Below are 54,048 nucleotides of genomic sequence, written 5' to 3'. Positions count from 1 at the left end.
AGAAGCTGACCAACGTCCGCGCCTCGGGGACCGACGAGGCGGTGCGGCTGACGCCCCCGGTGCGGATGTCGCTGGAAGAGGCCATCGCCTATATCGACGACGACGAGCTGGTCGAGGTTACGCCCAAGATCGTCCGGCTGCGCAAGCGCCACCTGGACCCGCACGAGCGCAAGCGGCAGGCCCGCGCCGAGGGCTGAGCCGGCGGCCGCGGCGGGGCTGCTGCCACCGCGCCGCGGCGCGGCGGTTCCCGCGTCGCGACCCGGCTATGCCGTTGTTCTTGCCCGCTCGCCGGCATTCGGGCATGTATGAGGTGTAGACATGTCGACGAGGGCGGGAAGGCATTGGGTGGCGCGGCGACCGATACGGACTCGATGATCGACCGGATGATCCTGGCGGCGATCGATCAGCTGCACGAACGCCGCGTCACCAGGATCGACATGGCGGACGTGGCGCGCCGGGTCGGCATCGACTTGGACGTGGCCCGGACGATGTTCAAGGACGAGGATGCGCTGGACGAGGCGATCGGCACCTTCGGCATCGCGCGGCTGGCGGACGAGATGACGCGGGCGCTGGTCGCGGTCCCGATCGGCGACGACCGCGCCTCTCTGATCGCCTTGGCGCGGGCGTATATCCACTTTGCCCTGGAAAATCCCAAGCTGTATTGCGTCCTGACCACCCAGGTCCTGCAGCCGCGGCAGACCGACTCGATCGCGCGCCTGTATGATGCGAGCTTCGTGCCCCTGGTCCGCCGTTTCCTGGGGGAAACCGATTGCCCGCCATCGCGCCGCGCGGTGATCGCGCGCGCATTCCTGTATGGCTTCACCGACCTGGCGCTGGAAGACCACCTGGAACTGTGGCTGCCGTCCACGGGCGACAGCGAGGCCGACCTGATGGCCACGGTCGAGGACTTCGTCGACCTGCTGCTGGCCGCCGGCCCAGGCAAACGAACCGGCGCGACCCAGGATGACGCGGCCGAGGCTCAAGCGCGGCCGGGTGCGACGGCCACACCGCCGCGGCCCGCCTGACGCCCGGGCGCCGGGGGGTCAGCCCATCTTCTCGGAGGCGTAGCCACCGGGGCTGGCCGGAAACACGACCGTGCGTTCGTCGTTCAAGAACACCCGGTGGTTGATATGGGCGTGGATCGCGCGCGACAGCACCACCGCCTCGACGTCGCGGCCGAGGCTCACGTAATCCTCGGGCGACTGGGCGTGGGTGACCCGCACGGTGTCCTGCTCGATGATCGGGCCCTCGTCCAGGTCGGCGGTGACGTAATGCGCCGTCGCGCCGATCAGCTTGACCCCGCGATCATAGGCCTGCTTGTAGGGGTTCGCGCCCTTGAAGCTGGGCAGGAAGGAATGGTGGATGTTGATGATCCGCCCCGACATGCGCTGGCAGATGGCGTCCGACAGCACCTGCATGTAGCGCGCCAGCACGACCAGCTCGGTCCCGGTTTCGTCGACGATCTCCATCAGCCGCGCCTCGGCCTCGGCCTTGCGGGCCTTGGTGACGGGGACGTGGTGGAAAGGCAGGTCGTGGTTCACCACGACCTTCTGATAGGTCAGGTGGTTCGATACCACGCCCACGATGTCGATCGGCAGCGCCCCGATCCGCCAGCGATACAGGATGTCGTTCAGGCAGTGGCCGAAGCCCGACACCATCAGCAGCACCCGCATCCGCCGGGCCGGATCGTGGATCGCCCAGTCCATGCCGAAGGGCTCGGCGATGGCGGCGAAGCCGTCGCGCAGGGTGGCCACGTCGGCGCCGGTCTCGCTGCGAAAGCTGACCCGCATGAAGAACCGGCCGTTGGCCAGATCGTCGAACTGGGCCGAGTCGGTGATGTTGCAGCCGTGCTCGGCCAGGAACCCGGCCACCGCCGCGACGATGCCGCGCCGGGACGGACAGGCGACGGTCAGGACGAGATCGGTCATCGCCCGCTCAGATCTGCTTTTCGGGCATCTGCACGACCAGCCCGTCCAGCGCGTCGCTGACCTTGAGCTGGCAGGTCAGGCGCGAGCGTTCGGGGTCGGGGTGATAGGCGAAATCCAGCATGTCCGCCTCCATCGGGTCCTTGGGCGGCAGGCGGTCGACCCATTCCGGCGCGACGTAGACGTGGCAGGTCGAACAGGCGCAGGCGCCGCCGCAATCGGCCTCGATCCCGGGGATGCCGTTGTCGCGGGCGCCTTCCATCACCGTCATGCCGGGGCGCACCTCGACCTCGTGCCGGGTGCCGTTCCATTCGATATAGGTGATCTTCGCCATGCCCTGTGTCCTGCCTCTGTGGCGGTCCGCCGCCTCGTTCCGGGCACGGGATAGGCGATCATCCCCGGGATGGAAAGATGGCGTCGTTTACCGGATGGCAACCTCGGCGTGGCACATCGTGACGGACCACGAACCGAAAGCGATTCCCATGACCCGTCGCGGCCACCGCCGTCTGATTCACCGCCAGCGCAGCCAGCGCTGGCAATTCGCCTGCACGGACGATCCGGGGGCAGACAGCGCCGCTCAGCCGGCCGTCACGGGTGCGATCGTCCCGGCCGGGTCGATACCCGCCGAAAACGCCGGCCGCGCGGCCTGACGCTCAGGCGCGGCGCAGGGCGATGACGGCGTTCAGCCCGCCAAAGGCGAAGGCGTTCGACAGCACCGCATCCACCCGCGCCTCGCGTGCCACGTTCGGCACCACGTCCAGGGCGCATTCCGGGTCGGGTTCCTCGTAGCCGATGGTCGGCGCGATGATCCCGTCGCGCAGCGCCATGATGCAGGCCAGCAGTTCGACCGCGCCGGTGCCGCCGATCAGATGCCCGTGCATCGACTTGGTAGACGAGATCATCAGCCGGTCCGCGTGGGGACCAAAGGCGTGGGCCACGGCGGCACATTCGGTCTTGTCGTTGGCCGCGGTGCCGGTGCCGTGGGCGTTGATGTAGCCGATGTCTTCGGGGTTCAGCTCGGCATCCCGCATCGCCCCGGCGATGGCGCGTTCGGCCCCCTGCGCTGAGGGCATGACGATGTCCTGCGCGTCCGACGACATCGCAAAGCCCACCACCTCGGCCAGGATGTCGGCGCCCCGCGCCCGGGCGTGGTCCCAGTCCTCGAAGACGAAGACGCCCGCGCCCTCGCCCTGCACCATGCCGTTGCGGTTGGCGGAAAACGGGCGGCAGGCGTCGCGGGACATGACCCGCAGCCCCTCCCACGCCTTGACGCCGCCAAAGCAGAGCATCGCCTCGGACCCGCCGGCCAGCATCACCCGCGCCGCCCCGGACCGGACCATCTGGAAGGCCAGCCCCATCGCGTGGTTGGAACTGGCGCAGGCGGTAGCCACAGTGAAGGCCGGTCCGCGCAACCCGAACTCCATGCTGACATGGCTGGCCGCGGCGTTGTTCATCAGCTTGGGCACGACGAAGGGATGAACGCGGTTCTTCCCCTCTTCATAGACGATGCGATAGTTTTCGTCCCAGGTGTTCAGCCCGCCGCCGGCAGTGCCCAGGATGACGCCGGAACACAGCCCCAGCTCGCCCTGGAAATCCAGCCCGGACTGACCCACGGCCTCTTTCGCGGCCAGAAGGGTGAACTGGGTGAACTTGTCATACAGCGAGATCTGCTGGCGGTTGAAATAGGCCTCGGGGTCCCAGTCGCGGACCTGCGCGCCGATGCGGACCGACAGCCGCTCGACATCCTGGAAATGCAGCTCGCCGATGCCGCAGCGGCCCTCGCGCAGCGCGGCCAGCGTATCGGCGACGTTGCGGCCCAGCGCGTTCACCGTCCCCATTCCGGTGATCGCGACCCGGCGCAGTCCCGGGACCGGCGGCGGGACGTAGCCCGCAGGCCCCGAGGCGGCAGGAGCGGCCCCGTCGCGCTGACCCGACCCGGCGGTCATGCCTTTTCGGCCACCAGCTTTTCGACCGCGGCGATGATCGCGCCCATGTTCGAGATGTCGAAGTCCGATTTCTCGGGCTCGTTGGCGTTGAACGGGATCGAGATGTCGAACGCCTCCTCGATAGCAAAGATCGATTCGACCAGGCCCAGGCTGTCGATGCCCAGATCGGCCGGCGTCGCCTCGACCGAGATCTCGGACGGGTCCAGCATCGCCTGTTCGGCGATGATCGCGACGATGCGGTCGCGGACGCTTTGCGGGTCTGTGGACATGGATACCTCCGGTCAGCCCTTCTGCATCAGGCGTATAACGGTTTTCTGAAGCTCGGCCAACTGCGCGGCCATGCGCGGCAGACGGCGGATGGCCTTGTTGATCTCGACCTGCGTCTCCATCCGCGTGGCGGGGGCGCCGAGGATGACGCGGCCGGCCGGGACGTTGGTGAAGATCTTGCTCGCCCCGCCGGCGATCACGTCGTCGCCGACCCGGATGTTGTCCGAGACGCCGCATTGGCCGGCCAGCACCACCCGGTCGCCGATCTGCGAGGACCCGGCGATGCCGACCTGCCCGCACAGCAGGCAGTCGCGGCCGACCTGCACGTTGTGGCCGACATGGACGAGGTTATCCAGCTTGGTCCCCGACCCGATCGAGGTCGCGCGGATGGTGCCGCGGTCGATGGTGGAATTGGCCCCGATCTCGACATCATCGCCCAGCTCGACCCCGCCCAGGGAATGGATGCGAACCCAGTGCTGGTCGCGGATTTCACCGCGCGTTCCAAGGGTTCGGCGGATTTCCTCGACGCCCGAAGTGTCCGGCGTGACGAAGGAGAACCCGTCCGCGCCGATCACCGCCCCGGGCTGGACGATCAGTCGGTCGCCAGCGGTCACCCCGTGCCCGATGCGGACGCCGGCGTGGATCAGCGCATCGGCGCCAATGACGCTGCCCGCACCGATGCTGACATGGGCCGCAATGCGCGCCCCCGGCCCGATCCGCACCTCGGGGCCGATCACCACGAAGGGTCCGGTCGCGGCCCCCGCGCCGATCTGCGCCGACGGGTGGATCACCGCCGTGGGATGCACCCCCGGCGCCATGTCGGCGGCCCGGTCCAGCGAGCGGGTCAGCGCCGCCATCGCCAGCCGCGGACGCGGCACGATGACCGCGCCGGCGAGATCATACGCGGCCGGGTCCATCCCCTCGGCCAGCAGCGCAGCGCCGCCGGGGGACAGCGTCTCGGCATAGGCCGGGGTCATCGCCAGGGCGACGCGCACGGTCCCGTCCGGCGCGAGCCCCGCCTCGGACGGCTCGGCCGCGCCGCTCACCCGCAGCGATCCGTCGCCCCACAGCCGGGCATCCAGAGCCTGCGCGAGTTCGGCGAGGGTGATGGTCATGACGGCCTCCGGTTCCCGGAGGACACCTAGTCGGTCAGCGCCGCGGTTTCCAGTCCGGCGGCGGCGCCCGCCTTCTGCAGCGCCGCCCATACCGCAGCGTCACGGCCATAGACGTCGCCGAAATGCCGGATGCTGCCATCCTCGTCCACGACGGTGGTGAAATAGACCAGGTGGACGGGCAGATGCGGCTTCAGCTCCAGATAGGTCTCCTTGCCTGACGCCCGGGCCCTGGCATAGCGCGCCGCCGGGTCGGCGGCGCTGCCCTGCAGCAGCACATGGGCAAGGTCCACCGGCCGCCCGATGCGGATGCAGCCATGCGAGAACGCCCGGCGGGATTCGCCGAAAAGTCCTTTCGATGGCGTGTCATGCAAGTAGATGTTCATGCTGTTCGGGAAGATGAACTTGACCTCGCCCAAGGCGTTGTCCTCGCTGGGTTTCTGCCGCATGCGATAGGGGAAGGTCGCGGCCGTGTAGCGGCCAAAGTCGATCCCGTCCCGCGCCACCACCCGCCCGCGCCCGTCCACGATATCCAGATGCGCGACGGCGTTGCGGTTCTTCTGCAGCCGCGGCAGGTATTCCTTGACGGTGATCGAGCGCGGGACGTTCCAGCGCGGGTTCACGACGACATGCTCCATCTCGTCGGAGAATTCCGGGGTCCGCATCTCGGGGTCGCTCTTGCCGATGACGGCGCGGGTCTCGAAGACGGTGTGGCCGCCCTCGCGCACCTCGGCGGTGAACTCGGGCAGGTTGACCCAGACCATGCGCGCGTCGAGATCGTGGGTCCCCATCCAGCGCATCCGCTCAAGCGCGATCAGCAGCCCGCGCAACCCTGTGCCGCGGCCGTTCAGCCGGGCGACGGTGCGCGGCCCCGCGATCCCGTCCGGGCGCAGGCCGACGCGGCGCTGGAACCCGGCGACCTGTTCGGCGAGCGGGGCGTCGAACAGGTCCGGGACCGCGCTGTCGGCGGCAAAGCCCATCGCGGCCAGCCGGGTGCGCAGCGCCGAGACGCCCCGATCCTGCATCCCCTCGCGCCAGTTCCCCTCCGGCACCAGCGGCACGTCGGCCCCGACGCCCGGCCCGATCTCGGCCGCGAGCGCCTCGCGCAGGCGGCGGTAATCGCGGGACTGCGGCGGCACCGTGTCGAGCATCGCCGCGGGATCGTTAGCCGCGGCAAACCGCGCCAGCAGTGTTTCGGTCGCAACCCGCGGCACGTCGCGGCGGATCCCCGGATCGACGCTGCGCGGGGTCAGGATCCCGCCGCCGACATCGTGGGTCCAGCGGGAAAAGCCCCGGGCAAAGGCGGCCTCGGCCGCAGGGCCGGTCTGGCCGTCCATGGCGGCCAGCGCGGCGTCGTCATAGACGTCCGGCAGGCCGTGGCTGCGCGCGGTCCCCATCGCGAGGACCAGCGCCGAGCGCAGCCGCGCGCCGTCCGGCGCCGTGAACAGCGGCGCGAGGCCCGTCTTGCCATACCAGGCCGCGAGCCCCGCATCGCCCGACACCGCCAGAGCCAGCTGCATTTCGTCAGCCGTGAAGTCGAGCCGCGGCGCGGGGGCATCGGCCAGCGCCAGCTGCGGCATCACCGTCAGCGCGACCAGGGCGGCCCAAAGCCGCGCCCGGCGGCGAATCGGAGGAAGGGGCCGTGCGGCCGGCTGTCTTTGGCACACCATCCGCCCTATGTCGGGCACCCGTAGCGACGCGCAAGCAGAGGTGCGACAAATTAACACTTTGCGTGGCATTCCCGCCTCATGTTGCGTCTTTGCGGTAACGGCGAATTGGGTGTCGGCAATTTTCCGCTTACTATGGCACGATTCCGCGCTTGAATGGAACTCACGGTTCCGCATCCATTCGCTTGGTGACATATTGTTAAGCATTCCGGGGTAAACCGGACGAGCCGTAAACGGCACAGATAAGAACGCAGGACAGGCGGATCTGAACATGACCTTCGAATTCTCGCGCCGCGGCCTTCTGGGCGTCTTCGCTGCCACGACCGTGGCGGCTGCCCCGGTGATGGCGAACGCCTTCGGGATCATCCGTGGCGCTGGCGACTATCGACGGGTCCGGATGTATTCCGGCCGGACCGGCGAAAGCATCGACACCGTCTACTGGGTCGAAGGCAAATACGTCCGGGACGCCCTGAACGAGATCAACATCTTCATGCGCGACTGGCGCACCGGACAGGTGATCGGCATCGACCCGCGCACCATCGACATCGCCGCTGCCAGCCACCGCCTGCTGCAGACCAATGAACCCTACATGATGCTGTCGGGCTACCGCTCGCCCAAGACCAACGCCATGCTGCGATCGCGCAGCGGCGCGGTGGCGCGCAACTCGCTGCACATGTCGGGCAAGGCCGCCGACCTGCGGCTGAAATCGCGCTCGGTCGGGCAGATGTACAAGGCCGCCATGTCCTGTCGCGCGGGTGGCGTCGGCAAGTACTCGCGCTCGAACTTCGTGCACATGGATTGCGGCCCGCTGCGCAACTGGGGCGGCTGACATTCCCGGCTGGATGGGCCTGCTGACGGGCCCGCACGATTCTTCCCATCGAAACCCCGCACCCGTGCGTGATTTCGCCGTCCAAAGCGGCGCGTCGGCCCGCGTCTCGCCGGCGTCCGGACTTATCCTGCGAATGCGTGCCGGCTGATGTTCTATCCGCTCGCCTCATCGACCTGGGACCAGGATGAAATCGACGCGCTCCATCGCGTCATCGCCAGCGGCCGCTTCACCATGGGCCCCGAGGTCCGCCGCTACGAGGACGCCTTTGCCGCCCATTTCGGCAGCCGCCACGCGGTGATGACCTCGTCGGGATCGACCGCCAACCTGCTGGCGCTGGCGGCCTGCCTGTGGCACCCGGACCTGGGGCTGAAACCTGGCGACGAGGTGATCGTGCCGACCGTCGGCTGGTCCACCACCTATTTCCCGGTCAGCCAGCTCGGGTTGCGCCTGCGCTTCGTCGATATCGAGGCGGGGACGCTGAACCTCGATCCGGCCCTGGCCGAGGCGGCGATCACGCCGCGCACCCGCGCGATCCTGGTCGTGAACCTGCTGGGCAACCCCGCAACGCTGGACCGGCTGCGCACGCTCTGCGACGACCGCGGCCTGATCCTGGTCGAGGACAACTGCGAATCGATGGGCGCCACGCTGGCGGGGCGGCAGGCGGGCACTTTCGGCCTGTGCGGCACGTTCTCGAGCTTTTTCTCGCACCATATCTCGACGATGGAAGGCGGGATGGTCGTCACCGACGACCGCCGGCTTTATGACACCATGCTGTCCCTGCGCGCGCATGGCTGGACCCGCGACCTGCCCGAGGACACCCACCTGCCTCGCGACCCCGACCCGTTCCTGCGCCAGTTCCGCTTCGTGCTGCCCGGCTACAACCTGCGCCCGATCGAGATGGAGGGCGCGCTGGGGCAGACCCAACTGGCCAAGCTGGACGGCTTCGTCGCCGCGCGACGCGACAACGCGGCGCTGTTCGTCAAGGCCTTCGCCGACCATCCCGACCTGGATATCCAGCAGGAAAACGGCGCCTCGTCGTGGTTCGGCTTCTCGATGCTGCTCAAGCGCCGGCTGGCCGGGCGCCGCGCGGAACTGGTCGCGGCGTTGAGTGCGGCCGGGATCGAATCGCGCCCGATCGTGACCGGCAACTTCCTCGCCAACCCGGTGATTGCCAGGCTGGACCACAGCGTCGCCGGCCCCGTCCCGGTGGCCGAGCGGGTCGATACCGACGGGCTTTTCGTCGGCAATCACCACTATCCGCTGGCGCCCCAGATCGCCCGTCTGGCAGAGGTGGTCGAAACCGTGACGCGCAATCGCTGAGCACAGATGACCAAGACTGCCCTCATCACCGGCATCACCGGCCAGGACGGCGCCTATCTGGCCGAGTTCCTGCTGGCCCGCGGCTATGCCGTCCACGGCATCAAGCGCCGCTCGTCCAGCTTCAACACCGGCCGCATCGACCACCTGCGGATCGATGAACACGCGGGCAGCGATTTCCACCTGCATCACGGTGACACCACCGACGCCACCGCGCTGATCCGCACCCTGGCCGAGGTGCGCCCGGACGAGATCTACAATCTCGCCGCGCAAAGCCACGTCCGGGTCAGCTTCGAGATGCCGGAATACACCGCCAATGCCGACGCCCTGGGCGCGCTGCGCCTGCTCGAGGCGATGCGCCTGCTGGGCCTGGCCGAGACCACCCGCTTCTACCAGGCCTCAAGCTCCGAGCTGTTCGGCACCAGCCCCGCGCCGCAGTCGGAAACGACGCCGTTCCACCCGCGCTCGCCCTATGCGGCGGCCAAGCTTTACGCCTACTGGATCACCGTGAACTACCGCGAGGCCTACGGGATGTTCGCGGCCAACGGCATCCTGTTCAACCACGAAAGCCCGATCCGCGGCGAAACCTTCGTGACCCGCAAGATCACCCGCGCCGTCGCTGCCATCGCGCTGGGGCTGCAGGACCGGCTGTATCTGGGCAATCTCGACGCGCTGCGCGACTGGGGCCACGCGCGGGATTATGTCGAGGGGATGTGGCTGATGCTGCAGCAGGACCGGCCCGACGACTACGTGCTGGCGACCGGCCGATCCCACAGCGTCCGCGATTTCTGCAACCACGCCTTCGCGCAGATCGGCATCACCCTGGACTGGCGCGGCTCCGGCGTCGAGGAAACCGCCGTCGACGCGGCGACCGGCCGGTGCCTGATCGAGATTGACCCGGTCTATTTCCGCCCCTCCGAGGTGCCCGAGCTGCGCGGCGACGCCAGCAAGGCGAGGGCGCAGCTGGGCTGGTCGCCCCGGATCGGCTTTGCCGAGCTGGTCTCCGAGATGGTCGCCGCCGACCTGCGGCTGCTGGAAACCGAACGCCTCGCGCGGCGCGCCTACGGGGTGCTGGAATGACCGCCCCCCTCTCTCCCGTGGTTCCGGTGCTGCTCTCCGGCGGGTCGGGGACGCGGCTGTGGCCGGTGTCGCGCAAGTCGTTTCCCAAGCAGTTCGCGCCGCTGGTCGGCCACGAATCGCTGTTCCAGGCCTCGGCCAGGCGGCTGTCGGGGGCGCGCTATGCCGCGCCGCTGATCCTGACCGGGGCCGATTTCCGCTTTATCGTGACCGAGCAGCTGGCCGATATCGGCGTCGCGCCGGCCGGCGTCCTGATCGAGCCTGCCGCCCGCAACACCGCCCCCGCGGTGCTGGCCGCGGCGCTGCATCTGGCGCGCAGCGATCCCGACACGCTGATCCTCGTCGCGCCGTCGGACCACGTGGTGCCGGATGACGAGGCGTTCGGCCGCGCCGTCGATCAGGGTGTGCCGCTGGCGCAGGCCGGGCGGATCGTCACCTTCGGCATCCAACCGACCCGCCCCGAGACCGGCTATGGCTGGCTCGAACTGTCGGACGACAGTGCGGGCCCCGCGCCGCTGCGCCGCTTCGTCGAAAAGCCCGACGCCGCGACCGCCGAGGCGATGCTGCGCGACGGCCGGTTCCTGTGGAACGCCGGCATCTTCCTGTTCACCGCCCGCACCATAATTCAGGCGTTCCGCACCCACGCCCCCGACTTCATCCCCCCGGTCGAGGCGGCGCTGGACGGCGCCACCCGCGATCTGGGCTTCACCCGGCTTGCGGCCGAGCCGTGGCAGGCGCTGCCCGACCTGTCGATCGACTATGCGGTGATGGAAAAGGCCGACAACCTGTCGGTCGTGCGCTTTGCCGATCACTGGTCGGACCTGGGCGGCTGGGACGCGATCTGGCGCGAGGCGCAGGTCGACAAGCCCGCCTGGCGCGGGGTGGTGGCCGATCTCCGGTCCACCGCGATCGACTGCGACAACGTGCTGCTGCGCTCGGACGACGAGGGGATGCAGGTGGTGGGCATCGGGCTGAAGGACACGATGGTCGTGGCCACCGGCGATGCCGTGCTGGTCGCCGACATGACCCGCGCCCAGGACGTCCGCCAGGCGGTCAGCGCGCTGAAGTCCCGCGGCATCCGGCAGGCGGAAAGCTTCCTGCGCGACCACCGCCCCTGGGGCTGGTTCGAGACGCTGGTCCTGGGCGAGCGGTTCCAGGTCAAGCGCATCGTCGTCCATCCCGGCGCCGCGCTGTCGCTGCAAAGCCATGTCCACCGGGCCGAACACTGGATCGTGGTCAGTGGCACGGCGCGAGTGACCGTCGACGACAAGGTGACGCTGGTGACCGAGAACCAGTCGATCTACGTGCCGCTGGGCGCCGTCCACCGGATGGAAAACCCCGGCAAGGTGCCGATGGTGCTGATCGAGGTCCAGACCGGCGTCTATCTGGGCGAGGACGACATCATCCGTTACGACGACGTCTACGCGCGGTCCTGATGCGGGTCCTGCTGACCGGAGGATCGGGGATGCTGGGCGGCGCGATCCGCCGGCTTGCTCCGGACGTCGCGCCGGGCGTCGCTCTGCTCGCCCCGTCGCGCGCCGATCTGGATCTGACCGACCGCGCCGCCGTGGCGGGCTGGTATGCGGCCAACCCGGTCGACGCGGTGATCCATGCCGCGGCGCGGGTCGGCGGCATCCAGGCCAATATCGACGACCCGGCGGGCTTCCTGCTTCACAACCTGCGGATGAACGACGCGGTGATCGCGGGGGCGGCTGCCGCCGGCGTGCCGCGGCTGGTCTTTCTCGGCTCGTCCTGCATGTATCCGCGCGATCACCGCCAGCCGCTGGTCGAGGAGGATGTCCTCGCCGCCCCGCTCGAGCCCACCAACGAGGGCTATGCGCTGGCCAAGATCACCGGCGCGCGGCTGTGCGACTACCTGTCCCGCCAGCACGGGCTGGCCTATCGCACGCTGATCCCGCCGAACCTGTTCGGCACCGGCGATCATTTCGGCTCGGCAGCCTCGCATCTGCTGGCCGCGGCCATCGCCAAGGTCGTGGCGGCGCAAGCGGCCGGCGGGGACGAAGTCGAGATCTGGGGCAGCGGCACCGCGCGGCGCGAGTTCCTGGACGCCGACCACCTCGCCCGCTTCGTGCTGACCGCCCTGCCCGGCCTCGACCGGCTGCCGCCGGTGCTGAATGTCGGCGCCGAGGTCGATCATTCGGTCAACGACTATTACCGCATGGTCGCCGAGGCCGCGGGCTGGCACGGGCGCTTCACCCACGACCTGACCCGGCCCGAGGGGATGCGCGCCAAGCTGATGTCCTCGGCCCGGGCCCGCGCTTTGGGCTATGCCCCGCCGACCGAGGCCGAGACCCGCGCCGCCATCGCCGCCGCCGTGGCCGCCTGCCGGGAGGGGGCGGAAACGCGGGTTGCACGCGGTCGCGGGGCGACTTAGGCCAAGGGGCGGCGCCGGCGGGGCGTGCAGACGCGGATCCGACATGGCCAGACCCCCTTCGATCCAGGACGGCCCGCTGTGGCGCAGCTTCCTGATGTTCCTGCTGCCGCTGATCGGCCAGAACATCCTGCAATCGCTGGGGATGACGATCAACAGCATCGTTGTCGGACGGATGCTGGGCACCGGCGCGCTGGCGGCGATGGCGACCTTCATGCCGCTCGCGTTCTTCTTCATCGCCTTCGTGATCGGCGTCACCGCCGGGTCGAGCGTGCTGGTCGGGCAGGCCTGGGGCGCGCAAAAGCTCGATCTTGTCCGCCGCATCGGCGGCACGGCGCTGGGCGCCACGCTGGGGATCGGGCTGCTGGTCGGGATCGGCGGCGCCATCGCCGCGCCTGCGCTGTTGCGGCTGATGGGCACGCCTGCCGACGTGATGGGCCCCGCGGTCAGCTATGCCCGCACCGCCTTCGTCACCATGCCGGTGCTGTTCCTGTTCATCTGCGCCGCCTCGCTGCTGCGCGGGACCGGAGATTCGGTCCGCCCGCTGGTGATCCAGGCCGTCGCCACCGGCTTTGCCGCCGCCCTGACGCTGCTGATGGTCACCCAGCTTGGCCTCGGCGTGTCCGCGGCCGCGTGGTCGACGGGCATCGCCCAGACCATCGGGCTGATCGTGCTGGGCATGTGGCTCGCCGGCCGCAACCATCCGCTGGCGCCCGGCCCGGCGCTGCTGCGGGCGATGGTGCCCGACTGGGCGCTGCTGAAACAGGTGCTGCGGCTGGGCCTGCCGACCGGGGCGCAGCTGGTCGTGGGCTCGGCCTCGGGGCTGGTGATCGTGGGACTGATCAACGGCTTCGGATCAGAGGCGACGGCGGCCTATGGCGCGGTCAGCCAGGTGCAGAACTATGCCCAGTTTCCGGCCCTCTCGATCGCCATCGCCGCCTCGATCTATGGCGCCCAGGCGATCGGCGCCGGGCGGACTGACCGGCTGGACGCCGTGCTGCGCACCGCGCAGATGATGAACCTGGTGCTGACCGGCGCGCTGGTGGCGCTGATCTACCTGTTCTCGCGCCTCGTGGTGCAGGCGTTCCTGGCCGATCCGCAGGTCGCCGAGCTGGCTCAGCACCTGCTGCACATCGTCAGCTGGTCGGCGCTGATGTTCGGGGCCGGCACGATCTTTTCGGGGATCATGCGGTCCTCGGGCACGGTGATCCCGCCGATGCTGATCGCGATGGGCTGCGTTCTGCTGGTCGAGCTGCCGCTGGCGATCCTGCTGTCGCGGACTGTCGGGCTGGAAGGCATCTGGTGGGCCTATGTCATCTCGTTCGCGGCGATGATGCTGGCGCAGGGCGCCTATTACCTGCTGGTCTGGCGGCGTCGCAAGATCACCGCCCTGGTCTGACCCCGCGCCGGTGTCGCAGGCCGCGCAGCGCGGCTTTTCAGACCCGTGCGCGCCGCCTATGCTGCGGTTCGTTCCAACCGGGGAGAATCCGAAACATGAACACGATCCTCAGGACCAGCCTTGCCGCGCTGGTCGCCGTCACGCTGGCCGTGCCTGCCCTTGCGCAGGACGTCACCATCAAGTTCAGCCATGTCGTGGCCCCGGACACGCCCAAGGGCAAGGCCGCCGAAAAGTTCAAGGAGCTGGCCGAGAAATACACCGAGGGCAAGGTCAAGGTCGAAGTCTATCCGAACTCGCAGCTCTACAAGGACAAGGAAGAGCTCGAGGCGCTGCAGTTGGGCGCGGTCCAGATGCTGGCGCCGTCTCTGGCCAAGTTCGGCCCGCTCGGAATTTCCGATTTCGAGGCGTTCGATCTGCCCTACATCTTCGACGGCTATGACCAGCTGCGCAAGGTGACCGACGGCGAGGTCGGCAAGGGGATGCTGGCCAAGCTGGAAGACAAGGGGATCAAGGGCCTGGCCTTCTGGGACAACGGCTTCAAGATCATGTCGGCCAACTCCAAGCTGCACACCCCCGACGACTTCCTCGGGCTCAAGATGCGCATCCAGTCGTCCAAGGTGCTGGAAGCGCAGATGAACGCGCTGGGCGCGGTGCCGCAGGTCATGGCCTTCTCGGAAGTCTACCAGGCGCTGCAGACCGGCGTCGTGGACGGGACCGAAAACCCGCCCTCGAACATGTACACCCAGAAGATGCACGAGGTGCAGAAACACGCCACCCTGTCGAACCACGGCTATCTGGGCTATGCGCTGATCGTGAACAAGAAGTTCTGGGACGGCCTGCCCGAGGACGTGCGCGCCAGTCTGGACAAGGCGGTGGCCGAGGCGACCGAATACGGCAACGGCATCGCCAAGGAAGAAAACGACAAGGCGCTGCAGGCGATGAAGGATGCCGGCAAGACCGAATTCCACGAGCTGACCCCCGAGGAAAAGACCGCCTGGGTCGAGGCGCTGACTCCGGTGCGCGAGGAAATGGCCGACCGCATCGGCGCCGACCTCATCAAGTCGATCGAGGCGGCCACCGCCCAGTAAGCCGCTCTCGGCGGCAGCGACGGGCCGGGCCGGACGTGCCCGGCCCTTTCGCGACGCAACGACAAGCACAAGGGACGGGGATATGCTGAGGAACGGGGCGATGCGGAGGAGACCGTCATGAGACTGCTCGACAGGCTGGAAGAAATCCTGATCGCCACGCTGATCGCCGCGGCGACGCTGCTGATCTTCGTGTCGGTGGCGCAGCGCTATTCGCTGGATTTCACCGCCAGCACGATGCGCTGGGCGCGCGGCCACGAGATGGAGGGGCTGGCCGATTTCGCCAAGTCCTCGTTCATGACGCTCAAGTCGCTGAACCTGGTCTGGGCGCAGGAGCTGTGCATCTACCTGTTCGTCTGGATGGCCAAGTTCGGTGCCGCCTACGGGGTCCGGGTCGGCATCCATGTCGGCGTCGACATCCTGGTCGAGCGGCTGGAGGGCCAGGCGCGCCGGATCATGACGATCATCGCCATGTCGGGCGGGATCATCTTCACCGCGATCCTCGTCTGGATCGGCACCGACTTCGTCTGGCACGTGCGCCAGGGTGGGCAGACCTCGCCCGACCTCGAATGGCCGATGTGGATCATCTACCTGGCCGTGCCGCTGGGGTCGGCGCTGATGTGCTTCCGCTTCATCCAGGCGCTCTACCTGTACATCACCATCGGTTTCGTCGCCCATCACGACCACGGAGCCGTCGACGGCATCGAGGACGAGGCGCAGGACCTCGCCAAGGGGGGCCACGCATGAGCGCGATCGTCATCTTCCTTATCCTGGCCGCGCTGCTGATCACCGGGATGCCTGTGTCGATCGCGCTGGGCCTGACGGTGTTCAGCTTCCTGTTCGCCTTCACCGACATCCCGATGGACAGCATCGCGCTGAAGCTGTTCACCGGCATCGAGAAGTTCGAGATCATGGCGATCCCGTTCTTCATCCTGGCGGGCAACTTCCTGACCCATGGGGGTGTGGCGCGGCGGATGATCCGCTTTGCCTCGTCGATGGTCGGGCACTGGTATGGCGGGATGGGTTTGGCCGCGGTGCTGGCCTGCGCGCTGTTCGCCGCCATCTCGGGGTCGTCGCCGGCTACGGTGATGGCGGTCGGCTCGATCCTTATCCCGGCGATGGTGCGGCAGGGCTATCCGGCGCAGTTCGGCGTCGGCTCGATCGCCACCGCGGGGGGCCTCGGCATCCTGATCCCGCCCTCGATCGTGATGGTCATGTATTCGGTCGCCACCTCTGGGATGGTCGTCTCGGGTCCGAACGGCGAGACGGTGATGTCGGCCTCGATCGGGGCGCTGTTCATGGCCGGGGTGATCCCGGGCCTGATGCTGGCCGCGATGCTGGGTTTCACGACTTTCTATCGGGCGTGGAAGAACGGCTATCCGCGGATGCAGCGCGCCAGCTTCCGCGAGCGCTGGCAGGCGCTCCGGGAATCGGTCTGGGGCCTGATGCTGATCGTCATCATCATGGGCGGTATCTACGGCGGCCTGTTCACCCCGACCGAGGCGGCGGCAGTCAGCGCCGTCTATGCCTTCGTCATTGCCGTCTGGGTCTACAAGGACATCCGTCTGCGCGACGTGCCCAGGGTGTTGCTCAGCTCGGCCGCGATGTCGGCGATGCTGCTCTACATCATCACCAACGCGGTGATGTTCGCCTTCATCCTGACGTCCGAGCAGATCCCGCAGGCGCTGTCGGCCTGGATCGTCGACCTGGGGCTGGGCAAGATCGGCTTCCTGATCATGGTCAACGTCATGCTGCTGTTCATCGGCATGGTGATGGAGCCGTCGGCGATCGTCCTCATCATGGCCCCGATCCTTTACCCGGTCGCGGTGAAGCTGGGCGTCGATCCGGTGCATTTCGGGATCATGCTGGTCGTCAACATGGAAATCGGGCTCTGCACCCCGCCGGTGGGCCTGAACCTGTATGTCGGCTCGGCGATCTCGAAGCTGGGCCTGACCGAGGTCAGCAAGGCGGCGCTGCCGTGGCTGCTGACGGCGCTCGTGTTCTTGGTGCTGGTGACCTACGTGCCGGCCATCTCGCTGTGGCTGCCGCGCGCGCTAGGGATGTAAGGCACCCGGCAGATCGGACGAGAGAGGCCCCGGAGGAAGCTCCGGGGCCTTTCTTCTTGCGGGTCAGGCGGCGCGCAGGCTGGCGGCGATCAGCGCGGGAATGTCGGGCGTGGTGCCGATCGGCGGCGCGATGGGTCCGGGGCTCCCGAGCGCCGTCCACGCCTCCGGTATATCGATTTTGGTATGCTCTCCGTTGGTGGCGAAAAAGGGCAGGCAGATCGCGGGACCATCCAGCTGGATGGCGTTGAGGTAGGGCAGCTCTTCGATGAAGCCGGTCACCACGCGCGCAAAGCCTGGCGGCAGCGCCGCGGCAAAGGCGCGGGTGCTGTCGGCCGAGGCCGAAGATTTCGACGACCCGTGCCCGGCCACCACCAGGGTCGTCCGGGCCGGGTCCAGCCCGGCCGCCCGCGCGGTATCCTCGGCGATCCGGCCCCCCAGCCGCGGCAGGGCGGGATCGAGGCCCAGCGGCGAAAGCACCTTATAACCGGTAACGCCCGCAGCGGTCAGCCGGCGCGGCATCTCGGCATTGACGAACCAGCCGCCGGCCATGAACAGCGGATAGACGGCGCCGACGCCCTTGAGCGTGGCCAGGCTGCGGGGACAGGCCAGCGTCGCGCCGAGGACGCGGCGGCCGGGCAGCAGCGCGGCGGCGGCGGCGGCCAGCGCCTCGATCTCGGGCTGCAGCGCGCCAGGATCGCCGGGCTGGCCGTGGGCGACGATCGCAAAGTCCGGAGCGCCCTGCGGCGCAGGCTCGGCGCAGTCGCAGCCAACGCAGCGCGGCATCATGGCGCCTCGGCGCGGAAGGCCGCGGCGAAGGCGTCGGGCATCGGGAACTCCTCGAGCGCCCGCGCCCGCGCTGCGGACGACATCTTGCGCGCGGTCTTCTGCACGATCCGCAGCAGCTGGTCGGGGTCCTGGGTGGTGGCGAAATCACCGAGGTAGTGGCGGATGAAGGTAAAGCAGGCCACATCCTCCAGCGCCTGCACCTGCGGGTCGCGCTTGATGCCCTCCTTGCGCAGCATCCGTCCTGCGGCATCGATGTCGGGCTCGGCATAGCCGGCGTCGCGCATCAGCGCCATCACGCGGTCGGCATGGCGGCGGCCCTGGTCGCGGCGCCAGGTCAGATACCCCTCGCGGCCCTCGGGATAGGCGCTGCGCGGCAGCATCCAGCGTTCGATGTGCTGGCCGCGGCAGGCAATGGCCAGGGGGTCGGTCGCGTCGGGGTGCAGATGCTGCTGTTCGGCGGTCATCCGCTGGCCATACAGCAGCTCGGCTGGCTGGCCGTCCTCGAGCCGCGGATCGGCGGCGTTGGCCTCGTCGATGGCGATGAAGACGCGGTCGCGTGCGGTCATTGGCGGTCCCCTGCTGGCTGCCCCCACAGGTGCCACGCGGGGGCGCCAAGGTCCACCTTACAGAAGCCCGCGCATCGCCAGGTCGCGTTCCAGCGCCGCGGGGTCGGTGAACCGGATGCCGTCGATGGCCAGATCGCGGGCAGCCACGACATTGGCGGCGTTGTCGTCGACGTAGACGCAATCCGCAGCCCGCAGCCGGTTGCGGTCCAGCAGGATGCGGAAGATCGCCGGATCGGGCTTGGCGACCCGCTCGCGCCCGGACACGACGATATCGGCGAACACGTCCAGCCGCGGATGCAGCGCCAGCGCGTCGCCGAAGGTTTCTGCCGACCAGTTGGTCAGCGCGAACAGCCGGTGCCCGCGCGCGCCCAGCCGGTCCACCAGCGCCCAGGTGTCCTCGATGGGCTCGGCGATGGTCAGCCGGTGACGGGCGGGGTAGTGGATCGCCGGCGCCGCATCGGCGCCGTGACGGCGCGACAGGTCCTCGATCAGCTCGGCCCAGGGGCGGCCGGCATCGGCCTGGTGGTTCCAGGCGGCGAAGCCCACCCGGTCGAGATAGGCCTGCAATTCCGCCTCGGTCGCGAAGTCGTCGGCGAAACCGGCATGCAGATCCCACGCGATCAGCACGTTGCCAAGGTCGAAGATGATGTCCACCGCGCGCCCTTTCCTGCCCCCATCAACCACGCCCGGCGGGACTTGCCAAGCGCGGCGCGGGCGGGGATACCCGTCGCCAGTCAGGAAAGGCCCCTCATGCTGGGTTTCGTCGCCCCCCGTCTGGTTCTGCTGTCGGTGCCCAAGACCGGCACGACGGCGCTGGAGGACGTGCTGGCCCCCCGTGCGCAGGTCGTGCTGCGCGCCCGGCCCGAGATCAAGCACCTGACGATGCGGCAGTATCAGAACTCGATCCTGCCGCTTCTGAAGACTATCCCCGGCCCGCCGTTTCGGGTCATGGCGGTGATCAGGGAACCCGTGTCGTGGCTGGGCAGCTGGTATCGCTATCGCGCCCGCCCCCAGCAGGCGGGCAAGCCCAACAGCACCATCGGCATCAGCTTCGAGGGGTTCGTCGAGGACTACCTGTCCGAGGGCAAGCGCCCGCCCTATGCCGCGCTGGGGCGGCAGTCGCTGTTCCTGCGCCCGGCCGCCGGGCATCCGGGGCCCGACCTGCTGTTTCGCTATGAGCAGCTGGACCACGCCGTGCGGTTCCTGGGACAGGCGCTGGACACACGGCTGGAGCTGCCCCGCGTCAACGTCTCGCCGCCGGGCGACCTGACGCTGCCCGCGCCGACCGCCGAGCGGCTGCGCGCGGCCCTGGCCGAGGATTACGCGCTGTGGGACTCGGCCGCGCGGCCGGACCCGTAAAGCGCCCGGGCGCGGTCCTCGAAGGCGCGGACGATCCGGTGCATCGCCTCGCCGAACACCACGCCGATCACCTTGCGCAGGATGGCGTTGCGGAACTCGAAATCGACGAAGAACCGCACCTCGCAGCCGCCCTCGGGGCGGTCGGCGAATTCCCAGCCGCTGTGCAGGTGGCTGAAGGGGCCGTCCAGATAGTCGGTCTCGATGCGCTTTTCGGCGGGGAACAGCGTCACCCGGCTGCCGAAGCGTTCGCGGAAGACCTTGAAGCTGATGACCAGATCGGCGTCGATGATCTCGGACCCGTCCGGGCCGGGGCGGCGGGCGCGGATGCGGGCGGCGGTATTCCAGGGCAGGAACTGCGGATAGCTTTCCACATCGGCCACGAGGTCATACATCTGCTGCGCCGACCAGGGCAGGTTGCGGGTCTCGGCGTGTTTGGGCACGGGCAATCCTTCGGCGTCAGGCGGCCCCGGTCTAGCAGAGGAATGAGGCGATGAACAACATGATGTGGCTGCTGCGCGCCGTCCGCTGGGTCCGGAACCCGCCCTCCGAGGGGCGGGTGTTCCTGGTCGTCGGCGTCATCGTCGCGGTGATCCTGCTGGGGACGATCGACTGGATGGGCTGGTGGCCGGACTGGGCGACGATGGATCCCCGTCGCCCGCGGTTGCCGCGGCCCTGACCGGGGCGAGCGGGCAGCGCCGGATCAGATGGAACCGCCCGTCGGCATCCTCGCCCATCAGCGCCAGCGCGGCGACCGGGTGCGGATCGGGCAGAAGCCCGTTCAGCTGCGGCTCGATCGCGGCGCGGGCGGCGGAAAGGTCGGCGGGGGGCAGGTCGCCGGTCAGGGTCATGTGATAGCGGAAATCGCCCATGACATGGGGATAGCCCCAGCGCATGAGGTTTTCGCGCCCCAACGCACTCAGCCGGTCGGGCTGGCGGCGGGCGATGTCGTCAGGGTTCAGCGGCGCGCGGAAGCGGTCGAGCGCTGCCACGACCTGCGCCGCGAGGTCGGTGACTGAAGGCGGCTGGGTCGGCGGGGTGAGGGCGAGGAACCCGTCTTGTTCCGTCAGCCGCAGGCGCGGCATCTGCACCGCCGCCAGCGCGCGGCACAGATCGTCCAGAGCGACGCCCAGATCAGCGGCGGATAGCCCGTCCGCGAGCCGGAACGGCGCCTTGATCGTCGCGTGAAACCCATAGCGCCGCGGGGTGCGGGTCCAGCCATCCGGGCCCAGCGGGTCGACATCCTGGCCCGCCACGACGTCGCGGCCCAGCCACGCCGCGCCCCACCTTGCCAGCGGCGCCGGGCCGAGGTCATAGACGGCAAAGCGTCGGAATTCGGTCATCGGAAACTCGCAACGGAAAAGGGCGCCCGCGAGGGGCGCCCTTTGTCTGGATCATGGCGTTGCCAGAGGCAATCGGCCGTGACGATCAGACGTGACGACGGAAGAAGTCGTTCATCTTCTCGTCGACTTCGGTCTTGGTCCAGCCATAGCGCTCTTGCAGCTTGCCGGACAACTTTTCGCGGTTGCCCGCGATCTGGGTGACTTCGTCGTCGGTCAGATCGCCCCAATGCTCTTTTACCGAGCCCTTGATCTGGTCCCACTTGCCCTGGATGATATCCCAGTTCATGTCGCATCCTCCTGTAGGCTGGCGCGTTGTGGCAGGGAAACGCACGGCCCCGCGCCGGGTTCCCGGCGCAGGTTCATTTCCGCTCAGGCGACGCGGTCGGGCGGGTCCCGGCCGTCGCGGACCGCGCGTAGGTTTTCCAGCGCCCGCAGGGCCATCGCGGTCCGGACCTCTTCGGCGGCAGTCCCGAGATGGGGCAGCAGCACGACGTCGTCCCGCGCACGAAGGGTGTCCGGCACCAGCGGTTCACGCTCGTAGACGACGAGCCCGGCGCCGGCGATCTGGCCCGCGTCCAAGGCGGCGATCAGCGCCGCCTCGTCCACCACGTCGCCGCGGGCGATGTTGATCAGGATCGCGTGCGGCTGCATCGCGGCCAGCTGGTCCGCCCTGATCAGATGCCGGGTCTCGGCGCCGCCGGGCACGGCCAGCACGACGATGTCGGACGATGCCAGCAGCTCGGGCAAGGGCACCTGCCGGGCCGGGAAGCCCAGCCCCGCGACCCCGCGGCGGTTGTGAAACAGCACCTGCATCGCAAAGCCGCCGTGACAGCGGCGCGCGATCGCCTGACCGATGCGGCCCATGCCGATGATGCCGACGGTGCGGCCGGTGACGTGCATTCCCAGCATCTGGGTCGGGTGCCAGCCCTTCCAGCGGCCGGCGCGGACCAGTCGCTCGCCCTCGCCGGCGCGGCGGGCGGTCATCAGGATCAGGGTCAGGGCGATGTCGGCGGTGGCGTCGGTGACGACCTCGGGCGTGTTGGTGACGACGACCCCGGCCTCGGCGGCGGCGGCCAGGTCGATGTGGTTGAAGCCGGCGCCGAAATTGCCCAGCACCCGTGCCCGAGGCGGCGCCGCGGCAAAGGCCGCGGCGGTGAAGCCATCGCCCAGGGTCGGCATGATCGCGTCATGATGGGCGAGGGCGGCGGTCGCCTCGGCCTCGGTCAGGGGGGTGGTCGAGTCGCGGAAAGTTGCGTCGAATTCTGCGCTGATGGCGGCCTCGGCGGCGGCGGTCATCCGGCGGGTGACGAGAAGGCGGGCCAGGGGCTGACGAGGCGGCGGCATCAGAACATCCTTCCTCCGTTCGGGACCGGGCTGTCGGGGCCGATCAGCACGACCTCTCCGTCGGCGTCAGGCAGGCCCAGCACCAGCACCTCGGACATGACCTTGCCGATCTGGCGCGGCGGAAAGTTGACCACCGCCAGCACCTGCCGGCCGACCAGCGCGGCGGGTTCGTAATGGCGGGTGATCTGGGCCGAACTGCGGCGTTCGCCGATCCCGGGGCCGAAATCCACCCACAGGCGGAGCGCGGGCTTGCGCGCCTCGGGGAAGGGTTCGGCGCGGGTGATGGTGCCGGCCCGGATGTCGACGCGGGCGAAATCCTCCCAGCCGATCTGCGGGGCGGGGGCGGTATGTTGCGGGGCGTCGGTCATGCGCCAAGCTCCCGCCCGCGGGCGGCAGCGGCAGCGACGGTGCGGCGGATCAGCGGCGGCAGGCCGGTCTCGGCGTCCATCAGATGGACCAGCCCCGCTGCCGTGGTCCCGTTGGGCGAGGTGACGGCCTCGCGCAGCCGGGCCGGGTCTTCGTCCTCGGCCACCGCCAGCGCGCCCGCCCCCGCGACGGTCGCCCGCGCGAGATCCAGCGCCAGCGCCGCGGGCAGCCCCTCGGCCTCGCCGGCGGCGGCGAGCGTCTCGATCAGGTGAAAGACATAGGCGGGACCCGAGCCCGAGACCGCGGTGACGGCGTCCATCTGGGCTTCGTCCTCCAGCCGCACCACGCGGCCTACCGCGCCCATAAGGGTTTCGGCGAGATCCATCTCGGCCGGGCCGGCGCGGTCGTTGCCGACGATGGCGCTGATCCCCTGCCCGATCGCCGCCGGCGTATTGGGCATCGCGCGCACGATCGCGGCACCGGGAAAGGCGCGCTGATAGGTGCCGAGCGTGACGCCGGCAGCGACCGACAGGATCAGCGTCCCGCCCTGCCCCGCCGCCACCAGCTGCGGCAGCACGTCGCCCATCATCTGCGGCTTGACCGCCAGCACCAGCACCGCCGGATCGGTCGGCATCGGGCCGTCGGTCTTTACCCCGCGTGCCGCCAGCCAGCCCGGCGCGTTGGGGTCGATCACGTGGACTGCCCCCGGTGCCAGCCCGCGCCCCAGCCAGCCGCGCAGCAGCGCGCCGCCCATGCGGCCGCAGCCGACGAGCACCAGCCCCCGATCGTTCAGATGCGCCAGATCCATGCGTCCCCCGTGTCCCCTGTCCCGTTACCGCGCAGGGGACCCGATCGCCCGGCGACTGTCCAGTCGGACCAGGGGCCAGCGGGGCAGAATGGGCAGGAAAAGGCCGCCCGAGCGGCGTCAGGCGCGGCCGTAGGCCTCGGCCATCGCGACCTCGACCGCGGCGCGCGGCTCGGCGTCGCCCCAGCAGGCCAGCTGGAACGCCGGGTAGAACCGCTCGCAGCTTTCCACCGCGGCGCGGACCATGTGGTCGATCTGTTCCGGCGCGGCGATCTGATCGCCCGCCAGCACCAGCCCATAGCGCCAGACCATCAGCCGCTGCGGCGCCCAGAAGGTGAAGCCGCCGTCCCACACCGCGTCATTGGCGAGGTTCAGCACCTCGTAGAGCGCCGGCATCCGCGCCGCGGGCGGGTCCATGTCGAAGGTGCAGATCAGCCGCAGCACCGCCTCGCGCGCGGACCAGGCGAGCGTCAGCGAGTAGCTGCGCCACTGGCCCTCGACCGTCATGGCGATCTGGTCGTCGGCGAGGCGGTCGAAGTCCCACGCATGGTGGGTGGCGACGGTCTCCGCGATGTCGATCGGATGGATTTCCTCGCTGTGGATATAGTGATCCAGCTGCGCCATTGTCCTGTGCCCTTGCCTCTGCGGCCGGGTTTATCCCCAACCTGTGGTTCGTGCCACTAGACCGCGGGGTCCGCGGACGGGCCTTCTACCACATATCGTTGGGCGGAATCGGACGGGGTGTAAAGTGAAATCTTGATGAAAATCAGGGGGCGGGTGCCGGGCATGATGGGCAGGAGGGCCGGTGCCGGGGTCCGCTGGCACGACCCTTGGCGCCACGGGCAGATCGGGTGTCCCGCCGTTCGGGATGACCTGTCGCGAAAGGGCGCTGGCCCTCATGCCCCTCGGCGCTGCGAGTGACGCTGCCGAACGCCACCGGTCAGCTGCGGGGCAGCGGATCAACCCATTGGTTTCAGAGGAAACTGGCAGCCCGTAGGGGAATCGAACCCCTCTTTTCAGGTTGAAAACCTGACGTCCTAACCGATAGACGAACGGGCCACCATTGGCGCCTGCGGCGGCTGCCGCGCGGCGTGGAGCGGTGTTTAGGCAATGCCGCGTGGACCCGCAAGGGGAAAAATCGGCGACCGCGCATCTTTCCTGCCCGGCGTCTCAGCCGGCCGGCGCGGCGTCGTCCAGACGCAGGCGGATGCGCTGGCGGCCGCCCCAGACCGACAGCTCGAGCCGGCCGGCCAGGTGGAAGCGTCGCCCCTTGAGGCCCAGCAGCGCCGGGCCCAGCTGGCCGTGCATGGCGCCCCAGCTGACCGCATCCAGCGGCGGGGCGCCGGGGCTGCGCAGGCGCAGCCGCAGATGGCTGTCACCCATCGTCTGGACCTGCTCGACGATCTGGTCGGGCAGCGCAAAGCGCGGCGCCGCCGCCCTTCTCGATCAGCCCCTCGGCGGCGAGCCGCTGGATCGCGCGGCCGATATCGACCCCGGGAACCGACCGGGCCGACCCCTTGCCGACCCCGCCCGCGACGCCGATCACGACCGAGGGCAGACCCGTCGCCTCTTTCAGCCGCGCGGCGACGATGCCGACGACGCCGGGATGCCAGTTCTCGCCCGCGGCCCAGGCCAGCGCCGGATCGCCGCGCGACTGGGCCTGGGCCAGCGCCTCGGTGCGGACCTCGGCCTCGATGCTGCGCCGGTCGCGGTTCAGCTGGTCCAGTTCCGCCGCCAGCCGCGCCGCCTCGTGCCCGTCCCCGCAGCTGAGGCAGAGCGCGCCCAGGTCGGCGCGCCCGACCCGGCCGCCGGCATTGATCCGCGGCCCCAGCAGGAAGCCCAGGTGAAAGGCCGAGGGCGCGCCGTCCAGCCGCGCGATGTCGGCCAGCGCGACCAGCCCCGGACGCTCGCGCCGGGCCATGATCGCCAGCCCCTGGCGGACGAAGGCGCGGTTGACGCCGACCAGCGGCGCCACGTCGGCCACCGTCGCGAGCGCGACCAAGTCGAGCATCGGGATCAGCGCCGGCTCGGGCCGGCCCAGGCCGCGCAGGACGCGGTTGGCGTGAACGAGGGTCAGGAACACCACCCCCGCGGCGCAGAGATGGCCCAGCGCCCCGTCCTCGTCGGCCCGGTTGGGGTTCACCACCGCGAGCGCGGGGGGCAGCGTCTCGCCGCCCTGGTGGTGGTCCAGCACGATGACGTCGGCGCGGCCGGTGGCGGCGGCCAGCGCCTCGTGGCTGAGCGTGCCGCAATCCACGCAGACGATCAGGTCGTGGTCGTCGGCCAGGGCCGAGATCGCGGGGGCGTTGGGGCCATAGCCCTCGTCGATGCGGTCGGGGACATACAGCGTCGCGTCGCGGCCTTGCGCCCGCAGCCAGCCCAGCAGCAGGGCGGCTGAGGCGCCGCCATCGACGTCGTAATCGGCGAAGATCGCGATCCGCTGGCCGGTCGTCGCGGCCGTGACCAGCCGTTCGGCCGCGGGGGCCATGTCGCGCAGGGTCAGCGGATCGGGCAGCAGGTCGCGCAGCCGCGGCTCCAGGTGCCCGGCCGATTCCTCGGCCGCCACGCCGCGCCCGGCCAGCACCCGGGCGACCGGCAGCGGCAGGCCGGATTGCTGGGCGAGGCCTTCGGCGAGCCGCTCTTCGGCGGGGTCCGGCCCGCTCCAGTAGCGGCCGGTCAGCGAGGATTGGACGTTGAGGAAGGCGCTCATGCCCGCCTTGTCGCGCCGCGCGCGGGCGGGGGCAAGCGGCTGCGTCACGGCAGGGTGCGCCGAGGCAGGGTCCGCAGGTCCGCGCATCCGGGAACCCTGCCGGACGCGCAGCGTTGGGCCCTGCAAACACCGGAGCACCCCATGTCCCATAACGACAACGTCCCCGAGCGCGCCGCCCGCCGCCACATGCCGGCCATCGTCGCGATCCTTGCGGCGCTGGCTCTGGCCGGCGTTGCGCTGATCGTCTTCGGGGGCGGCGGCCGGGACGAACCCGTGCAGGGCGAACTGGCCCCGGCGACGGGGGATGCGGGCACCAGCACGACGACCGTTCCCGCGACGACGACTGCGCCGGCCACGACTGCGCCCGCGACGGCTCCCGCCAGCAACTGAGGCCTTCGCCTGACGGCGAAACAGAAAAGGCGCGCCGCCCGGGCGCGCCTTCATGCTGTCGTCAGGCGGGCGTCAGCGCTTGGCGGCGACCAGCACGGCGACGCCGGGCAGGTCCTTGCCCTCCATCCATTCCAGGAACGCCCCGCCAGCGGTCGAGATGAAGCTGAAATCGTCGGCCACCCCGGCCTTGTTCAGCGCCGCGACCGTGTCCCCGCCGCCGGCGACCGAGACCAGCTTGCCCTCACGGGTCAACTGCGCCGCGGCCTGGGCGACGGCGTTGGTGGCGGCATCGAAGGGCTCGATCTCGAAGGCGCCCAGCGGGCCGTTCCAGATCAGCGTGCGGCAGGCGGCGAACACCTCGCGAATCGCGGCCACCGTCTGGGGCCCGGCGTCGAGGATCATTGCGTCGGCCGGGCAGGCATTCGCCGGCACCACCTCGCTGGGGGCGCCGGCCTTGAATTCGCGGGCGACGACGACATCGACCGGCAGATGGATGCTGCAGCCGGTGGACTGCGCCTTGTCCAGGATTTCGCGCGCGGTGTCGGCCATGTCGCGTTCGGCCAGCGACTTGCCGACCTCGATCCCCTTGGCGACGAGGAAGGTGTTGGCCATGCCGCCGCCGATCACCAGGTGATCGACCTTCTCGATCAGGTTCGACAGCAGGTCCAGCTTGGTCGAGACCTTGGCCCCGCCGATCACCGCCACCACCGGCCGGTCGGGATCGCCCAGCGCCGAATCGAGCGCGTTCAGTTCCGCCTCCATCAGCTTGCCGGCGCCCGAGGGCATCAGCCGGCCCAGCCCCTCGGTCGAGGCATGGGCGCGATGGGCGGCGGAAAACGCGTCGTTCACATAGGCCTGGCCCAGCGCCGCGAGCGAGGCAGCGAAGGTGGCGTCGTTCGATTCCTCGCCCGGATAGAAGCGGGCGTTTTCCAGCAGCAGCACGTCGCCCGGCTGCAGCCCCGCCACGGCGCGCTTGGCGTCGCCGCCGATCGCCTCGTCGGCGAACTGCACCTTTTGCCCCAGCGCCGATTCCAGCGCCGGCAGGATCTGGCGCAGGCTCATCGTATCGACCCGCTTGCCCTTGGGCCGGTCGAAATGGGCCAGCAGCACCGGGACGCCGCCCTTGTCCTGGATCGCCTTGACGGTGGGCACGATCTTTTCGATGCGGGTCGCGTCCGTCACCTGGCCGTTTTCGACCGGGACGTTCACATCCACGCGGGTCAGCACGACCTTGCCGGCAAGGTCCATGTCGTCGATGGTATTGAAACGGGCCAAGGCGGTTCTCCTGCGGGTCGACGTGGGTCAATGACGAGCCGCGTTGTCCGCCAAGCGGGCGGGCGCGTCAACTCTTGGTTAGGTCGCCGTGAGCGGGCTTCGGTCCGCGCCGGCCACGGACCCGGGCAGCCGGTTCGCGCGTTGCGGCTGCATCCCGGACGGCCTAGACCGTCACCCGAACCAACGGAAGGAAGCCTCATGGCCGACATCAAGGATCCCGAAAACACGATCATCATCGAGCTGAAGGACGGCCCGGTGGTCATCGAACTGCTGCCCGACGTGGCGCCGAAACACGCCGCGCGGATGAAGGAGCTGGCCCGCGCCGGCAAGTATGACGGCGTCGCCTTCCACCGCGTGATCGAGGGCTTCATGGCCCAGACCGGCGACGTGGAACACGGCCGCGAGGGCGGCGACGCGCGGCGCGCGGGCACCGGCGGATCGGACCTGCCTGACCTGCCGGCCGAGTTTTCCAAGCTGCCCCATGCCCGCGGCACGCTGGGGGCGGCGCGGTCGCAGAACCCCAACAGCGCCAACAGCCAGTTCTTCATCAACTTCAAGGACAACGATTTCCTGAACGGGCAGTACACCGTCTATGGGCGGGTGATCTCGGGCATGGAGTTCGTTGACAAGATCGCCCGCGGCGAGCCGCCGGCGAACCCCGATCGCATGATTTCCGTCAAGGTGGCCGCCGATGCGTAAGTTCCTGATCTCCTCTGCCGTCATCTTGTCGGCCGCCGCCGCGCAGGCGCAGGTCGCCGCGCCCTCGGCAACCGACGGCCCCGGCCCCAACATGGTGATCGAGGTCGCCGACGCCGCCGGCCAGCCCAAGGGCAAGATCGTGCTGGACCTGTTCGCCGACAAGGCGCCCAAGCATATCGAGCGGCTGACCGCGCTGGCCAACTCGGGCGCCTATGACGGGGTGGTGTTCCACCGCGTCATCGACGGCTTCATGGCCCAGACCGGCGACGTGCAGCACGGCAAGCATGACGGCGACACTGCGCAGGCCGGCATGGGCGGGTCGGACATGCCCGACCTCGCCGCCGAGTTGAGCGACGTCACCTTCGGCGCCGGTACGGTGGGCATGGCCCGCTCGCAAAGCCTGGACAGCGCCAACAGCCAGTTCTTCATCGACCTGGCGCCGGCGAGCTTCCTGGACGGGCAGTACACCGTCGTCGGCCAGCTGGTCGAAGGCTGGGACGTGCTGAACGCGATCAAGAAGGGCGACCAGGCCGCGAACGGCGCCGTGGACAAGCCCGATTACATGGCGAAGGTCACGATCACCCCGTGACCGGCCGCGACACAAGCGAAAGGCCCGCCATCCCGGCGGGCCTTTTGTGTTTGAAGGGGGTTCCCGGCCGTCAGTCCTTGAAGCTGCGGCTGTCCTTGATCTGGTCCCAGGCCCAGACGACCTCTTGCAGCCGGTCCTCGTCGGACCTGTCTCCGCCGTTCATGTCGGGATGCAGGTCCTTGACCAGCGACTTGTATTGCTTGCGGATCTCCACCTTGGTCCAGCTGTCCTTGGCGTCGAGGATTTCGAGCGCGCGACGCTCGGTCGGGGGCAGCTTGCGGGTGGCGCGGGCGCGCGCCTCGGGGTTGGTGCCGTTGGCGCCGAGGATTTCCAGCGGATCGCTGACCCCGTGGCGCGCCCAGGCCTGTTCCTGCGCGGCGCTGCCGAAGGGACGGGTCGGGCGTTCCCAAACCGTGGCGTTGTCGAGGAATTCCTGGAATTCCGCCTCGGACTGGCCCTGGAAATAGTTCCAGTTGGCGTTGTATTCGCGGACGTGGTCCTTGCAGAACCAGTAATACTCGTCCAGCTGCTTGGGCGACTTGGGCGCCCGGTACTGGCCCGGCTGGGTGCACCCCACCTTGTCGCAGCGACGGGTCGAGGTTTCGAAGGCGCCGGACATGCCGCGCCGCCCCTTGGCCCGGCGCTTCTTGTCCGAGGCCGCCGAGATATCGAATCCGAACGGATCGCTGTTGGTCATGAAAGGCCTGCTTTTCGACTCGGGACCGGAAGTGTAGGGCATTTCAACCGGAGCGAAAGAGGGAGCGGCCACCATGACGCAATTGATCGCCGACGAGATGCGCCACCGACTGGAAGCCCTGGCGCCGACCTGGCTGGAAGTCATCGACGAAAGCCACCTGCACGCCGGCCATGCCGGCGCCCGCCCGGAAGGCCAGACCCATTACCGCGTGAAGATGAGCGCGCAGGCCTTTGCCGACCTGTCGCGGGTCGAGCGGCACCGCCTGGTGATCCGCACCTTGGGCGACATCGTGCCCCGCATCCACGCGCTGGCGCTGGAACTGGCGTCGGACTAGGGGACCGAGGCCAGCCCGGCGGCGAGCAGCGCGAACCACGCCAGCGTCGCGCCCAAGAACAGCGGCTCGGCCAGCCCGAACCAGCGCGGCAACGCCGGCACGACGCCGGTCGCCACCACCCCGGCCAGCGACAGCGCCGCGATCCAGGCCAGCCCGCGAAAAAGCGGCGCATGGGACGGGACCAGTTCGCCCGCGCGCGGCGTGCCGCTGCTGACGGCCTGACAGGCCAGCGTGAAGGTGACCACCGCCTGCGCCAGATGCACCTGCGATTCCGCCGCTCGGGCCGCGGTGCCATCCCCGGTGCGCAAGGCGAACACCCCGGATCCGCAACGCTGCCATCGCCGCGAGGCAGCCCACTGCCAGCCGCGGAAGGCCGCGCCCCGCCATCGCCGCGGCCAACAGGCCCGCCGCGACGATCCCGACGAGGCCATAGGTCATGAACAGCCGCGCCTGCGGACCGTTGGCTTAGGCGCTGACGCGCTGGCGCAGCCATGTGTCGGCCGAGCCGCGCCGGTGCAGGCGCAGGGACAGCGCCAGCGTCGCGCCATGGGCCAGCGCCGACAGGATCGCGAGACCGTGGTTCATGGGCGCCAGCGCAGCACCCCTCACGAGCACGAGGGGCTACACCGCAGTGGTGGCCACGAGAGTATGCTCGCGACATAACCTATAATTAAGAAAAAATCTGCAAAAGGATTAATGATGATGGCTGGGAACGTAACGCTGGATCTAGCCTCGGAAGCGGACTATCCGCGTTTCAGGTCAGAACTTCAGGATGCCTTCGCTATCGCAGTCATTGAAACCTTCGGATCACTGGATGAAGGCCCGATCCCCTCTGACGAAGATGTGGCCTCAACACTGTCTGCTCCAAATGCGATTGCTCATCGCATTCTGGAAGATGGGCAGTGGGTGGGAGGAGCAATCTTGGAGATTGACCCGTCAACGCATCACAACTCCCTCGGCTTTCTCTACATCCGTAAAGACAAGCTCGGTCGTGGGATTGGACGAAAAGCCTGGAAGGCTATCGAAGAGGCTTATCCTGAAACGAAGCTGTGGATCACACACACGCCATGCTTCGAGAAACGGAACATCCATTTCTATGTGAATGTCTGCGGCTTCTGCATCACCGAATACTATCATGGTGGGAACCCTGACCCGCATTTTCATGGCGAAGATGCAGGAGCGGAAACGGACAATGATGAGATGTTTCGTTTTGAAAAGCGGATGGACGTTTCCAGAGGATGAATCCCCCCCTGCCCCCCCCTTTACCGCCCACTCGGGGGCAAGCCCCTTCGCGGGCGATCAGCATACAAAAACTACACAACCCGCCCTTCGGCGGGAGGGGTCGCCAGCCTGCAGCCGAGCCAGCGCCCCGTCAATGCAGCTTGTCAAAGCACCCCGTCGATGCAGGCGCGGCGTTAGCGCCCCCAGTCTTGCCCCGTCCCGGGGCGGAGACTAAGAGCGCGGCAACCATCACCGCGCGAACCACATGCCGCGCAACGCGAGGGATCGCCATGACCGCCACCAAGGATTTCAACGACCGGATGCTTTCGCTGGGCCTCGCCCGCGTCAGCGAGGCCGCCGCCCACGCGTCGGCCCGGCTGATCGGCCGCGGCGACGAAAAGGCGGCCGACCAGGCCGCGGTCAACGCCATGCGCGAACAGCTGAACCTGCTGGACATCAAGGGCGTGGTGGTCATCGGCGAGGGCGAGCGCGACGAGGCACCGATGCTGTATATCGGCGAAGAGGTGGGCTCGGGCGAGGGCCCCGAGGTCGACATCGCGCTGGACCCGCTGGAAGGCACGACGCTGACCGCCAAGGACATGCCGAACGCGCTGACCGTGATCGCGATGGCGCCGCGCGGCACGCTGCTGCACGCGCCCGACGTCTATATGGACAAGCTGGCCGTGGGGCCGGGATATGACAAGGACGTGGTGTCGCTGGACATGACCCCGGCCGAGCGGGTGCACGCGCTGGCCAAGGCCGGCGGGGTGAAGCCCGAGGATATCACCGTGTGCATCCTCGAACGCCCGCGGCACGAGGACATGATTGCCGAGGTCCGCGCCACCGGCGCCGCGATCCGTCTGATCACCGATGGCGACGTGGCCGGCGTCATGCACGTGGCCGAGCCGGACAAGACCGGGATCGACATGTACATGGGCTCGGGCGGCGCGCCCGAGGGGGTGCTGGCGGCCTCGGCGCTGAAATGCATGGGCGGGCAGATCTGGGGCCGGCTGCTGTTTCGCAACGACGACGAACGCGGCCGCGCCGCCAAGGCCGGCATCACCGACCTGAACCGCATCTATTCGCGCGACGAGATGGTGACGGCGGACGTGATCTTCTCGGCCACCGGGGTCACCAACGGCTCGATCGTGCAGGGGCTGCGTCGCGAACCGGGCTTCATCGAGACCGAGACGATCCTGATGCGGTCGAAGACCGGCTCGGTCCGGCGGGTGTTCTATCGCAACCCGATCCGCTGAGGCGTGGGTGCGCCGGCGCCCCGTCACGGCGGCGCCCGCGCAGCTTTCCGCCCCGCGGCACCCCGGCGGCGCCGTTAGCGCAACCGCTCTTCCGTTCGGCGGACGGTCTGTTAAGGGGTCGCCATCCGACCATGACCAGGAGCCGTCCGATGCAGATGACCGACACCGTCAAGAAAATCCTCGCCAATTACGAGGGCGAGAACCCCGGCGTGAAAGGCAATCTGGCCCGGATGCTGATGACCGGAAAGCTGGCCGGCACCGGCAAGATGATCATCCTGCCCGTGGACCAGGGGTTCGAGCATGGCCCGGCACGGTCCTTCGCCAAGAACCCGCTGGGCTATGACCCCCATTACCACTATCAGCTGGCCATCGACGCCGGGCTGAACGCCTACGCCGCGCCGCTGGGCATGATCGAGGCCGGCGCCGACAGCTTCGCCGGCCAGATCCCCACGATCCTCAAGTGCAACTCGGCGAACTCGCTGATGTCGGACACCGCCGGCAAGAACCAGGCGGTGACCGCGACCGTGCAGGACGCGCTGCGGCTGGGCTGCGCGGCCATCGGCTTCACCATCTATCCGGGTTCGGACATGGCGCTGGACATGTTCGAGGAGATCTCCGAGATGCGCGCCGAGGCGGCCTCGGTCGGCATCCCGACGGTGATCTGGTCCTATCCGCGCGGCGAGGCGATCAGCAAGGACGGCGAGACCGCCATCGACATCGCCGCCTATGCGGCGCAGATCGCGGCGCTGCTGGGCGCCCATATCATCAAGATCAAGCTGTCCACCGACCACCTGGAAAACAAGGACGCCAAGAAGGTCTATGAGGACCAGGGGATCGACATCTCGACCCAGGCCAAGCGGGTCGAACACTGCATGCAGGCGGCCTTCGGCGGGCGCCGGATCGTGGTGTTCTCGGGCGGTGCGGCCAAGGGGTCGGACGCGGTCTACGAGGATGCGATCGCTATCCGCGACGGCGGCGGCAACGGCTCGATCATCGGGCGCAACAGCTTCCAGCGCTCGCGCGAGGATGCGCTGGCGATGCTGGGCAAGCTGGTGGACATCTATCTCGGCAAGGCCTGATCGGGCGTTGCAGGAACAGCGGCGGGCGGCGCGGGGCGCCGCCCGTTTCAGTTTGGGGGCTTTGCCCCCTCACCCCCCAGGATATTTGGGCAAAGAAGAAGGCCCGGACGCGGCGGGGTTTTCCTTTCGGCGCGGACTGCCTAGTTAGGCGGAAACCGCGAGGGGATTGCTGATGTCGTTCTTTTCCAAGCTGCGCGAGCGGCTGAGCAAATCGTCCTCGAAGATCGGGAGCGGGCTGGACGAGATCGTCAGCGAAGCCGGTCCGGCGCCGGTTCAACCGGCCCCCTCGGTGCCTGCCCCGGCGGCGCCTGCCCCTCGGCCGACGGCCGAGCCGGCGGCGGAAAGGCCCGGGTTCATGGGGCGCATCTTCGGCTCTGCCGCCCCCGCCGAGCCGCGGCGCGAGCTGGACGACGCGATGCTGGAAGACCTCGAGGACATGCTGATCGCGGCCGACATGGGCACTGACACCGCGCTGCGCGTGACGGCCAACATCGCCGAAGGCCGGATGGGTCGCCGGATCAGCGCCACCGAGCTGAAGCAGGCGTTGGCCGACGAGGTGACGCGGATCATGACCCCCGTCGCCCGGCCGCTGCCGCTGTATCCCAAGAAGCCGCAAGTGGTGCTGGTCGTCGGCGTGAACGGGTCGGGAAAGACTACCACCATCGGCAAGCTGGCCAGCCAGTTCCGCACCGCCGGCAAGTCGGTGGTGATCGCCGCCGGCGACACCTTCCGCGCCGCGGCGGTCGAACAGCTGCAGGTCTGGGGCCAGCGCGCCGGCGTGCCAGTGATGGTCGCGCCGCAGGGGTCCGACCCCGCCAGCCTCGCCTTCGAGGCGATGACCCGGGCCGAGGCCGAGGGCGCCGACCTGCTGCTGATCGACACGGCGGGGCGGTTGCAGAACCGCGCCGACCTGATGGAGGAACTGGCCAAGATCGTCCGCGTGATCCGCAAGAAGGACCCCTCGGCCCCGCACAACACGCTGCTGGTGCTGGATGCGACCACCGGCCAGAACGCGCTGTCCCAGGTCGACACGTTCCGCAAGCTGGCGGATGTGTCGGGGCTGGTGATGACCAAGCTGGACGGCACCGCGCGGGGCGGGGTGCTGGTGGCGCTGGCCGACCGCTTCGGCCTGCCGATCCACGCCATCGGGGTGGGCGAGCAGATCGACGACCTGGATGCCTTCGACGCGCGGGACTTCGCAACGGCTCTGGTGGGGTTGTAAGGGTCGGTCTGCGGCGAGCCCCCCGCCTTGCGGCCGGCGCGTCGAAGTCAGGCCGATTGACGACTGATGACGATGCCCGGTCATTTCCCGGTTTGCCCGACGTTCAGGCAGACCATTCAGACCTTGCGTAACGTGCGTCTTGCGGATCGACACACGATTCCCCGCGCGGTCGCAAATGTGACAGTTTTTGCGCATTTCCCCGGCTGCCCGATGCGTTGACAGAATTCCGTGCATCTGTTTTTCCACCCGCAAGGTTTCGGATCGGGGAGACGCCGGCCGAAGATACCGACGGCACGTTTTCCGAATTTCTCAGGTCGCCGTGGCGCACCATTCTGGATATGCCCATCGCAATGAGCGCGATCGGGGCGCGCAAGTCCTTCAGGCTGCCGGTGCAGCGCGACCGCCATCCGATCACGGGAAAGATGCCCGCCAACCCGGTCGATCTGCGCAATCTCACGAACGCGGCGTTTTTTGGGAATTCTGGAACGCGGCTGCAATGTCGCGCTCATCCGCCACGAAGATGTCACGGCACGCCCGGACGCGGTTCTGGATCGCCTGTGCGCGCTGTTTGCGATCGAGCGCAACCCGGGCGCCCTCGCCTTGCCCGACACGCAGCTGGGCGAGATGACGACCCGCACCATCGAGGGCCCGCGACGCGACGCCACGCCGGTCTTCAGCGACGCCGACCGCGCGTTCGTGCAACGCGCGCTGGACCACGACACCGAGACCCGGCTGGGCTATCGCTTTGCCGCCTGAGCCCGGCTGTCGGAAAGCGCAGCGACAGGCGCGGGGTCGGCCGCCTGGCCCGGGTCGTGTCAGACCCCGAGCCGGGTCAGAAAGCCGCGCAGATCGGGCTGGTCGGCAACCGCCCGTGCGGCGAACAGGGTCGCCTGGCTGGCGTGGATCAGCGCATCGGGCAGGATCTTCAGATGGTTGGCGCGCAGCGTCTCGCCCGACGAGGTGATGTCGGCGATCGCCTCGGCGGTCAGATTGGCGACGGTGCCCTCGGTCGCGCCCTGGCTGTCGACCAGCTGATAGTCGGCGACCTCATGGGCGGACAGGAAGGCGCGGACCAGCCGGTGGTATTTCGTGGCGATGCGCAGCCGCATCCCGTGCGCGGCGCGAAAATCGCGGGCGATGACGGCAAAGTCGTCCAGCGTCTCGCAGTCGCGCCAGCAGGCGGGCACGGCCAGCACGAGGTCGGCGTGGCCGAAGCCCATCGGCGCGATCTCGACCACGTCCGAGCGCCAGCCGGCGAGCTTTTCGCGCACCAGGTCGGACCCGGTCACGCCCAGCTGGATGCGCCCCGCGGCCAGCTCGCGCGGGATTTCCGCAGCCGACAGCAGCACCAGCTGGACGCCCTCGGCGCCCGCGACGGTGCCGGCATATTCGCGGTCCGACCCGCTGCGGGCCAGCGTCACGCCATGCGCGGCGAACCAGGCGAAGGTCTGGTCCATCAGCCGGCCCTTGGAAGGCACCCCGAGCTTCAGCATAGCGCCGCCACCAGTCCCGGGCGGATGATCCCGCCGACGGCGGGGATCGCGCGACCTTGCCCCCCACCCGCGCCCTGCCCCAGCACCGCGGTCAGCGCGTCATAGCGCCCGCCCGAGGCGACCGGCGGCCAGTCGGGGTTCGCGGCGGAGATGAAGGAGAACGTCATCCCGTCGTAATACTCCATCGTCCGCCGCCCGTGGCTGGCGTCGAAGCGGACCCGGGCAGGGTCGATGCCGCGGGCGGCGATGGCGGCGATGCGCGCCGCCAGCCGGTCCACCGCCTCGGCGATCGCGGGCATGTGCTCGGCCAGCACACTCAGCTCGTCCAGTGCCCCCGGCGCCGGACCGGCGATGGAAAACAGCCGGTGCAGGCGCTCGCGCCAGATCGTGGGCAGCACCGGCTCGTGCGCGTCGGCCTGAAGCCGGGCGATGCGGGCGTGCATCTCGTCGCGCGAGCGCTGCCCGGTCCACGGGGCGCCGTTGACGGCAAACTGGCGTGGCGCGGCGGGGTGGGAAAACCGGTCGAGCATCCGCTCGAACCGCGCCGGCCGCCAGATGTGATGGGCCAGCGCAGCGCGGCGCGCGTCCGACAGCGGCAGCCCCGCCACCGCGTCCAGCAGCAGGTCCATGTCGCCCATCGTGGCGTCCAGGTTCAGCGGGGCGAGGATGCCGTGGAACAGCGCGAACAGCTCGGCATCGGCGTCGGGATCGCGGCTGAACAGCTCGAACCCCGCCTGCAGGTATTCGTTGTCGCGCGGGTGATCGGGGCGGGTATCGCCCTGATCCTGCTTGCGAAAGACCTCGCCCAGATAGCAGTAGCGCGCGGGCTCGGCGCCGCCCGCCATATGCATCTGCACCACCGGGACGGTGAAATCGGGGCGCAGCATCACCTCGCCGCGGACCGGATCGGTGGTCACATAGGCGCGGGCGCGGATGTCCTCGCCATACAGGTCCAGCAGCGTCTCGGCCGGCAGCAGGATGTCGGGCGCGACCTCGACCGCGCCTGCGGCGAGGAAGGCGTCGAGGATGCGGCGCCCGTGCGCATGCTGTGCCGTCCGGGGGATCATCGCGACAGGATTTCCGTGACCGTCTCGACCAGGGCCTCGCGCGGGCATTCGACCTGCGCGGGCTGCGATTTCCATTCCTCGACCGACGCCTGGGTGGCGATGCGGGCACCGAGGACGAGGTCCTTGACCTGCAGGACGCCCCGCGCCGCCTCGTCCGCGCCCTGGATGATCGCCACCGGAGCGCCGCGCTTGTCGGCATATTTCAACTGGTTGCCGAAGTTCTTCGGGTTGCCGAGATAGACCTCGGCGCGGATGCCGGCGGCGCGCAGCTCGGCCGCCATCGCGTGGTAATCGGCCATGCGGTCGCGGTCCATGACGGTGACGACCACCGGGCCCTGCGCCTCGGCCCCGGCCACTCCCTTTTCGCGCAGCGCGGCCAGCAGGCGGTCGACGCCGATCGACACGCCCGTGGCCGGCACCTTCTGTCCGGTGAAGCGTTCCACCAGGTCGTCATAGCGCCCGCCCCCAGCGACGCTGCCGAACTGGCGCTTGCGGCCCTTTTCATCAAGGATTTCAAAGGTCAGCTCGGCCTCGAAGACCGGGCCTGTGTAATAGCCGAGGCCGCGCACGACCGACGGGTCGACGACCACGCGGTCGGGGCCATAGCCCATCGCGGCCAGCATCCCGGCGATCTGGGACAGTTCGTCGATCCCCTCGGCACCAAGGCTCGAGCCCCCCACGGCCGCGCCCAGATTGGCCAGGGTGGCGGCGTTGTCCGCCCCTTTCGAGGTCAGGAAGGCCAGCACCGGCCCCACCTGGTCGTCGGCGAGCCCCACGCCCGCGATCACCGCGCCGCTGTCGTCGGTGCGGCCCGTGGTCAGCAGCTGGCGCACGCCGGCCTCGCCGAACTTGTCGAACTTGTCGACCTGGCGCAGCACGTCGGCGGCCTGAGCCTCGGCCACCCGCGCGGCCTCGAGCACGCCGTTCAGCACCTTGCGGTTGTTGACGCGCACCAGGTAGTCGCCACGCTCGATCCCGGCGGCCTCGAGCGCATCGGCCAGCATGGCGATGATCTCGGCATCCGCGGCAACCGAAGCCGCGCCGACCGTGTCCGCATCGCATTGATAGAACTGGCGAAACCGCCCCGGCCCCGGCTTTTCGTTGCGCCAGACCGGCCCCATCGCGTAGCGCCGGTAGGGCGAAGGCAAATCGTTGCGATACTGCGCCGCCACCCGCGCCAGGGGCGCGGTCAGGTCATAGCGCAGCGCCAGCCAGTCGCCCGAGCCGCCGCCGGGCACCGCTTCCTCCTGCCAGGCGAAGACGCCGGCATTGGGCCGGTCGACGTCGGGCAGGAACCTGCCCAGCGCCTCGACCGTCTCGACACCCGAGGTTTCCAGCGCGTCGAAGCCGTGGCGATGATAGACTTGGGCGATGCGGTCCAGCATCGTCTGGCGCGCGGTCACCTCAGCGCCGAAATAGTCGCGGAAGCCCTTGGGCGTCTCGGCCCTGGGGCGGCGGGGTTTCAAGTCCTTGGCCATCGGTCTATCCGTGAAATGCCGGGATCGCTTAGCGGAAGGGACGGGGATGGACAAGTTGCAGGCGCTGGAAGAACGCATGGCGCATTTGCAGCGCATGATGGACGACCTGTCCGACGTGGTCGCGCGGCAGGACGCCGAGATCCGGCGGCTGGGCCGCCACGTGGGCCTGCTGATGGAGCGCGAGGCCACCCGCGAGGCGGCGGACGGAGAGATCCCGCTGGCCGACCAGCGGCCGCCGCATTGGTGAGCGGGGGGCTTGGCGGGGGTTACGGCGGTTTCCCGGTCGGGCCCCACCATCGCGGTCCACCGGACCATGGCGGGCTGCCGTGGATGGGATGATCTGACACGGCGCGCAGCCCCGCTGGGGGCGGGGAGCTAAGCGCCTTGACCGCCCAGTGGGCACTAACGTCCGGATACCTCCGGCGCGCACGCGTGAGGGGGCAGAGATACGTCAGCGAGGGGTTATCCGCCCGCGTTCAAACGCCAGCGCGCCGGCACGCAGGTCGCGGCAATGCCGTGGGCACGGTTCTTGCCGCGGCGGGACCCGATCGGCCGGTGTAACCGCCGGGTGGTTGCTGACGACAGCAATTCCTGCCCGATCGGGTCGAGGAGCGCAGGGTGGATCGGGGGGCATGGCAGGACCTGCCTGCGTCGTGCCCGCCAGACCTCGCGTGACCCGCGCCGCAGGACCGTGCGCCCGCTCTCGCCGCAGCGCGGGACGCCGGGCGACTGCGCTGATCGTTCGGCGCGCGCCTCATGACGGAATCTCTGCCTCGCGGGTCGCGGGCGCGGAGTGGGGTGAGCGGGTGGGGTGCAGTCGGACGAGCGCGAGGGATGCAGCGGTGTCCAACCCCGGTCCAGCCGCCAGCGCCCGCACGAGCGGCGCCGAGGCGCCGAGGACGCCTTCCGGTCGCCGCCCGGATCTGCGTGGTCGGCCGCCGGCGGGGACGCGTGTGTGAGGAACTCCAGCCCGCTTTGCAGCCAAGTGGCGCAGAAGGGGGAGCGGCGCCCGGGACGAGGTGGCGCCCCACCCTCAGCCCGCCGCCAGCGCCGGCATGCACAGCACCGCCGCACCGGGGAAGCCTTTCGGCCGCGCCCCGTCGCCCCCGAGGGACCGGGAACACCACCGGCGCCTGCAAAACGACGCTCCCCGTGCCACCGCCAGCACCCCGGCATTGTCTCAACGGCGTCGCGTCACCGTTCGGCGGGACCCAGCCGGCTGCCTGGCATTGCGCCCGAGAAGACGCCGCGCGGCTCGTCGTCACGCGCGGCGGACAGTGGCGGGCGGCGGGTGAAGGCGGGGGGGGCGGTCGCGCCGGCGGATTGGGGATCGAAGCCCGGCTCGTCGTAATCGTCGACCCGAGCGGCCTGCTGCGCCGCGGCGTGGGCCGCGTCATCCTCGGCGCCGTCGGGCCAATCCTCGGCGGGCGGCGCCATGGGCTCGGACGGCGCAGACGAGGCGCGCAACGGTTGTGCACCCTGCCCCCCGGCCGGGGACGCCACGCCGGCGTGGTTCGTCCCTTCCGCAGCGGCACCTGCTCCTGCCGTCGGTCCCGGCGAAGCGGGGACAACAGCGGCCACCGGCGCGCCGCGTGCAGCCTCCGTCGCATTTGCGTTCGCTCCGGCGGTCGGGACTCCCGCAGCACCGCTCGGTCGCGGCGCGGCGGCGGCCGACGCGGGCCTCGCAGCCGGCGGCGCGTCGTGAGATGCCGTAAAAGGCCTGTGCTGGGCTGGGGCCGGGGTGATCGCGCGGCGGAACACCAGCACGTTGTGATAGACGGTGGTCCGGCTGGTCAGGCCGCTGCGTTCCTCGCAGGGCAGCGTCTCGGCGCGGACATATTCCCAGCCATTCGCCGCCATCCGGTTCATCTCGGTCAGCAGCGCATAGCTGAAGCGCTCGGCCCCGGTGCGGGCGCCGCGGACCTTCTCGCCGCGCGCGGGCGCCGGGATCACGGTGTATTCGTAAAACTGCACGCCGACCTCCTGTGGCTGTCCGCCTGCAGATAAGGCATCGGCCACCCGCAGACCAGAGCCAGGGGCTTCACGCGTGATCCCCGGCAAGCGACGCGATTTCAGCGCAGACCCGTCGTGACGCGACCCGCCGTTCCTGCGACGCCGGGCGCAGCCACTCGCGCCCGGCTTGTCAGCGCCCCGACACGATCCTGGCGCAGCCCCGGTCGCGTCTGCCGCGCCGCGACCCGACGCCCGCCCCCCGCACCGGCAAACGACGGCTGCCCCCGGCGACCCGTGGCGGGGTGACGGCCGACGTGCCGCTCAGGCGCCGATGGCCAGCCGTTCGGCCTGCAACGATTCCTGCGGGTCGCGCAGCACATAGCCGCGGCCCCAGACGGTCTCGATGTGATTGTCGCCCGCCAGCGCCTCGGAGAGCTTCTTGCGCAGCTTGCAGATGAACACGTCGATGATCTTGAGTTCGGGTTCGTCCATGCCGCCATACAGGTGGTTCAGGAACATTTCCTTGGTCAGCGTGGTGCCCTTGCGCAGGCTCAGCAGCTCCAGGATCTGGTATTCCTTGCCGGTGAGGTTCACCGCCTTGCCATCGACCTCGACCGAGCGGGCGTCGATGTTGACCACCATGCGGCCGGTGCGGATCACCGCCTGGCTGTGGCCCTTGGAACGGCGGATGATGGCCTGGATGCGGGCGATCAGTTCCTCGCGGTGGAACGGCTTGGTCATGTAGTCGTCGGCGCCGAAGCCGAAGCCGCGCAGCTTGACCTCGGTATCGTCCGACCCGGTCAGGATCAGGATCGGCGTGTCGATGCGCGACAGGCGGATCTGGCGCAGAACCTCCATCCCGTTCATGTCCGGCAGATCCAGATCCAGCAGGATCAGGTCGTAGTCATAGAGCTTTGCGAGATCGACTCCCTCTTCCCCCATGTCGGTGAGGTAGACATTGAAGTTCGCGTGGCTCAGCATCAGTTCGATACTGCGCGCCGTCGTCGCGTCGTCCTCAACCAGCAAAATCCGCATCTTGGTCCCCTTGCGTTCCGCCTTCTCCCCCGACCTATGCAGCCAAATGGTTAATTTCCGGTTACCTCGCAAGGACAAAAACCACCTTGGGTTGATCTATGCGCGGAATTTCTGGATCGCCTTGACCTTCAGCGCGTCTGTCCCGTGCTGCGACACCGCGACGATCCAGCCCACCAGTTCCTCTTCGGTCAGGGCATAGCGTTCGATCGCATCGTCGCGGCTGAGCAGCCCATGTTCGATCGCCCGGACCACCACCGCCTTGCGCCGCGCGACCCATCTTTCCTGGCCCGAGGGCAGGTCGGCCATCGTCAGGATGCTGCCGTCGGGCAGCGTGACCGTGCGGGGGCCGGGGGTCTTGCGGACAAACATGGGGCATTCCTCGTCGCGTCTTGCCAGGCTGTTCTGCCACAGCGGCCTTAAGGTGCGGTGAACCGCCAATCTGGGGGCCGGTTGAAAACCGTAGCATTTTTGATATATCGTCAGACACTGCGCCCGGCGGATCCACCGCCCCGCGCGTCTCGTTTCTGGACCCTCGCCCGTGACCCTGCATGATCCGCGCCCCGCGGCGCCAACCCTCAATTCGCTGGGCTTCGCCCGCACCGCAGCCGAAACCCGCGTGGTCGTTGCCATGTCGGGCGGCGTGGACAGCTCGGTCGTCGCGGCGATGCTGAAGGCCGAGGGCTATGACGTGGTCGGCGTCACGCTGCAGCTCTACGATCACGGCGCGGCGCTGAAGAAGAAGGGCGCCTGCTGCGCCGGGCAGGACATCCATGACGCCCGCCGCGTGGCCGAGCGCATCGGGATCCCGCATTATGTCCTCGATTACGAGAACCGCTTCCGCGAATCGGTGATCGAGGAATTCGCCGACGCCTATCTGGCCGGCGCGACCCCGGTGCCCTGCATCCGCTGCAACGAGCGGGTCAAGTTCCGCGACCTGCTGCAGACCGCGCGCGAGCTGGACGCCGACTGCATGGCGACCGGGCACTATATCCGCCGGCTCGACGGCCCGGCGGGGGCCGAGCTGCACATGGCGGCCGATCCGGCCCGCGACCAGAGCTATTTCCTGTTCTCGACCACCCAGGAGCAGCTGGACTTCCTGCGCTTTCCGCTCGGCGGTCTGGCCAGCAAGGCCGAGACCCGGGCGCTCGCGGCCGAATACGGGCTGGTCGTGGCCGACAAGCCCGACAGTCAGGACATCTGCTTCGTCCCCGAGGGCAACTATGCCGCGGTAATCGAAAAGCTGCGGCCGGGCGCGGCGGAACCCGGCGACATCGTCGATCTGGCAGGCAACGTCTTGGGCCGGCATCGCGGGGTGATCCACTACACGATTGGCCAGCGCCGCGGGCTGGGCATCGGAGGCCTGGGCGATCCGCTGCATGTCGTGCGGCTGGACCCCGATTCGCGCCACGTGGTTGTCGGCCCGCGCGAGGCGCTGGCGACGCGGACGGTCCCGGTGGCCGAGGTCAACTGGCTTGGCGGCGGCGACTTCGCCTCTGCCGGGGAACGCGATATCACGGTGCGAATCCGCTCGACACGGCCCCCCGCCCCTGCGATCCTGCGCCCGACCGGCCCGACCACGGCGACGGTCGAACTGGCCGCGGCCGAAGAGGGCGTCAGCCCCGGCCAGGCCTGCGTCTTTTACGAGGCCGGCTCGACCCGGGTGCTGGGCGGCGGCTGGATCACCATGACGGAGTCTCGCCGATGACCGATCTCGCCGATATCGAACTGACCATGAATGACGGCCGGGCCGCGGCGCTGGCCGACTGGCGCGGCAAGGTCGTGCTGCTGGTCAACGTCGCTTCGAAATGCGGCCTGACCGGGCAGTATGAGGGCATCGAGGCGCTGTACCGCGCCCGCAAGGATGCCGGCCTGGTGGTGCTGGGCGTGCCGGCCAACGACTTCAAGCAGCAAGAGCCGGGCAGCGACGCCGAGATCCTCGACTTCTGCCGCACGACCTATGACGTCAGTTTTCCTTTGGCCGCCAAGACCAGCGTGGCGGGCGAGGGCAAGCACCCGCTTTACGCTGCCCTGACCAGCGCCATTCCCACAGCCGAGGGCGACGGCCCCTGGCGCGAGCGGCTGGCGGGGTACGGCATTGCCGTCAACCCGGCCCCCGAGGTGCAGTGGAATTTCGAGAAATTCCTGATCGGCCGGGACGGCAGGGTGATCGCCCGCTTCGCCCCCGACGTCGCCGCCGACGACCCCCGCCTGACCGCCGCGATCGACACGGCGCTGGCTCAGCCGGCCCCCGCGGCCTGACACCTTCGCCGTGGCCGCGCGGCTCTTCTGGATCGGGCGGTCCCAAATATCCCGGGGTCCGGGGCAGCGCCCCGATCCGGCGCCGCTGCACAACTTTCGGATCGCATGGTGCCGGCTGAGGGATTTGAACCCCCGACCCCCTGATTACAAATCAGACGCTCTACCACTGAGCTAAGCCGGCGCTGCGCCTTCAGATACGCGCGCCACAGCCCCCGCGCAAGCGCGCTGCTAGCCGCGGCCCGGGCGGCCCAGGTTGGTGCGCGCCAGCAGCGCAACGGCTACCAGCCCGACCCCCATGACCAGCAGCGCGGCGGGGGCGGCGTTGCCCAGGTCCTCAAGACTGGCCTTCTCGTGGACGCGGGTGGCCAGGGTTTCATAGTTGAACGGGCGCAGAAGCAGGGTCGCGGGCAGCTCCTTCGAGCAGTCGACGAAGACCAGCAGCAGCGCCGAGGCGACCGATCCCTTCATCAGCGGCACATACAGGTCGCGCAGCACCCCGCCCGCGTCGCGGCCCAGCGACTGCGCGGCCATCGGCAGCGAGGGCGGCACGCGCGTGAAGGCCGCATCCAGCGCCCCCTGCCCCAGGGCAAAGAAGCGCACGACATAGGCCACGACGATGGCAAAGCCGGTGCCGGTCAGGACCAGGCCGGGGTCGTGGCCGGTCACCCGCAGCACCAGGTCTGCGAGGCGATGATCCAGCGCCGCCAGCGGGAAGAGGATCCCCACGGCCAGCACCGCCCCCGGCGCGGCATAGCCGATGGTGGTCACCGGCAGCATCAGCCGCGGCAGGCGCAGCCCGGTCAGGCGCACGCCATAGACCATGAACATCGCCGCCAGCACGGTGACGACGGCGGCGCCTCCGCCCAGCGTCAGGGTGTGGATCAGCGCGCGGCCCAGGCCCGGCCCGAACCAGCCCTGCGGATAGGCCAGCGCATATTGCCCGATGACCGCCACCGGCAACACGAACCCCACCGCGAAGGGCAGCACGCAGGCCAGCGTCGCAAGCCACCCTTGCCAGCCGCGCAGGCGGGTGCGGGTGACGGGCCGGGGGTGGCGGGCGCTTTGATGATAGCGGGCGCTGCGCCGGCCGGCCCGCTCCATCAGCATCAGCGCCGCGACGAGGGCCAGGATGACCAGCGCGATCTGGGCGGCGCCGCCGGCGTTCTGGCCCTCGAGCCAGGTCGTGAAGATGCCGGTGTTCAGGGTCTGGACGCCGAAATAGCTGACGACGCCGTAATCGGCCACCGCCTCCATCATCGCGATGGCCGCGCCCGCGACGATGGCCGGGCGTGCCAGCGGCAGGCCGACGCGGCGGAACAGGCCCCAGCCGCCGGTGCCCAGCGCGCGCGCGGCCTCGTAGGCCGAGGCGGACTGTTCCAGCCACGCCGCCCGCGCCAGCAGATAGACATAGGGATACAGCGACGCCGCCAGCACCGTCACCGCCGCCTCGAGCGACCGGATGTCCGGGAACCAGTAGTCGCGGGCCGATTCCCACCCCATCACCGCCCGCAGCCAGGTCTGCACCGGGCCGGAATAGTCCAGGAAATCGGCCATCGCATAGGCGCCGATATAGGCCGGCACCGCCAGCGGCAGCAGCAGCAGCCACTCCAACGCCCGGCGGCCGGGGAACTGGAACATGGTGACCAGCCAGGCCGCCCCCGCCCCGGTCGCCGCCGCCAGAGCCCCGGTCCCCGCCGCCAGCATCACCGTGTTCGAGAAATAGCGCGGCAGCGTGGTCGAGATCAGATGCGGCCAGATGTTGTCGGTCGGGTTCAGCGCCATGACCGCGACCGCAATCACCGGCGCCAGCACCAGCGCGGCGATGACCAGCGCCCCGGCCGACCAGGCAAGGCCCGCGCCGTGGCGCAGGTCCTGCATCGCGCGGCGCGGCGCGGCGGGGGCAGTCTGGGCGTCGGACATCGGCAAGTCCCTGCGGGGTGCGCGTCCGGGCTAGCGCAAAGCGGTTTGACTGTCCACGCGGCGCCGCTAAGTTGCCGGGCGTGGTTCCACCGGACCCGCCTCGTCATTCTGCCACCCCTTGGCGCCCGCCCGGCGCGATCCCGGGCGGTCATCAGCGAAGGGAAGACCGATGCAGGTCGCCATCCATTTCGGCACTCACGGCACCGAGCCCGAGCGGATGATCCGCACCCTGATGGAAAACCGCGACTGGCTGCTGGGCAATGGCGTCGAGGTGGTGCCGCCGGGCCGCTACAAGGGCGTGCTGGACGAATCGCTGAGCTCGCTCAAGGGCGGGGACGCGCCGCCCGAGATGGAAGAGGTGATCTACGACGCGCTGATGGAATCGGACAACGTGCGCCGGATGGTCATCAGCCAGGCCTCGCTGATCGGGACGCCGCCGCGCTGCATCGGTCCGGGGGGGCTGTTTCCCTTCTCCGGCCCGAGGATGCGATCGGTGGCCGGGCTGTTCCCCTCGGCCGAGGTCGAGGTCTCGCTGGCGATCCAGAACCCGGCCCTGCAGGTGCCGCACCTGATCTCGCGCATCAACGAGCCCTACGACAGGGTGATGGCCGGAATCGACCCGCGATCGTTGCGCTGGGGGCCGGCGATGCTGCGCATCGTCGAGGCGATGCAGGGCCGCCGGGTGATCGTCTGGTGTTACGAGGACACGCCGCTGATCTGGCCCGAGGCGGTGCGCCGCATCGCCACCATGCCGACCGACGTGCCGCTGAAATCCGGGCTGGCGGTCTTGGGCGATCTTCTGGCGCCCGAGGGCATGACCGAACTGCGCGACGCGCTGACCAATGCCGGCCGGCTGACCACCGAGGCCCGGCGGTCGATCTTTGCCGCCGTGCTGGGCCGCCACGCCCGGCCCGAGGCGATTTCGGAAACCGTGCCCCTGCCCGGCTGGACCCAGGACCTGGTCGACGAGATGACCGACGCCTACGAGGAAGACGTGGCGATGATCGCCGCGCTGCCGGGGGTGGAGTTCCTGGCGCCCTGAGTTTTGCGCGGAGCGCGCGTCGGCGCGGGGCGCGAGCGGATGTTGGCGTTTCACGGATAGTTGCAGCGGCCGGGGCCGATCACGCGGGGGCGACAAGCGTCGCCAGCGTAGGCGAGGGCGGATCACCTCCGCAGCGTGTAGGCGTCGACCGCCGCCTCTCGATCCGCGTCGCACGCTCGGGCACGTCGCATCCGGCTCATCAGCCGCGCCAACAACCGGTTTCGCGGCCTGCGTCCGGGCCCCCCGCCGGGGCTCACATCCCCAGCGCGGCCTTGTACATCTCGAGGATCGCCTCTTCCTCGGCGACGTCGTCCTTGTCGCGCTTGCGCAGCGCGATCACCTTGCGCATCACCTTGGTGTCATAGCCGCGGGCCTTGGCCTCGGCCATCAACTCCTTCTGGCGCTCGGCGATGTCCTTCTTTTCGGCGTCGAGCTGCTCGAACTGCTCGATGAACTGGCGCAGCTCTCCGGCTGCGATGCCATAGGCCTGATCGTCGCTCATGGATGTCCCCCGGGGCGTGCTTGATGCGTGAGCGGCCGCAATAGGCCGTCTTGCCGGGCGGCGCAATCGCCGCTAGGCCGCTATCCACAGGCGGGCGCGGGCAGGACGAGGACGGGCGATGACGGTGTGGGATCTGCTGATCTGGGGCGGCGCGGTGCTGACCGCCGTGGGGCTGGCCGGGATCGTCTGGTGCATCGTCGCGGTGGCCCGCGCCAAGCGCTCGGCGCTGGATGACGGCGCGATGCGCGACACCATGCAGCGGGTCGTCGCGATCAACATGGGGGCGCTGGCCGCGTCGATGCTGGGGCTGATGGCGGTCGTGCTGGGGATCATGCTGGGCCGCTGATCGTTTGCGCGCGGGCCGTTGACATACGGTTAATCGAATATATCTTCGGCCCATCTTTCCGCCATTCGAGAGGACCGCGCGTGCCGACTGACTGGATCCTGGGCCTGATCGGAGGCGCGCTGATCGGCCTCGCCGCCGCCGTGTTCCTGCTGGGCATGGGCCGCATCATGGGCGCGAGCGGGCTGATCGCCGGCGTCATCGACCCCGGCGCGCGGGGGACGCCGTGGCTGGAACGGGCGTTGTTCGTTCTCGGGCTGGTCGGCATGCCCGCGTTGCTGGTGGCGCTTGGCGCCGGGCATGGCAGCGCGCCGGTGGTCGGCTGGCCGGCCCTGGTCGTGGCCGGGCTGCTGGTCGGGTTCGGCTCGCGGCTGGCCAATGGCTGCACCTCGGGGCACGGGGTCGGCGGCGTCTCGCGGCTCGCGCCACGGGGGATCGCGGCCACGGCGACCTATATGGGCTTTGGCGTGGTGGGCGTGCTGGTGGCGCGGCTGCTGGGGCTCGCGCCATGAGCGGGCTGCGACTCGTCCTTCCCCTGCTGGTCGGTGCGCTGTTCGGCGCCGCGCTGCTGCTGTCGGGGATGACCGATCCGGCCAAGGTGCGCGGGTTCCTGGACGTCTTCGGGGCGTGGGATCCGACGCTCGCCTTCGTCATGGGCGGCGCAGTGGCGGTCATGGCGGTCGGCTGGCGGGTGGCGGGGCGCTTCACCCGCGCGGCCACCGGCGAGCCCCTGCCCGGCCGGCCCGAGACGCGCATCGACAGCCGGCTGTTCCTCGGCTCGGCGATGTTCGGGCTGGGCTGGGGGATCGCCGGCTATTGCCCGGGCCCCGCCGCGGCTTCGGCGCTGATCGCGCCCTGGCCGTTCCTGATCTTCCTTGCCGCGATGCTGGCCGGCATGGCCGCCGTCAGGCTGGTCCGGTGAGGGCGCTGGTCCAGCGCGTGGCCGAGGCCGAGGTCACGGTCGCCGGCCGCAGCACCGGCCGCATCGGGCCGGGGCTGCTGGTGCTGGTCTGCGCGATGCAGGGCGACGACGCCGCGGCGGCCGAAAAGCTGGTCGCCAGGGTGACCAAGCTGCGCATCTTCCGCGACGCGGCCGACAAGATGAACCTGTCGGTGCTGGACATCGGCGGCGCGGTGCTGGTGGTCAGCCAGTTCACCTTGGCCGCAGACACCCGCACCGGCAACCGCCCCGGCTTTTCCACCGCCGCGCCCCCGGGCGAGGGCGAGCGGCTGTATCTGCATTTCGCCCAGGCGCTGCGCGATCTTGGCTTGCCGGTCGAGACGGGCGAATTCGGCGCCGACATGCGGGTGGCGCTGGTCAATGACGGGCCGGTGACGATCTGGATGGACAGCGCGGACCGCAGCTGAAGGGGGCTGTCTGCCCCTCGCCGCCCGTGGCCGGGCGGCTCACCCCCGAGGATATTTGCAACCGCCCGAAGCCCTTCAGGCGCCGGTCAGGGCGCGGATGACGCGCTCCAGCGACACCGGCGGGGCGCGTTCAGGGGCGATCTTCGGGGCAGCGGTCAGGGCGTTGCTTGTGTCGTAGGCGTTGGCCGAGGTTTCCTTCGCCAGCGCCTGCCACGACAGCGGCATCGCGACCTTGGCCCCGGGCCGGGCGCGGACGGAAAACGGAGAGATCGCCGTGGCTTGCGGCTCATTCCTCAGCCAGTCGATGAAGATCTTGCCCTCGCGTTTCGCCTTGGACATGACGGCGACGTAGCGGTCCGGCTGCTCGCTGGCCAGCAGATGCGCGAAGGTGCGGGCGAACAGCTTGACGGTGTCCCAGCTGGCGGTGCGCTTGAGGTCGGCCACGACGTGGATCCCCTTGCCGCCGGTGACCATCGGCCAGGTCGGCATCCCCAGCGCCGCCAGACGGTCGCGGAGGTCCTCGGCGGCGGCGCGCACCTCGGCAAAGCCCAGCCCCTCGTCGGGGTCGAGGTCGAAGACCAGCCGGTCCGGCCGGTCGGTGCGGTCGCGCCGCGTGCCGCGGATGTGGTATTCGACGACGCCCATCTGCGCCCCGGCCACCAGCCCGCTGGCGGCGTTGACGTAGATCGCGGGCTCTTCCTCGCCGGCGACCGGGGTCGTCTTCATCTGCACGGGAAACCCCCTGCCCGCGTGTTTCTGGAAGAACTGCTGGCCCCCCAGCCCCTCGGGCAGCCGGACCAGCGACAGCGGTCGGTCGGCGCAATGCGGCAGCATCAGCGGCGCGATCGCCTCGTAATAGGCCGCGAGATCGCCCTTGGTGACGCCGCAATCCGGGAACACCACCCGGTCCGCATTGGTGATCGTGACCCCCGCGATCTTGCGGCTGTCGCCCTTGCCGGCGCGATCCACGCGGACGACCGGGGTAGGGGCGGGCGGAGCGGTCGGCGGCATCTTGTCCTCGCGCAGTCCCTGAAAGCTCGCATGGCGCAGGATACCGTCCGAGGTTTCCTCGGCATACCGGATTTCCGCCATCAGGGCGGGCTCGATCCACGTCACCCCCCGCGAGTCGGCGCGAGACACCTTGGCCGCAGCCGTCTTGCGCACCAGCGGCGCCATGCGGGCGGCAAGGTCCGCCTGCGTCGCGGTGGAAAACCCGGTGCCCACGCGCCCGCGATAGCGCCAGCCCTCGCCCTCGGGGCTGGCCAGCAGCAGCGAGGCGAAGGGCCGGCCGGGGCTGTCGGACTTCGTCCAGCCGATGATCGCGAAGGCGGTGCGGCGGTCGCACTTGATCTTGCGCCAGCTGTCCCCGCGACCGGCGCGATAGGTCGAGCCGGCGCGCTTGCTGACGATCCCCTCGCCTCCCGCCGCGCAGATCGCCGCCAGCGCGGTGGCCCCGTCCCCCGGCAGCGCGACGGACAACTGGATCAGCCCCAGCGGTGGCACATCTGCGAGCAGTTCCTCCAGCGCCGCCCGCCGCTCGGTCAGGGGCCGGGCACGCAGGTTCCGGCCGTCCAGTTCCAGCAGGTCGAAGGCGACATAGCCGAACGGGCCGCCATCGGTGATCGCCTGCTGCAGCGCCGAAAACCCTTGCGCGCCGGCGCCGGCGACGATCTCTCCGTCGATCAGGGCGGAGCGGGCGGGCAGGTCGGCCAGCGCCGGCACCAGCGGCGCAAAGCGGTCGGTCCAGTCCAGCCCGTTGCGGGTGCGGATGACCGGGCCGCCCCTGCCCAGATGGACCATGCCGCGATAACCGTCGATCTTCAGCTCGTGCAGCCAGTCGTCGCCCTCGGGCGGGTCCGACACCAGCTTGGCCAGCATCGGCTCGGCCGGTTTCGGCAGCGCCAGCGGATAGGCGGGACCGGGCGGCACAGGGGCCGCGTCCGCGGCGATGGCTGCGAAATCGCGGCCGGTCCCGATGCTGGTCGTATAGCGGGCGACCGGGTCGGGCTGATGGGCGGCGGCGTCCTCGGCCTTGACCATCAGCCAGTTCTCGGCCCGGTCGGAGGGCTTACCCTTGATCCGGACCAGGTCCCACAGCCCGGTCAGCCGGCGCCCATACAGCTGAAACCGCAGATGCCCCTTGCCGAGGCCGTACTCCACGTCATCCAGCGGCCGCCAGTGGCCGAGATCCCACAGCATCACCGTCCCCGCGCCGTACTGGCCCTTGGGGATCACGCCCTCGAAGGTCAGATAGGGCAGCGGATGATCCTCGGTCCGAACCGCCAGCCGCTTGTCGGCGGGGTCGAGCGAGGGGCCGCGGGTCACCGCCCAGCTGAGCAGCACGCCGTCCCATTCCAGCCGCAGATCCCAGTGCAGGCGGGTCGCGTCGTGGTTCTGCATCGAATAGCGCAGCGCCCCGGCGGACGGGGCGCCGGCGTCGAACGGCTCGGGCGTCGCGGCGCGGTCGCGCTTGGCGTGATAGGTGGCGAGCCGCGACACTCAGCCGGCCTTGCGCGCGGTCCGCTTGGCGGGGGCCTTGGCCGGGGCCTCGGCGGGGGCATCGGCGGCTTCCGCCTTGCTGGCCCGGGGCTTGGCCGCGGGCTGGGCGGCGGACTTGTCGGCCGCGCTGCCGCCCGAGGCCTTCAGGCTGTCCTTCAGCGCCTGCATCAGGTCGACCACGTTGTCGGCCGAGGGCCGCTCGCCCCCCGCCGTCACCCGCGGCGCGCGGCCCTTGCGCTTGTCCTCGATCAGCTGGCGCAGCGACTTGTCGTAATTGTCCGTGAATGCCGCCGCATCGAACGGCGCGGTCTTCTTCTCGATCAGCGCGGTCGCCACAGCCAGCAGGTCGGGATCGGCCTCGTCGTCTTCGATGGTGTTGAAGAGCGGGTCGGCGTCCTTGATCTCGTCGGCGTAGAACAGCGTTTCCATCAGCAGTCCGTCGCCGCAGGGTCGCACCGCGCACAGATGTTCGCGCCCGTGCAGCGTCAGCTGGCCGATGCCGGTCTTTTGCGACTTGCGCAGCGCATCGCGGACCACCCGATAGGCATCCTCGGCCAGGTCGTCCGACGGCACGATGTAATAGGGCTGGTCGTAATACAGCGGGGAAATCTCGTTGGTGCCGACGAATTGCACCAGCTCAAAGGTCTTTTTCGTTTCCAGCTTGATCGCGTCGATCTCGTCGGGCTGGATCAGCAGGTATTCGTTGTCGCCCAGCGCATAGCCCTTGAGGATGTCGTCGGACGAGACCTTGCCCACGCCCGGGACGGTCTTTTCGTAGTTCACCGGCTTGCCGGTGGGGCCGTGGATCTGGCGAAAGCTGACGCGGCGGCCGGACTTGGTGGCGGTGTGGATCTCGATCGGGATCGAGACCAGCGACAGTCTCAGCTGTCCCTTCCAGATTGCGCGCGATGCCATGCCCGTCCCCCCTGCAGCGACGGGTCAACGCCGGCTGCCGGCCGCGGGTTTCAAGGCGGGGGTCAGATGTCGAGCGATTCCTCGGCCTTGTCGGCCAGCGCCTCGGCGCGGGCGGCGAGTTCGGCCAGCGCTTCGCCGATGCCGGCGGGGATCACCGGCACCTCGACCTTTTGCGGATTGGCCTTGAGCCGGGCGAGTTCGCGTTCCGCCGACCCGGCCCGGTCTTCCAGCGCCGAGGTGCGGTCGGCGAGCATCAGCCCGGCCAGCAGCAGCAGGCGCGGCTCGGGCATCCGCCCGGCCTGGTCAAGGATGGCGCGGGCCTCGGCGTCCAGCAGGCCGGCGGCGCGTTTCAGCAGCCGCTCCTCGCCCTCCTGGCAGGACAGGGTGTAGTCCTTGTGGCCGATGGTGAAATCGACGGTCGGCATCAGCGGCGCTCCTCCTCGTCGTCGGAACCGGTGTCCGCGTCGTCGTCATAGACGCCGCCGAACAGCGGCGCACCGCTGGCGGGGGTGTCTTCGGGCAGGGTGTCGGGGGTCGACAGCAGGGCCTCGTCCGGCTCGTCCTCGGGTAGCGGGTCCTCGTCGCGGATGACGGTCAGGTCGGGGCGCGGCTCGGGGGCCGGTTCCGGTGCTGCGGCAGGCGCGGCAGCGGGCTTGCGGGCGCGGGCGGAACGTCCGGCGGTCGAATGGCTGCGCGGGGTGGTGGTCACCCCCAGCATCCGGTCCAGCGCGTCGAGGATCTCGCTCATCTGCGCGATCTCGGCGGCGCGGGCGGCGCGCAGCGATTCCACCTCGGCCTCGAGCGCCTGCAGCGTCGCCTGGTCGGCCCCGGTGCCGCTGTCGGCGGCCTCGATCAGCGCCCGGTTGGCGCGGGCGAGATCGTCGTTGGCGGCGGCGAGACGGGCGGCCTGTTCGCCGGCGCTGGCCAGCCGCTCATGCGCCTCGGCTAGCCGCATCTGCATCGCTTCCAGCGTCGCGGCCTGGCGGTCGTGCAGCGCGGCGATCTCGAGCGAGACGTCGCCGCTGGCCTCCGGGGGCGGTGCGGGCGTCGGGGG

60 protein-coding genes, 2 tRNA genes and 1 pseudogene (1 of these 63 only partly in view) are annotated in these 54,048 nt (G+C 69.6%); 29 read left to right on the top strand and 34 right to left on the bottom strand.

Features of this window, described 5'->3' with window-relative positions:
• On the top strand, positions 1-197 hold the 3' end of the coding sequence (gene typA / locus IC63_RS03570) for a translational GTPase TypA (protein WP_036716967.1). It extends 1,624 nt beyond the left edge of the window; the window shows 197 of its 1,821 coding nt (coding positions 1,625-1,821); its start codon lies beyond the left edge, outside the window; the stop codon is at positions 195-197.
• A gap of 174 nt (positions 198-371) precedes the next feature.
• Positions 372-1,025 (top strand): TetR/AcrR family transcriptional regulator, encoded by a 654-nt coding sequence (locus IC63_RS03565; RefSeq protein ID WP_036716965.1) that lies wholly within the window; start codon positions 372-374, stop codon positions 1,023-1,025.
• Between the two features lie 18 nt (positions 1,026-1,043).
• On the opposite strand, the gene purU is transcribed toward IC63_RS03565, so the two are convergent.
• The 6 genes from purU to IC63_RS03530 form a co-directional block, all read right to left on the bottom strand.
• A complete protein-coding gene (purU, locus tag IC63_RS03560) occupies positions 1,044-1,928 on the bottom strand; it encodes a formyltetrahydrofolate deformylase (RefSeq protein WP_036716964.1) in 885 nt (294 codons plus the stop codon).
• A 7-nt stretch (positions 1,929-1,935) separates the two neighbouring features.
• Positions 1,936-2,259 carry a 2Fe-2S iron-sulfur cluster-binding protein gene (locus IC63_RS03555; RefSeq protein WP_036716962.1) on the bottom strand — a complete coding sequence of 108 codons (324 nt, stop codon included), beginning with the start codon at positions 2,257-2,259 and terminating at the stop codon, positions 1,936-1,938.
• A gap of 319 nt (positions 2,260-2,578) precedes the next feature.
• Positions 2,579-3,787, bottom strand: coding sequence for a beta-ketoacyl-[acyl-carrier-protein] synthase family protein (locus IC63_RS03545; protein ID WP_036717031.1), 1,209 nt, complete (start codon positions 3,785-3,787; stop codon positions 2,579-2,581).
• Between the two features lie 80 nt (positions 3,788-3,867).
• Positions 3,868-4,140: an acyl carrier protein gene (locus tag IC63_RS03540; RefSeq protein ID WP_036716959.1), complete on the bottom strand. Its 273-nt coding sequence runs from the start codon at positions 4,138-4,140 to the stop codon at positions 3,868-3,870.
• Positions 4,141-4,152: 12 nt separating this feature from the next.
• Complete coding sequence (gene lpxD, locus IC63_RS03535) at positions 4,153-5,253, bottom strand: UDP-3-O-(3-hydroxymyristoyl)glucosamine N-acyltransferase (protein WP_036716957.1); 1,101 nt, start codon at positions 5,251-5,253, stop codon at positions 4,153-4,155.
• A gap of 26 nt (positions 5,254-5,279) precedes the next feature.
• Positions 5,280-6,830 (bottom strand): L,D-transpeptidase family protein, encoded by a 1,551-nt coding sequence (locus IC63_RS03530; RefSeq protein WP_052041845.1) that lies wholly within the window; start codon positions 6,828-6,830, stop codon positions 5,280-5,282.
• 358 nt (positions 6,831-7,188) lie between these two features.
• On the opposite strand from IC63_RS03530, the gene IC63_RS03525 reads away from it, so the two are divergent.
• The 9 genes from IC63_RS03525 (at position 7,189) to IC63_RS03485 (ending at position 17,082) form a co-directional block, all read left to right on the top strand.
• Positions 7,189-7,746: a YcbK family protein gene (locus IC63_RS03525; RefSeq protein WP_036716955.1), complete on the top strand. Its 558-nt coding sequence runs from the start codon at positions 7,189-7,191 to the stop codon at positions 7,744-7,746.
• Between the two features lie 147 nt (positions 7,747-7,893).
• The gene (locus IC63_RS18375) at positions 7,894-9,066 is read left to right on the top strand and encodes a DegT/DnrJ/EryC1/StrS family aminotransferase (protein WP_036716954.1); all 1,173 of its coding nucleotides are present in this window, start codon (positions 7,894-7,896) and stop codon (positions 9,064-9,066) included.
• Positions 9,067-9,072: 6 nt separating this feature from the next.
• Entirely contained in the window at positions 9,073-10,143 is a 1,071-nt protein-coding gene (gmd, locus tag IC63_RS18370) for a GDP-mannose 4,6-dehydratase (protein WP_036716952.1), read from the top strand.
• A complete protein-coding gene (locus IC63_RS03510; protein ID WP_036716951.1) occupies positions 10,140-11,576 on the top strand; it encodes a mannose-1-phosphate guanylyltransferase/mannose-6-phosphate isomerase in 1,437 nt (478 codons plus the stop codon). The genes gmd and IC63_RS03510 overlap by 4 nt, the downstream gene beginning before the upstream one ends.
• Positions 11,576-12,535: an NAD-dependent epimerase/dehydratase family protein gene (locus tag IC63_RS03505; RefSeq protein WP_232222495.1), complete on the top strand. Its 960-nt coding sequence runs from the start codon at positions 11,576-11,578 to the stop codon at positions 12,533-12,535. Before IC63_RS03510 ends, IC63_RS03505 begins: the two co-directional genes overlap by 1 nt.
• A gap of 43 nt (positions 12,536-12,578) precedes the next feature.
• Positions 12,579-13,931: an MATE family efflux transporter gene (locus IC63_RS03500; RefSeq protein WP_036716950.1), complete on the top strand. Its 1,353-nt coding sequence runs from the start codon at positions 12,579-12,581 to the stop codon at positions 13,929-13,931.
• Positions 13,932-14,026: 95 nt separating this feature from the next.
• Positions 14,027-15,019, top strand: a complete 993-nt coding sequence (locus IC63_RS03495) for a TRAP transporter substrate-binding protein (protein WP_036716948.1) — start codon at positions 14,027-14,029, stop codon at positions 15,017-15,019.
• A gap of 117 nt (positions 15,020-15,136) precedes the next feature.
• Positions 15,137-15,763: a TRAP transporter small permease gene (locus tag IC63_RS03490; RefSeq protein ID WP_036716947.1), complete on the top strand. Its 627-nt coding sequence runs from the start codon at positions 15,137-15,139 to the stop codon at positions 15,761-15,763.
• Entirely contained in the window at positions 15,760-17,082 is a 1,323-nt protein-coding gene (locus tag IC63_RS03485; protein ID WP_036716945.1) for a TRAP transporter large permease, read from the top strand. Before IC63_RS03490 ends, IC63_RS03485 begins: the two co-directional genes overlap by 4 nt.
• 63 nt (positions 17,083-17,145) lie before the next feature.
• Here the strand turns inward: IC63_RS03485 and IC63_RS03480 are convergent, their stop codons facing one another.
• The 3 genes from IC63_RS03480 to IC63_RS03470 are packed head-to-tail and all read right to left on the bottom strand — an operon-like array spanning position 17,146 to position 19,088.
• Positions 17,146-17,865 carry a hypothetical protein gene (locus IC63_RS03480; protein ID WP_052041851.1) on the bottom strand — a complete coding sequence of 240 codons (720 nt, stop codon included), beginning with the start codon at positions 17,863-17,865 and terminating at the stop codon, positions 17,146-17,148.
• A complete protein-coding gene (locus IC63_RS03475) occupies positions 17,865-18,434 on the bottom strand; it encodes a DUF4202 domain-containing protein (protein ID WP_036716943.1) in 570 nt (189 codons plus the stop codon). Before IC63_RS03475 ends, IC63_RS03480 begins: the two co-directional genes overlap by 1 nt.
• A 57-nt stretch (positions 18,435-18,491) precedes the next feature.
• Positions 18,492-19,088, bottom strand: coding sequence for an HAD family hydrolase (locus tag IC63_RS03470; protein ID WP_036716942.1), 597 nt, complete (start codon positions 19,086-19,088; stop codon positions 18,492-18,494).
• A gap of 96 nt (positions 19,089-19,184) precedes the next feature.
• On the opposite strand from IC63_RS03470, the gene IC63_RS03465 reads away from it, so the two are divergent.
• Positions 19,185-19,793 carry a sulfotransferase family protein gene (locus tag IC63_RS03465; protein ID WP_036716940.1) on the top strand — a complete coding sequence of 203 codons (609 nt, stop codon included), beginning with the start codon at positions 19,185-19,187 and terminating at the stop codon, positions 19,791-19,793.
• Here IC63_RS03465 and IC63_RS03460 read toward each other — a convergent pair.
• The 9 genes and pseudogenes from IC63_RS03460 to IC63_RS03420 form a co-directional block, all read right to left on the bottom strand.
• Positions 19,754-20,233 carry a type II toxin-antitoxin system RatA family toxin gene (locus IC63_RS03460; RefSeq protein ID WP_036717024.1) on the bottom strand — a complete coding sequence of 160 codons (480 nt, stop codon included), beginning with the start codon at positions 20,231-20,233 and terminating at the stop codon, positions 19,754-19,756. The two genes, IC63_RS03465 and IC63_RS03460, sit on opposite strands and share 40 nt — an antisense overlap.
• A gap of 135 nt (positions 20,234-20,368) precedes the next feature.
• On the bottom strand, positions 20,369-21,133 hold the full coding sequence (locus IC63_RS03455; RefSeq protein ID WP_052041844.1) for a DUF1045 domain-containing protein: 765 nt from the start codon (positions 21,131-21,133) through the stop codon (positions 20,369-20,371).
• A gap of 85 nt (positions 21,134-21,218) precedes the next feature.
• The gene (locus tag IC63_RS03450) at positions 21,219-21,419 is read right to left on the bottom strand and encodes a CsbD family protein (RefSeq protein ID WP_036716939.1); all 201 of its coding nucleotides are present in this window, start codon (positions 21,417-21,419) and stop codon (positions 21,219-21,221) included.
• Positions 21,420-21,502: 83 nt separating this feature from the next.
• Entirely contained in the window at positions 21,503-22,477 is a 975-nt protein-coding gene (locus tag IC63_RS03445; protein WP_036716938.1) for a 2-hydroxyacid dehydrogenase, read from the bottom strand.
• The gene (locus tag IC63_RS03440) at positions 22,477-22,845 is read right to left on the bottom strand and encodes a tRNA-binding protein (protein ID WP_052041843.1); all 369 of its coding nucleotides are present in this window, start codon (positions 22,843-22,845) and stop codon (positions 22,477-22,479) included. Before IC63_RS03440 ends, IC63_RS03445 begins: the two co-directional genes overlap by 1 nt.
• Positions 22,842-23,651 (bottom strand): pyrroline-5-carboxylate reductase, encoded by an 810-nt coding sequence (proC, locus tag IC63_RS03435; protein ID WP_036716937.1) that lies wholly within the window; start codon positions 23,649-23,651, stop codon positions 22,842-22,844. Before proC ends, IC63_RS03440 begins: the two co-directional genes overlap by 4 nt.
• Positions 23,652-23,768: 117 nt before the next feature.
• The gene (locus tag IC63_RS03430; RefSeq protein WP_036716936.1) at positions 23,769-24,272 is read right to left on the bottom strand and encodes a type III secretion system chaperone family protein; all 504 of its coding nucleotides are present in this window, start codon (positions 24,270-24,272) and stop codon (positions 23,769-23,771) included.
• Positions 24,273-24,632: 360 nt separating this feature from the next.
• Positions 24,633-24,707 (bottom strand) — tRNA-Glu (locus IC63_RS03425).
• A gap of 111 nt (positions 24,708-24,818) precedes the next feature.
• A pseudogene (locus IC63_RS03420) lies at positions 24,819-26,358 on the bottom strand (single-stranded-DNA-specific exonuclease RecJ).
• Between the two features lie 141 nt (positions 26,359-26,499).
• On the opposite strand from IC63_RS03420, the gene IC63_RS03415 reads away from it, so the two are divergent.
• Positions 26,500-26,748 (top strand): hypothetical protein, encoded by a 249-nt coding sequence (locus IC63_RS03415; RefSeq protein WP_036716935.1) that lies wholly within the window; start codon positions 26,500-26,502, stop codon positions 26,746-26,748.
• 72 nt (positions 26,749-26,820) lie between these two features.
• Here IC63_RS03415 and IC63_RS03410 read toward each other — a convergent pair whose 3' ends face one another.
• On the bottom strand, positions 26,821-27,996 hold the full coding sequence (locus tag IC63_RS03410) for a phosphoglycerate kinase (protein WP_156965338.1): 1,176 nt from the start codon (positions 27,994-27,996) through the stop codon (positions 26,821-26,823).
• A gap of 225 nt (positions 27,997-28,221) precedes the next feature.
• Between IC63_RS03410 and IC63_RS03405 the strand changes: the two genes are divergently transcribed.
• Both IC63_RS03405 and IC63_RS03400 read left to right on the top strand, forming a co-directional pair.
• Positions 28,222-28,722: a peptidylprolyl isomerase gene (locus IC63_RS03405; RefSeq protein WP_036716933.1), complete on the top strand. Its 501-nt coding sequence runs from the start codon at positions 28,222-28,224 to the stop codon at positions 28,720-28,722.
• Positions 28,715-29,311: a peptidylprolyl isomerase gene (locus IC63_RS03400; protein ID WP_036716932.1), complete on the top strand. Its 597-nt coding sequence runs from the start codon at positions 28,715-28,717 to the stop codon at positions 29,309-29,311. The genes IC63_RS03405 and IC63_RS03400 overlap by 8 nt, the downstream gene beginning before the upstream one ends.
• 70 nt (positions 29,312-29,381) lie before the next feature.
• On the opposite strand, the gene IC63_RS03395 is transcribed toward IC63_RS03400, so the two are convergent.
• A complete protein-coding gene (locus IC63_RS03395) occupies positions 29,382-30,008 on the bottom strand; it encodes a DnaJ domain-containing protein (RefSeq protein ID WP_036716931.1) in 627 nt (208 codons plus the stop codon).
• Between the two features lie 73 nt (positions 30,009-30,081).
• On the opposite strand from IC63_RS03395, the gene IC63_RS03390 reads away from it, so the two are divergent.
• A complete protein-coding gene (locus IC63_RS03390) occupies positions 30,082-30,342 on the top strand; it encodes a BolA family protein (RefSeq protein WP_198026236.1) in 261 nt (86 codons plus the stop codon).
• Here the strand turns inward: IC63_RS03390 and IC63_RS03385 are convergent.
• Positions 30,339-30,659 (bottom strand): hypothetical protein, encoded by a 321-nt coding sequence (locus IC63_RS03385; RefSeq protein WP_036716930.1) that lies wholly within the window; start codon positions 30,657-30,659, stop codon positions 30,339-30,341. The two genes, IC63_RS03390 and IC63_RS03385, sit on opposite strands and share 4 nt — an antisense overlap.
• Positions 30,660-31,041: 382 nt before the next feature.
• On the opposite strand from IC63_RS03385, the gene IC63_RS17275 reads away from it, so the two are divergent.
• The 5 genes from IC63_RS17275 to IC63_RS03365 all read left to right on the top strand — a co-directional run bounded on the left by IC63_RS17275 (position 31,042) and on the right by IC63_RS03365 (position 35,876).
• A complete protein-coding gene (locus tag IC63_RS17275; protein WP_198026235.1) occupies positions 31,042-31,584 on the top strand; it encodes a GNAT family N-acetyltransferase in 543 nt (180 codons plus the stop codon).
• A gap of 269 nt (positions 31,585-31,853) precedes the next feature.
• Complete coding sequence (gene glpX / locus IC63_RS03380) at positions 31,854-32,819, top strand: class II fructose-bisphosphatase (RefSeq protein WP_036716929.1); 966 nt, start codon at positions 31,854-31,856, stop codon at positions 32,817-32,819.
• 149 nt (positions 32,820-32,968) lie between these two features.
• On the top strand, positions 32,969-33,898 hold the full coding sequence (locus IC63_RS03375) for a class I fructose-bisphosphate aldolase (RefSeq protein WP_036716928.1): 930 nt from the start codon (positions 32,969-32,971) through the stop codon (positions 33,896-33,898).
• 172 nt (positions 33,899-34,070) lie between these two features.
• Complete coding sequence (gene ftsY / locus IC63_RS03370) at positions 34,071-35,120, top strand: signal recognition particle-docking protein FtsY (protein WP_036716927.1); 1,050 nt, start codon at positions 34,071-34,073, stop codon at positions 35,118-35,120.
• 471 nt (positions 35,121-35,591) lie between these two features.
• Positions 35,592-35,876 (top strand): hypothetical protein, encoded by a 285-nt coding sequence (locus tag IC63_RS03365; protein ID WP_036716926.1) that lies wholly within the window; start codon positions 35,592-35,594, stop codon positions 35,874-35,876.
• A gap of 59 nt (positions 35,877-35,935) precedes the next feature.
• Here the strand turns inward: IC63_RS03365 and hisG are convergent, their stop codons facing one another.
• Genes hisG through hisS form a run of 3 tightly spaced genes read right to left on the bottom strand, consistent with a single transcriptional unit; the run spans position 35,936 to position 39,158 of the window.
• The gene (hisG, locus tag IC63_RS03360) at positions 35,936-36,613 is read right to left on the bottom strand and encodes an ATP phosphoribosyltransferase (protein ID WP_036716925.1); all 678 of its coding nucleotides are present in this window, start codon (positions 36,611-36,613) and stop codon (positions 35,936-35,938) included.
• Positions 36,607-37,680 carry an ATP phosphoribosyltransferase regulatory subunit gene (locus tag IC63_RS03355; RefSeq protein ID WP_036716924.1) on the bottom strand — a complete coding sequence of 358 codons (1,074 nt, stop codon included), beginning with the start codon at positions 37,678-37,680 and terminating at the stop codon, positions 36,607-36,609. The genes hisG and IC63_RS03355 overlap by 7 nt, the downstream gene beginning before the upstream one ends.
• On the bottom strand, positions 37,677-39,158 hold the full coding sequence (gene hisS / locus IC63_RS03350; protein ID WP_036716923.1) for a histidine--tRNA ligase: 1,482 nt from the start codon (positions 39,156-39,158) through the stop codon (positions 37,677-37,679). The genes IC63_RS03355 and hisS overlap by 4 nt, the downstream gene beginning before the upstream one ends.
• 46 nt (positions 39,159-39,204) lie before the next feature.
• Between hisS and IC63_RS03345 the strand changes: the two genes are divergently transcribed.
• Entirely contained in the window at positions 39,205-39,405 is a 201-nt protein-coding gene (locus tag IC63_RS03345) for a SlyX family protein (RefSeq protein WP_036716922.1), read from the top strand.
• Between the two features lie 947 nt (positions 39,406-40,352).
• On the opposite strand, the gene IC63_RS19165 is transcribed toward IC63_RS03345, so the two are convergent.
• The 3 genes from IC63_RS19165 to sciP form a co-directional block, all read right to left on the bottom strand.
• On the bottom strand, positions 40,353-41,132 hold the full coding sequence (locus tag IC63_RS19165; RefSeq protein WP_332257719.1) for a hypothetical protein: 780 nt from the start codon (positions 41,130-41,132) through the stop codon (positions 40,353-40,355).
• A 300-nt stretch (positions 41,133-41,432) separates the two neighbouring features.
• Complete coding sequence (gene ctrA, locus IC63_RS03335; RefSeq protein ID WP_036716921.1) at positions 41,433-42,146, bottom strand: response regulator transcription factor CtrA; 714 nt, start codon at positions 42,144-42,146, stop codon at positions 41,433-41,435.
• Positions 42,147-42,242: 96 nt separating this feature from the next.
• Positions 42,243-42,515 (bottom strand): CtrA inhibitor SciP, encoded by a 273-nt coding sequence (gene sciP / locus IC63_RS03330; protein WP_036716920.1) that lies wholly within the window; start codon positions 42,513-42,515, stop codon positions 42,243-42,245.
• 169 nt (positions 42,516-42,684) lie between these two features.
• Between sciP and mnmA the strand changes: the two genes are divergently transcribed.
• Both mnmA and IC63_RS03320 read left to right on the top strand, forming a co-directional pair.
• Positions 42,685-43,851, top strand: a complete 1,167-nt coding sequence (gene mnmA / locus IC63_RS03325) for a tRNA 2-thiouridine(34) synthase MnmA (RefSeq protein ID WP_052041842.1) — start codon at positions 42,685-42,687, stop codon at positions 43,849-43,851.
• Positions 43,848-44,405, top strand: coding sequence for a glutathione peroxidase (locus IC63_RS03320; RefSeq protein ID WP_036716919.1), 558 nt, complete (start codon positions 43,848-43,850; stop codon positions 44,403-44,405). Before mnmA ends, IC63_RS03320 begins: the two co-directional genes overlap by 4 nt.
• Before the next feature lie 106 nt (positions 44,406-44,511).
• Here the strand turns inward: IC63_RS03320 and IC63_RS03315 are convergent.
• A tRNA-Thr gene (locus IC63_RS03315) sits at positions 44,512-44,586 on the bottom strand.
• Positions 44,587-44,633: 47 nt separating this feature from the next.
• A complete protein-coding gene (locus IC63_RS03310; RefSeq protein WP_052041850.1) occupies positions 44,634-46,283 on the bottom strand; it encodes an ABC transporter permease in 1,650 nt (549 codons plus the stop codon).
• Positions 46,284-46,494: 211 nt separating this feature from the next.
• Between IC63_RS03310 and IC63_RS03305 the strand changes: the two genes are divergently transcribed.
• On the top strand, positions 46,495-47,367 hold the full coding sequence (locus IC63_RS03305) for a hypothetical protein (protein WP_036716917.1): 873 nt from the start codon (positions 46,495-46,497) through the stop codon (positions 47,365-47,367).
• 253 nt (positions 47,368-47,620) lie between these two features.
• Here IC63_RS03305 and IC63_RS03300 read toward each other — a convergent pair whose 3' ends face one another.
• Positions 47,621-47,869 carry a DUF2312 domain-containing protein gene (locus tag IC63_RS03300; protein ID WP_036716916.1) on the bottom strand — a complete coding sequence of 83 codons (249 nt, stop codon included), beginning with the start codon at positions 47,867-47,869 and terminating at the stop codon, positions 47,621-47,623.
• A gap of 118 nt (positions 47,870-47,987) precedes the next feature.
• On the opposite strand from IC63_RS03300, the gene IC63_RS03295 reads away from it, so the two are divergent.
• The 4 genes from IC63_RS03295 (at position 47,988) to dtd (ending at position 49,580) form a co-directional block, all read left to right on the top strand.
• Positions 47,988-48,215, top strand: a complete 228-nt coding sequence (locus IC63_RS03295; RefSeq protein WP_198026234.1) for a hypothetical protein — start codon at positions 47,988-47,990, stop codon at positions 48,213-48,215.
• Positions 48,216-48,295: 80 nt separating this feature from the next.
• Positions 48,296-48,724 carry a YeeE/YedE family protein gene (locus IC63_RS03290; RefSeq protein WP_036716915.1) on the top strand — a complete coding sequence of 143 codons (429 nt, stop codon included), beginning with the start codon at positions 48,296-48,298 and terminating at the stop codon, positions 48,722-48,724.
• Positions 48,721-49,134, top strand: coding sequence for a DUF6691 family protein (locus IC63_RS03285; RefSeq protein ID WP_036716914.1), 414 nt, complete (start codon positions 48,721-48,723; stop codon positions 49,132-49,134). Before IC63_RS03290 ends, IC63_RS03285 begins: the two co-directional genes overlap by 4 nt.
• Entirely contained in the window at positions 49,131-49,580 is a 450-nt protein-coding gene (dtd, locus tag IC63_RS03280) for a D-aminoacyl-tRNA deacylase (RefSeq protein WP_036716913.1), read from the top strand. Before IC63_RS03285 ends, dtd begins: the two co-directional genes overlap by 4 nt.
• A 75-nt stretch (positions 49,581-49,655) precedes the next feature.
• Here dtd and ligD read toward each other — a convergent pair whose 3' ends face one another.
• From ligD to IC63_RS18365, 4 genes are all read right to left on the bottom strand, one after another.
• Positions 49,656-52,079 (bottom strand): DNA ligase D, encoded by a 2,424-nt coding sequence (ligD, locus tag IC63_RS03275; RefSeq protein WP_036716912.1) that lies wholly within the window; start codon positions 52,077-52,079, stop codon positions 49,656-49,658.
• Positions 52,080-52,994, bottom strand: a complete 915-nt coding sequence (gene ku / locus IC63_RS03270; RefSeq protein ID WP_036716911.1) for a non-homologous end joining protein Ku — start codon at positions 52,992-52,994, stop codon at positions 52,080-52,082. It abuts the gene before it with no gap.
• Between the two features lie 62 nt (positions 52,995-53,056).
• Positions 53,057-53,419 carry a cell division protein ZapA gene (locus IC63_RS03265; RefSeq protein WP_036716910.1) on the bottom strand — a complete coding sequence of 121 codons (363 nt, stop codon included), beginning with the start codon at positions 53,417-53,419 and terminating at the stop codon, positions 53,057-53,059.
• Positions 53,419-54,048, bottom strand: a 630-nt coding sequence (locus IC63_RS18365) for a hypothetical protein (protein WP_052041841.1), incomplete at its 5' end; no start/stop codon positions are given. The genes IC63_RS18365 and IC63_RS03265, both read right to left, overlap by 1 nt.

The organism is Paracoccus sphaerophysae, assembly GCF_000763805.1.
In the GTDB taxonomy this organism is placed as follows: domain Bacteria; phylum Pseudomonadota; class Alphaproteobacteria; order Rhodobacterales; family Rhodobacteraceae; genus Paracoccus; species Paracoccus sphaerophysae.
This window is presented reverse-complemented; position numbering and strand designations above follow the sequence as displayed.

What these genes read in the sequence shown, in the direction of transcription:
- IC63_RS03565 (WP_036716965.1), top strand. Translation starts at nt 372, where the DNA reads ATGATCGACCGGATGATCCTGGCGGCGATCGATCAGCTGCACGAACGC.
- purU (WP_036716964.1), bottom strand. Translation starts at nt 1,928, where the DNA reads ATGACCGATCTCGTCCTGACCGTCGCCTGTCCGTCCCGGCGCGGCATC.
- IC63_RS03555 (WP_036716962.1), bottom strand. Translation starts at nt 2,259, where the DNA reads ATGGCGAAGATCACCTATATCGAATGGAACGGCACCCGGCACGAGGTC.
- IC63_RS03540 (WP_036716959.1), bottom strand. Translation starts at nt 4,140, where the DNA reads ATGTCCACAGACCCGCAAAGCGTCCGCGACCGCATCGTCGCGATCATC.
- lpxD (WP_036716957.1), bottom strand. Translation starts at nt 5,253, where the DNA reads ATGACCATCACCCTCGCCGAACTCGCGCAGGCTCTGGATGCCCGGCTG.
- IC63_RS03530 (WP_052041845.1), bottom strand. Translation starts at nt 6,830, where the DNA reads ATGCCGCAGCTGGCGCTGGCCGATGCCCCCGCGCCGCGGCTCGACTTC.
- IC63_RS03525 (WP_036716955.1), top strand. Translation starts at nt 7,189, where the DNA reads ATGACCTTCGAATTCTCGCGCCGCGGCCTTCTGGGCGTCTTCGCTGCC.
- IC63_RS18375 (WP_036716954.1), top strand. Translation starts at nt 7,894, where the DNA reads ATGTTCTATCCGCTCGCCTCATCGACCTGGGACCAGGATGAAATCGAC.
- gmd (WP_036716952.1), top strand. Translation starts at nt 9,073, where the DNA reads ATGACCAAGACTGCCCTCATCACCGGCATCACCGGCCAGGACGGCGCC.
- IC63_RS03510 (WP_036716951.1), top strand. Translation starts at nt 10,140, where the DNA reads ATGACCGCCCCCCTCTCTCCCGTGGTTCCGGTGCTGCTCTCCGGCGGG.
- IC63_RS03505 (WP_232222495.1), top strand. Translation starts at nt 11,576, where the DNA reads ATGCGGGTCCTGCTGACCGGAGGATCGGGGATGCTGGGCGGCGCGATC.
- IC63_RS03500 (WP_036716950.1), top strand. Translation starts at nt 12,579, where the DNA reads ATGGCCAGACCCCCTTCGATCCAGGACGGCCCGCTGTGGCGCAGCTTC.
- IC63_RS03495 (WP_036716948.1), top strand. Translation starts at nt 14,027, where the DNA reads ATGAACACGATCCTCAGGACCAGCCTTGCCGCGCTGGTCGCCGTCACG.
- IC63_RS03490 (WP_036716947.1), top strand. Translation starts at nt 15,137, where the DNA reads ATGAGACTGCTCGACAGGCTGGAAGAAATCCTGATCGCCACGCTGATC.
- IC63_RS03485 (WP_036716945.1), top strand. Translation starts at nt 15,760, where the DNA reads ATGAGCGCGATCGTCATCTTCCTTATCCTGGCCGCGCTGCTGATCACC.
- IC63_RS03480 (WP_052041851.1), bottom strand. Translation starts at nt 17,865, where the DNA reads ATGCCGCGCTGCGTTGGCTGCGACTGCGCCGAGCCTGCGCCGCAGGGC.
- IC63_RS03475 (WP_036716943.1), bottom strand. Translation starts at nt 18,434, where the DNA reads ATGACCGCACGCGACCGCGTCTTCATCGCCATCGACGAGGCCAACGCC.
- IC63_RS03465 (WP_036716940.1), top strand. Translation starts at nt 19,185, where the DNA reads ATGCTGGGTTTCGTCGCCCCCCGTCTGGTTCTGCTGTCGGTGCCCAAG.
- IC63_RS03455 (WP_052041844.1), bottom strand. Translation starts at nt 21,133, where the DNA reads ATGACCGAATTCCGACGCTTTGCCGTCTATGACCTCGGCCCGGCGCCG.
- IC63_RS03450 (WP_036716939.1), bottom strand. Translation starts at nt 21,419, where the DNA reads ATGAACTGGGATATCATCCAGGGCAAGTGGGACCAGATCAAGGGCTCG.
- IC63_RS03445 (WP_036716938.1), bottom strand. Translation starts at nt 22,477, where the DNA reads ATGCCGCCGCCTCGTCAGCCCCTGGCCCGCCTTCTCGTCACCCGCCGG.
- IC63_RS03440 (WP_052041843.1), bottom strand. Translation starts at nt 22,845, where the DNA reads ATGACCGACGCCCCGCAACATACCGCCCCCGCCCCGCAGATCGGCTGG.
- proC (WP_036716937.1), bottom strand. Translation starts at nt 23,651, where the DNA reads ATGGATCTGGCGCATCTGAACGATCGGGGGCTGGTGCTCGTCGGCTGC.
- IC63_RS03430 (WP_036716936.1), bottom strand. Translation starts at nt 24,272, where the DNA reads ATGGCGCAGCTGGATCACTATATCCACAGCGAGGAAATCCATCCGATC.
- IC63_RS03415 (WP_036716935.1), top strand. Translation starts at nt 26,500, where the DNA reads ATGTCCCATAACGACAACGTCCCCGAGCGCGCCGCCCGCCGCCACATG.
- IC63_RS03410 (WP_156965338.1), bottom strand. Translation starts at nt 27,996, where the DNA reads ATGGACCTTGCCGGCAAGGTCGTGCTGACCCGCGTGGATGTGAACGTC.
- IC63_RS03405 (WP_036716933.1), top strand. Translation starts at nt 28,222, where the DNA reads ATGGCCGACATCAAGGATCCCGAAAACACGATCATCATCGAGCTGAAG.
- IC63_RS03400 (WP_036716932.1), top strand. Translation starts at nt 28,715, where the DNA reads ATGCGTAAGTTCCTGATCTCCTCTGCCGTCATCTTGTCGGCCGCCGCC.
- IC63_RS03395 (WP_036716931.1), bottom strand. Translation starts at nt 30,008, where the DNA reads ATGACCAACAGCGATCCGTTCGGATTCGATATCTCGGCGGCCTCGGAC.
- IC63_RS03390 (WP_198026236.1), top strand. Translation starts at nt 30,082, where the DNA reads ATGACGCAATTGATCGCCGACGAGATGCGCCACCGACTGGAAGCCCTG.
- IC63_RS17275 (WP_198026235.1), top strand. Translation starts at nt 31,042, where the DNA reads ATGATGGCTGGGAACGTAACGCTGGATCTAGCCTCGGAAGCGGACTAT.
- glpX (WP_036716929.1), top strand. Translation starts at nt 31,854, where the DNA reads ATGACCGCCACCAAGGATTTCAACGACCGGATGCTTTCGCTGGGCCTC.
- IC63_RS03375 (WP_036716928.1), top strand. Translation starts at nt 32,969, where the DNA reads ATGCAGATGACCGACACCGTCAAGAAAATCCTCGCCAATTACGAGGGC.
- ftsY (WP_036716927.1), top strand. Translation starts at nt 34,071, where the DNA reads ATGTCGTTCTTTTCCAAGCTGCGCGAGCGGCTGAGCAAATCGTCCTCG.
- hisG (WP_036716925.1), bottom strand. Translation starts at nt 36,613, where the DNA reads ATGCTGAAGCTCGGGGTGCCTTCCAAGGGCCGGCTGATGGACCAGACC.
- IC63_RS03355 (WP_036716924.1), bottom strand. Translation starts at nt 37,680, where the DNA reads ATGATCCCCCGGACGGCACAGCATGCGCACGGGCGCCGCATCCTCGAC.
- hisS (WP_036716923.1), bottom strand. Translation starts at nt 39,158, where the DNA reads ATGGCCAAGGACTTGAAACCCCGCCGCCCCAGGGCCGAGACGCCCAAG.
- IC63_RS03345 (WP_036716922.1), top strand. Translation starts at nt 39,205, where the DNA reads ATGGACAAGTTGCAGGCGCTGGAAGAACGCATGGCGCATTTGCAGCGC.
- ctrA (WP_036716921.1), bottom strand. Translation starts at nt 42,146, where the DNA reads ATGCGGATTTTGCTGGTTGAGGACGACGCGACGACGGCGCGCAGTATC.
- sciP (WP_036716920.1), bottom strand. Translation starts at nt 42,515, where the DNA reads ATGTTTGTCCGCAAGACCCCCGGCCCCCGCACGGTCACGCTGCCCGAC.
- IC63_RS03320 (WP_036716919.1), top strand. Translation starts at nt 43,848, where the DNA reads ATGACCGATCTCGCCGATATCGAACTGACCATGAATGACGGCCGGGCC.
- IC63_RS03310 (WP_052041850.1), bottom strand. Translation starts at nt 46,283, where the DNA reads ATGCAGGACCTGCGCCACGGCGCGGGCCTTGCCTGGTCGGCCGGGGCG.
- IC63_RS03305 (WP_036716917.1), top strand. Translation starts at nt 46,495, where the DNA reads ATGCAGGTCGCCATCCATTTCGGCACTCACGGCACCGAGCCCGAGCGG.
- IC63_RS03300 (WP_036716916.1), bottom strand. Translation starts at nt 47,869, where the DNA reads ATGAGCGACGATCAGGCCTATGGCATCGCAGCCGGAGAGCTGCGCCAG.
- IC63_RS03295 (WP_198026234.1), top strand. Translation starts at nt 47,988, where the DNA reads ATGACGGTGTGGGATCTGCTGATCTGGGGCGGCGCGGTGCTGACCGCC.
- IC63_RS03285 (WP_036716914.1), top strand. Translation starts at nt 48,721, where the DNA reads ATGAGCGGGCTGCGACTCGTCCTTCCCCTGCTGGTCGGTGCGCTGTTC.
- ku (WP_036716911.1), bottom strand. Translation starts at nt 52,994, where the DNA reads ATGGCATCGCGCGCAATCTGGAAGGGACAGCTGAGACTGTCGCTGGTC.
- IC63_RS03265 (WP_036716910.1), bottom strand. Translation starts at nt 53,419, where the DNA reads ATGCCGACCGTCGATTTCACCATCGGCCACAAGGACTACACCCTGTCC.